Origin of the sequence: Luedemannella flava (assembly GCF_039528515.1) — a bacterium.
GTDB classification, from domain to species: domain Bacteria; phylum Actinomycetota; class Actinomycetes; order Mycobacteriales; family Micromonosporaceae; genus Luedemannella; species Luedemannella flava.
In genome coordinates this window covers 1-56,709 of record NZ_BAAALT010000078.1, presented here as the reverse complement: position 1 = coordinate 56,709, position 56,709 = coordinate 1, and the positions used below count along the sequence as shown (strand labels likewise).

The following is a 56,709-nucleotide window of genomic DNA, read 5'->3' as shown; positions in this document are numbered from 1 at the left end:
CGGCACGGCCACCCAGTCCGGCGCGCAGGTCAGCGTCGTCAACGCCGCCTGGAACGGCGGCCTCGCCACCGGCGCGCGCGTGTCCGTCGGCTTCAACGGGTCGTGGAACAACGCGTCCAACCCGCTGCCGACCGACTTCGCCCTCAACGGCGTGGTGTGCAACGGTCCGGTGACCACCACGGCCCCCGTCACGAGCCGCGCTGTCACGTCGGCGGCCCCGACGAGCCGCCCGCCGACCAGCGCGGTGGTCACCTCGCGGCCGCCGACGAGCGCCGTGGTCACCAGCGCCGGGCCGACCACCTCGACCACCGGCGTATTCAACCAGGTCAACACGCCCAGCCGCGTCCGCGCCGCCGGCGCCGCCGCGCAGTTCAACTGGCCGGGCGTCTACTTCGAGGGCCGCTTCCGGGGCACCGGGGTCGGGCTGATCCTCAACGACAGCAACAACGACTACGAGGTCCGGATCGACGGCGCGGTCGTCGCCACGATCGTCACCCCGGGCCAGTCCACGTACTGGGTCAACAACCTCAGCAACGCCGAGCACACCGTGCGGCTGGGCAAGCGCACCGAGAGCCCGTGGTCGGTCGGCGAGTTCGGCGGCCTCGTGCCCGCGGCCGGCGGCGCGATCCTCAGCACGCCGGCGGCCCGCACCCGGCAGATCGAGTTCATCGGCGACTCGTGGACGGCCGGCTACGGCAACATGTCCACCACCCGTGACTGCACCAGCAACGGCGGCCTGACCCGCAACTCCAACGCCAACCAGACGTTCGGCGCCATCACCGCGCGGGGCCTGAACGCGGACTACCAGATCCAGGCGTGGTCCGGCCTCGGCATGGTGCGCAACTACGGCGGCCAGAACACCGGCACCCAGTTCCGCGACTACTACGACAAGGACCTGATGGCGCTGTACAACAGCGCGGTCTGGCAGAACCCGGGCACCTGGAAGCCGCAGGTGGTCGTCGTCGGCCTGGGCATCAACGACTTCTCCACCTCGCTGACCGCCGGCGAGAAGTGGGCCACGATGGACGCGCTGGTCGCCGACTACAAGACGGCGTACCTCGCCTTCATCACCAAACTGCGCGCGCAGTACGGCGCGAACACGTACATCATCCTCACCTACCCCGACCTGTCGTACCAGACGACGGCGTTCGCCACGTCCATCCAGTCGATCGTGGCCACGCGCAACGCCGCCGGCGACAGCCGGGTGAAGGCGCTGTACTACGACAACAACGCGCTCGGCCTGGACCTCATGGGCTGCGACTGGCACCCGTCGCAGCACGACGAGCAGCTCCTCGCGAGCACGCTCACCAGCTTCATCGGCACCCTGCCGCTGAGCTGGTAGCACGCGACAGTGGCGGGTCCCGGGGCCGGGACCCGCCACTGTCTAGGCGCCGGAACGTGCGGCGGTAGGTCTCCGGCGGGACGCCGAGCTGCTGGGCGAAGTGCCGACGCAGCGTCGTCGAGGTACCCATGCCGACCCTCGAGTCGACCTGCTCGACGCTCAGTTCCGTCATTTCCAGCAGTTCCTGCGCGCGGCGCACCCGTTGGGTCAGCAGCCAGCGCAGCGGACTCGTCCCCGTGACCGCGCTGAAGTGGCGCGCGAGGTTGCGCTCGCTCATCCCGGCCTCGCGGGCGAGGTCGCGCACCGTCAGCGCGTGGTCCAGGCGCGCCATCGCCCAGCCGATGAGGTCCGCGAGCATGTGGTCCCGGCCGTACTCGACCGCCGCCGGGATGAACTGGGCCTGTCCGCCCGGGCGGTGCGGGGGCACGACCAGCCGGCGGGCCAGCGCGTTGGCGACGGCCGCGCCGTGGTCGGTCCGCACGACGTGCAGGCACAGGTCCAGCCCGGCGGCCTTGCCGGCCGAGGTGAGCACGTCGCCCTCGTCGACGTAGAGGACGTCCACGTCGACCTTCACGGCCGGGTACCGGCGCTGCAGCAGGTCCGCGTGCATCCAGTGGGGGTGGCGCGGCGGCCGTCGAGCAGCCCCGCCTCGGCCAGCACGAACGCGCCTGTGCAGAGGGCGACCATGCGGGCGCCGGCGCGGTGGGCGACGCGGACGGCGTCGATGAGCGCCGGCCGTGATGCGTCGAGGTCGGGCGGCGGCGGGATGATCACCGTGTCGGCCCCGGCCAACCTGTCCAGGCCGTGCGTGGTGCCGGCCCGGAGCCAGTCGCCCACCCGCGCGCCGGCCTCGCCGCAGACGCTGAAGTCGTACCAGCGGTCGTGCCGGACCGGCACCACGTCGGTCACCACCGTCGCCTCCCCGGAACTAGCCTTGCGTGATGTCCATCGAGATCGTGTACGAGACGCATTCGCTGACCGAGGACAACGAGCAGGGCGTCGCGACCGGGTGGCTGCCCGGCCGCCTCTCGGCCAAGGGTCGCGGCCTCGCCGCCCGGATGGGCGACCGGCGCCGCGACGACGGCATCGCCGCGGTGTTCACCTCCGACCTGCGCCGGGCGGTCGAGACCGCCGAGATCGCGTTCGGCGGCACCGGCATCCCGGTGCTGCACGACTGGCGGCTACGGGAGACCGACTTCGGCGACCGCAACGGCACCCCGGCCGCCGCCATCAAGCACGACCGCGAGGAGTACGTCGACCGGCCGTACCCCGGCGGCGAGAGCCACCGGCAGGCGGTGCGCCGCGCGGCCGGCCTGCTCGCCGACCTGCCCACGCGCTGGGCCGGCCGGCGGGTGATGATCATCGGGCATCTCGCCACCTACCGCGCGTTGGAGCACGTCATCCACGGCACCGCGGTCGAGGACCTGGTCGCGGCCACGTTCGAGTGGCGCGAGGACGGCTGGGAGTACATCCTCAACTGACGGCCTGGATCCGCGATCTCGCCTGCTCGATCTGCCCCACGACGGCATGGGCGCCGTGTGCCCGCGCGATGGCGTCCGCCTCGTCGAGGGTCGCCAGGGCGTCGACGGGTCGCCCCTGGGCGGCGGCGATGTAGGCCAGCCCGACCATGTTGGCGGCCACCCCCGGCAGGACGCCGACCTCCCGGCGCAGCTTTGACGACTCCTCCAGGCGCTCGCGCGCCTCGTCCAGGCGGCCCGTCAGGTGCGCCGCGATGCCCAGGTGCCGCAGCGCCCAGGACCGGGTCCGCTTGTCCCCGACCTGCGCCGCCAGCTCAGCCGACCGCTCCAGGAAGGGAAGTGCGGTCTCGTTGTCCTCCCGGATGAACTGATGGAGGCAGCCGATCCAGAACAGGGCCTCGGCTTCGCCGCGCACGTCACCCAGCGCCCGGTACAGCTCGGTCGCGCGGTCGAACAACCGCAGTTCGGCAGGGTCCTCGACGGGCGGCGGGCCGCCGGCGGCGCGCTCGTGCTGGAACCTCGCGTGCAGGATCCGCCCACGGGCCAACGCGAGATCCGCCTCCACCGCGTCCAGGTCCCGCTCGGACCCGGCCAGCACACTGACATCGCCGCTGAACACGGCCTGCTCGTAGAGCGCTCTGGCCCGACCGATCCGATCCTCGACGCTCATCGCCGCCCCCGCCCGTGCGTCTCAATACCGAGCGGAGCGTACCGGCTCCTTCCCGCCTCGACGGTGCACCCAACTGGCGCTGCACACGTGCGCGGCCCAGGCGGTTGCCGCTGACGCGTGGGACTCGGTACGTTTCAGGCATGCTGGCGTCCTTTGTGGTCCGGGCCGCCCATGCTTTCGATGGCGAGCGTTTCCTCTCCGGTGGGGCGCAGGTCCACGTGGAGGGCGACCGCATCATCGCGGTCCGACCGCGCGACGCGCCGCTCGCGGAAGGTCAGACGGTGGTGGACCATCCCGATGCCACCGTCCTGCCCGGACTGATCGACACCCACGTGCACCTCGTGGCCGGCGACGAGCCGGACGCGCTCTCGCTGGACGCCCGACGGCTTGCCGCCGAACGGGAACACGTGGTCCGTCGGTCCCTTCTGGCGCAGCGCCGTGCCGGTGTGACGACGGTACGGGACCTGGGGGACAACCGGTTCGCGGTCCTGGACCGGGCGGTTCGCGACGACGAGCCGTCCGTGGTCGGGTCCGGCCCGCCCATCACCTCGGTGGGCGGGCACTGCGCCGCGCTCGGCGGCGGGGTGGACGACAGCGACGGGCTGCGGGACGCCGTTGCCGAACGGCAGGACCACGGCGCCCAGGTCGTCAAGATCATCGTGAGTGGCGGTGCGATGACGGCGGGCTCGGACCTGCTGCGGCTGCAGTTCGACGTCGCCGAGGTCCGGCTCGTCGTCGACGAGGCACACCGCCGGGGCCTGCCGGTGACCGCGCACGCCCACCCGGTCTCGGCCGTCGAGGTGTGCCTGGCGGCCGGCGTCGACGCCATCGAGCACTGCACGTGCCTGACCGGGACAGGCATCGTGACACCGGACGCCGTGCTCCATGGCCTGGCCGAACGCCAGGTCACGGTCTGCCCCACGTTCGGCCGGCTGCCCACGCTGCCGCCGTCGCCGCAGGCGGTTGAGGTCATGCGCCGGACGGGAATGACCTTGGAGGCCCGCTTCGCTCAGGTCGGGCGCCTGCACGCCGCGGGGGTCCCGTTGCTGGCGGGCTCGGACGCAGGCATCCATCCGGCCAAGCCGCACGGCGTGCTGGCCTTCGCGGTGGCGGAGCTGGTCACGTCGGGTCTGCCGGTGGACGCCGCGATCCGGACCGCGACGGCCGGGGCCGCGCAGGCGTGTGGGCTGGCCGGCACTGTCGGACGGTTGCGCGCGGGCATGGTGGCCGACCTGCTCGTCGTCGACGGCGACGTGGCGCGCGATGTCCTGGCGCTCACCCGCGTTCGCGACGTTGTCCTGCGCGGACGGCGGCTCGTCACCGACGCCGGGCGACAATCACCGAGTTGACGACCTTGCCGTACGGGTGCAGGACGATCTCGGGCACCAGCCCGGCATCGTACACGTCGCGCAGGTCGACCGTCGGGTAGAGCAGGGACCGCAGACCCTCCGCACTGCGGATCACGACGTACGTCGTGGGACCGATGGACGCCCCGATCGCCCCCAACGCGGCCCGCTTCTGCGCGCGCGTCATGCCGACCAACGCGGCGACGACAACCACGTCGCAGCCGGCGGCCGCGTGCGTCATGTCCGAGGCGGATGCCGCGTCCGACCGGACGATCTCGATGCGCTCCGCTGGGCCGAGCCGGTCGACGAGCCGGCGGGACAGCGCGACGGCCTCAGCGTCGCGGTCCACGACCGTGACGCGGGCGGCGAGGGTACGGCACAGCAGCATGGCACTCAGCGGCAGCGGGCCGCCGCCGACAAAACACACTCCGCGCGTGGACTCCAGACGATGACCGGCCCCTGCCAACGCGTGCAGCTCGAGCCGCGTCAGCTGCTCGTAGTTGTCGACGTAGGGGAACGCGGCCGCCTCCGTCCGCGCGTCGGTGGCCGTCAGGACCCGTCTCGCCCAGGCGTTCTCCAGCAGGGATTCGCCCTCGGCGCACAACCCGACCAGATGCGACCGCACCGCGCTGATCCGCGGATCGGACAGGACAGCCGCGACGTCCACCTCGTCGGCGCGGACGCAGGTGCTGACCAGGTCGGCGAACAGCGCGTCGACCACGGGTGAGGGGGCGAGGCTGACCTGGGCGCGCAGCCGCTCGTACAGGCCGAGAATCCGAGAGGTGAGCGAATCGACGTTCCGGTCGGGCGCGGTGGCGACGTTCAGCATCCGGGCGCCCGGAGCAGCGCCTCGACGTCGACCTCGAAGTGCACCGTGTTGAACGGATCCGGACGGCAGTCGTGGACCTCGCGGGTCGGCAGCGAACGCCAGAAGTTCTCCGCGCCGGGGACACCGGCGTCGGTGTGCAGATACACGCGGCGGTATCCGCCGGGCCCGACGCTCCAGGCGACGGCCCGGCCGACAAGTGCACGGCCAACGCCGCCGCGACGCGCGCCAGCGGCAACCCAGACCCTCACAAGCTGACAGACATCCGGCCGGTTGTACTCCCGCGCGAGCCACTCCGGGTTCGGCGGGCTCGCCAACACGCACGGCCTGACGGCGGCCGTCCCGACCACGCCGGCCGCGTCACGGGCCACGAGCAGCACGCACCCCGGAGGACGCAGGTAGGCCGCTTCGAGGTCGTCGATGTCGCGGTGCCACTGCGGGCGATACCCCCCGAGGTCCGCGCGCAGCACGTCTCGCATGACCGTCTCGGCCTCGGCCAGATCCGCCGGCGCGGCAATGGTCACGGTGAGGCTGGACGGTCGGTCGGTGCCGACTTCATGTTGCCTTGACATCTTTTAACCCCTACGAAGAACAACGTTACGGCGCCTACCCAATTACTACCGTAACGGTAATAATAACCGTTTCCAATTACGTTGGTGACGGGCTCGCGCGCGGATCACCCATATGGCCACTCGGCCGCGCGGGGACGTCCGATCACCGCCGCACGGGTGAGCGTTGCCCGAACCAGGTGAAAACGATTATCAGAACCGCGACGCGCATGCCCGGCGACGCGCCGCGCCGAAACGGTCAGGAATGACCACGTAGTTCGCAGAGCATGGTCCAGCCCTCGACCGCCCGGTTCACCCACCGGTCCCGCCGGGCACCCATCCCGCGCTCAGCCCACAGCAACGCTTCAGCCTCATCCAGCGCGACGAAGTCCGGCGGTAGGTCGACAGCCGGATCCAGCTCCGGCACGTCGAGACGTCGGAGCATCCGCACGTCACCCACGAGGTCACCTTCGTGCGCCGACACCAGAATGCCGGACACGTCGGCGTCGGCCGGGTCGACGCGAACCCACCGGATCCGCCGCACGGCGCCGCGCCGAACCGACCCGACGCACTGCTCCAGCGCGGTCATCCACATCAGCGCCCGCTCCGGCGAGCCCGGCTCCAGGAACCTCACGGACCGACCGTGGGCAGGCGCCCCGAGCGGACCGGCTCGGTGACGTAACGCCCGACCCGGAAGACCGCCAACGGCGACTCGCCCGCTCCGAGCCCCAGCCGGGACCGCAGCGCCGCCGCCGTCGCCGCGCAGTCGATGAGCTGGCTCAGCGGATGAACGGCCAGGCCACGCGAGGCGAGCGACAGCCACACCCGCAGCAGCGCCCGCCCGTGCCCGACCAGGTCCGCCGGACCATCGACGGGGCCAACCAGGACAAGCACGCTCCCGTCATAGCGCAACAGACCCTTCGACGCCGCCGCCAGCAGCGCGGGCGCCCCGAGCCGCCGGGCCACCGGGTACACGGCCGGCGCCAGCACGGCGGCCAGCCCCACCGCCTCGGCCCGGGTCATCGCCATGGCCCGGTCGGTCAGCCCGTCGACGGCGTACCGCGGATGCCGGGGCGACAGCCGCAACCACCCACGCAGCTCGCGCACCACCGCCGGCGTCCCGAACATCCACCGGTCCGCGTCGACCAGCAGCCCCGCGAGCTCCCGGCACGGCACCGCCCGCAACTGTCCGCCGCACGCCGCCAGGTCCGCGTCCAGGGAAGCCTCTTCGAGTACGACCGGAGCAAGCTCCCCGGGTTGGTACTCCCCGCGCGCACACCGGCGCAGCTCCAGCGCCGCGGCCGGGAAACGGGTGTCATACACCGCGTCGGCGGACACGAGGCGCGCCACGCGGCGCTCCCCCGCGTCGACGTCGACCTCGACGGACACGGGCAGCCCCGCGTCGGCGGCCGTGATGAGGCACGCCTCGACGAACGCGCCGAGCGACAGGAACAGGTCCCGCCCCGTCGGATCCGAGTCGGGCAGCGCCCGGGCCGGATCCCAGTGCACCGCCACCTCGTCGGTGCCGTAGCGCACCACCCACGGCTGCGTGTTGTGGGCGCTCGGCGCCCGCCGGAACACAGCCTCCCGGCCACGCAACGCGGACACCCAGTCGCTCACGTCAGATCCTTCTCATAGAACGTGTAGCCGTGCAGCGGCCGCCCGCCGGCGCGCCGGTACTGCGCCGCGGACGCCGCGTTGTCGCGCTCCACGTACGTGCTGCGCAGGGCGCGGTAGCCGGCCGTACGCAGGTGGTGGTGCAGTTCGCGGGAGAGCAGGGTGAGGTAGCCGCGGCCCTGCGCCGCCGGCACGGTGCCCTTGATGATGAGGACGGCGTCGCGCCGGTAGCGGCCCCGGGTGGCGAGCAGGCGCAGCTGGTTGAGCACGCCGAGGTTGCCGCCGACCCGCATGAGGTACTCGGAGATGTCGGGCACCGCGACGATGAACGCCACCGGCTCGCCGGCCCGCTCGAGCCAGACGAGCAGCCCCTCGTCGACCAGGTACGCCAGCCCGTCGGTCTGCGCGGCCAGCTCGTCGGCGTCGATCTCGGTGTAGTAGCCGAGCTGGCCGAAGCTGGCGTTGAGCATGCCGCGCAGGATCGGCAGCTGCGAAGCGAACCCGCGCCGCGACGCGTGCCGGACAACGAGCCCTTCGGCCGCCAACCGCGCGTCGTCGAAGACGAACGGCTCACCGTCGAAGCCCTCGCAGATCCACGTGTCGGCCTCGAACCGGCGGACGAACCCGTGCCGCTCGTACGTATGCGGGTAGTAGGGCGGGTTCCAGGCGGAGTCGACGAACCCGCGCCCGTCGAAGCCCGACGTGATGACGCCGCCGGTCTGGTTGGGCAGCAGCCCGACCGGCCCGAACAGCGCCTGCGCGTCGCGGCCGCGATCAAGGATCAGGTCGAACAGCGTCCCGGCCACCGCGTCGTCGTCGACGAACTCGGTGAGACCGAACAGCTGGTGGGCGCGCCCCAGCTTGGCGTCGAACTTCGGGTTGCGGTGCAGACAGGTGCGACCGACGACCGCGCCCGCGTCATCGCGTACCACATAAAGATCCACCGGACCGTGACGCGCGTGCGGACCGCGCCCCCGCCACCAGTCGCGCACCACCGAACTGACCAGCGGTACGTAGCGGTCGCGCGGGTGCAGCCGCAGCGGCAGGTCGAGGAACTCGCGCAGCGCGGGCCGGCTGTCGACGCGCTCGATCCGCGTCACGACGGGTGGTGCACGGGCGGCCCGGCACTCTCGCGGGACAGCGGCGTGAAGGTCTCGATGTGCGCCATCGGGTCGCCCTCCGCGCGCCACACGCCGTTGGAGTAACCGTCGGCCTCGGCGGTGTACAACCGGATGTACCCGCCTGTCGCGTTGCGGGTGCCGTGGTCGGTGACCCAGCACATGAGCTGGCGGTGGTACCTGGTGCGGGCGAACTTCAGCAGCGCGTCGCGGTCGCGGAAGAACGCGATGGTGCCGAGCGTGAACGGGAACTCCCAGTACACCCGGTGCCAGCAGTAGCCCTCGAGGCGCTTCATCTGGCGCACCATCCTGAACCACGTCATCGTGAGCACGACGATGGAGCGCGGCCCGCGGTAGCGGGTGGCCCCGACGAACATGGCGGTCGCCTGCGCCACCGGCGGGGCCTGGGAGAAGTCGGAGGTTCTCATGCCGCTCCCCCGTCTATGAGGTACACATTCTTGACCTTCCCAGTGTGCCGGGCGAACGGGCCCGCCCCGTGGTCGTGCACGCGCACGCGGATGTCCGCCGCCGACGGGTCCTCGGCGACCGACTCGGCGAAGTCGCGGCTCACGCTCTTCAGATGCTCGAGTACGCCGCGGCGGCAGTGCTCGGCGAGCGCGGCGCGGCCGGCGTCGTCGAGGTCGGCGCCGTCGCGCAGCCGCAGGTGCACCACCGGCCGGCTCTCCAGCTCGGCCGACTCGTGCAGGGCCAGGCAGAAGCCCTCCAGCAGGTGCGCCATCGGATTGCCCTCGTACAGGCCGTACTCGACGTCCTGGGGGTAGATGTTGGCGCCCATGTAGGAGATCGTGGAGTCCTTGCGCCCGAACAGGAACAGCAGCGGCAGCCGCATCCGGTCGACCTCGAACGCCTTCTGCGCCTCCGCCCGCCCCTGCGGGTCATCGGCGAGGGCCGCCATGATCTGCGGGAACGAGACGAGGCGCCCCTCGTCGCCGACGTTGTAGCGGGCCTTCGGGGCGAGCACGGCGGTGCTGTTGATGGTGCACAGCACCTGGCTGTCGTCGGTCAGCTCCAGGTAGGTCTCCAGCGGGTTGTACTGGAACACCATCGGCAGGCGACCCTCGTCCGGCCCGAGCAGCGCGGCGCGCAGCCGCTCGTCGGTGCGCAGGCGGCGGCGCAGCCACACCGTCAGGTCCGTCTCGCCGGCCATGCCGATGGTCAGGTCGCTGGCGCCGTAGCCGGACCGTACCTTGTGGAAGCGCTCCTCCAGGTAGTCGCGCAGCGCCTCGGTCATGCCCTCGCCGCCGACGAGCCCGCTGATCCGGTACTGCGACCAGGGGAAGTCCTGCGCGTCCAGCAGGTCGCGCAGGTGCTTGAGGAACGGCGGGTACGCCGTGACGATGTAGTCGAAACCGGGACCGAAGTGACGGAGCGTGTCGACGATCTTCTCCAGGTCCGGGCCGGTGTTCTTCACCATCGCGATCCGCGACATGGCGATGCCGGTGTTCGTCCCGGTCGCCCACGCCCCCATGGAGTACGCGTTGATGACGAACCGGCGCCGCGACGGGAACACGGCGGTGGTGTAGCCGGCCAGGTTCTTGTGCACGGTGCGCAGCTCGCGGCGGCCGCGGATCCAGTTGAACGGCTGGCCGGACGAGCCCGACGACTCGTCGACGACGGTGCCCTCGACCTCGATGCGCCCGTGCCAGCAGCGCTGCTCCTCGGGGTACTTTTTGACGTAGGACTGCTTGTCGGTCGGCGGGTACGACGACAGGTCGAACCAGCGGAACCGCCAGTTGCTGGCCTGCAGGTGCGCGCGGTAGGCGGGCACGTCGAGCGCGGCGAACTGGCAGGTCATCCAGGCATGCAGGCGGGCGAACCAGGCCATCCACGGGCGGTAGTTGCGGGCCATCAGCCGCCACACGGCCGGATTGATCCGGTACGCCGCATACAGCCCCGTCAGGGCGAAACTGCAGATGCGCAGAAGCCACCGCCGTACGAACGACACGATTGACCGCTCCCCTCCCCCAACCACCGCCCAGAATTGTCGCCCCACTGTCAAACCCGCCGGCCCGGGCCGTACGGTGCACCGGTGCAGATCCTGCTGACCGAGGCGACCCTGTGGGCGGGCGTGGAGTGCGTGCCGCGCGCGGGCTGGCTGCTGCTCGACGGTGACCGGGTCGTCGCGGTCGGCGACGGGGACCCACCGCCGGCGGACTCCGTCATCGCGAAGCCCGGCGCCCACGTCCTGCCGGGCCTCATCGACTCGCACCTGCACCTGACCACGTCCGCCTGGCAGTCCCGGGGCGGCGACGGTCGCCTGTGGACGGACGTCCACGCCGCCGACGCGGCGGTGCGGGCCGCCGCGCACGCCGACCCCGACGCGCCTTGGCTGCTGTTCTGGAACGCCCGGCCGTTCGCCTGGCCCGAGCGGCGCCTGCCCACGGCGGCCGAGCTGGACGCCGCCGCGCCCGGCCGACGGGTGCTGATCAGCGGGCTCGACCTGCACCGCGGGGCCGCCTCGCCGGCGGCGCTCGCCGCGCTCGGCGCCCCGATGGTCTACCGCGAGGACGATCTGGTGCGCGACCGTCGCGGCCGGCCCACGGGCGAGCTGTGGGAGCGCGCCTTCGGCGCGGTGCTCGCGCACGCGCTCGAGGACACCGAGGCGTACGTCTCCGCGCACGCGGTCGAGGAGCTGATCCGCCAGGAGCTGCGCCGGTGCCTGGCGCTGGGCATCACGCACGCCCACGAGGCGTACGTGCCGCCGGGGCAGCACGCCCGGATGGCACGCCTGGCCGCGGCGGAGGCGCCCCGCCTGTCGTGGGCCATCGGCGCCGCGGAAGGGCTGCTCAGCCCGGTGCCCGGCCCCCGGTTCGCGCCCGGCGGCCCGTACGGCGCGTCCTCCCGGGAGGTCAAGCTGTTCCTCGACGGGGGCGACCGGTGCGCGCTCTGCGTGCCCGCCACCGCGTTCGGCCGGCTGGGCCTGCGCGCCGTCGGGCAGGCGGTCGCCGCGCGCCATCCCGGGCCGCTGCGCGACGCGATGTCCCGCCGCAGCCGGGTGCACAACGGGGAGCTGCACCTGAGCGACCTGCGCTACGACGACCGGACGTTGGCCGACACGCTCGCCGCCTACCTGGCGAAGGGCATCCGGCCGCGCCTGCACGCGCTCGGCAACCGCGCCGTCCGGCAGGCCACCACGGCGCTCGCGACCATCGGGGCGCCGCGCGGCGCAGCGGTGATCGACCACCTCACGCTGCTCGACCCGGCGACGACGGACCAGGTGGCCTCGTCCGGGGCCTGGGCGTCCTACCAGCCCGGGTTCCTGGCCAGCTTCGGCCTGCAGATCACGGCGAGCGGCACCGACCGCTACCTGTCCCTGCTCGCCGGCCGGCAGCTGCTCGACGCGGGCGCGCCGCTCGTGCTCTCCTCGGACCACCCGGCCGGCCCGCTCGACCCGCTGCCGAACCTACGCGCCGCGGTCGCGCGCACGCTGCCCGACGGCACCGTCGTCCAGGCCGAGCAGGCCCTGACCCCATCCCAGGCGGTCCGGGCCATGACCACGACGGCGGCCGCGTCGCTGGGGGCGCCCGGCGCCGGCGGGTTGGCCGCCGGCGAGGTCGCCGACCTGGCCATCTGCGACGGCGACCCGTTCGCGCCGGCCAGCCGCGTCGTGAGCACCTGGATCGGCGGCCGCGAGGTCTGGCGTTGCGAATGACACACCCGGCACCCAGAATGCTCGGATGCCCCACGCCGACCTGACCGCCGCCGACTGGTCCGACCGCACCGACGAGTCCGCGCGGCGGGTGGCGCGCGCCATCGCCGACGAACGCGACCTGCGGTTCGTCGGTGTCCACGACCACGAGTACGCGGGCCGGCGGCACCGGGTCGCTCTGTTCGACCGCGACGGCCTGGCGTTCGCGCTGGTCCCCGGCGACCGGGTGACCCTGGGCTACGACGGGACCCGGTTCACCCTCACGCCCGCCCAGGCGACCAGCTTCGACAAGAGCGCCGTCGAGTACGGGCTCCCGCCGCTACCCGAACTGGTCGACAACCTCACGTCACCGGAGCGGACCGTCGACCTGCCCGCGACGCTGGTCGCGGTCGCCGCGCTCGACCCGTGCCTCGAGCACCTGACCGCCGACGACCCCCGCGTGCGCACGGCCATGGCCAACGTCCGCCGCGGCAAGCCGGGCGGCATGAGGTATTTCTCCAGCGACGGCAACGTGAACCTCCGGTACGACGCGAAAGCCCGGGTCCTGAGCGCCCAACTGCAGCGCCAGGTGTCCTACGACGAGGGCATGCGGGCGCTCGCCGCGCGAGGGCTGCGCCCGTCGTCGCCCGACGAGTGGGAGTACGCCTGCGGGGCCGGCGCGACGACGCTGTTCCGCTGGGGCGACCACACCCCGGACGACGGCTACCCGTACGACCACGCCACCGGGCCGCACCGCGATACCAACCTGTGGGGCCTCGCGATCGGCCAGGACCCGTACGAGCACGAGTACACGTCCGACCGGCACGTCGTCTGCGGCGGCGACGGTGGCAGCGCCACGTGCGGTGGCAGCGGGTACTTCGTCGGCTGGCTGACCCTGGCCACCGCCTACCGGAACGCCGAGTTCGGCGCGTGGCTCGCCTCCGACGACGGCTACGAGGACAAGATCCGCACCCGCCCGGTCATCGACCTCACCTGACCCCGCCTGAGCCGTCGCAGCGGGGTTGGTAGTCCAGTGACGGCAGGTGGGCGGCCCACTCGTCGCGGCTGAGTCCGGCGCCCGCGTTCGCGCAGACGCGCCGGACGGCCTCGGCGGGGTCGAGTGACCAGCGCACGATCCGGCCGTCGTCCCCGCCCGAGATGAGTGTCCCGTCGGCCGCGAACGCCAGGCCCCGGATCCTTCCGGTGTGGCCGGAGAGGGTGAACCGGTGTGTCCGGCGCCTGACGTCCCAGATGGCGATCGTGTGGTCGTCGCCGGCGGAGGCGAGCAGGCGGCCGTCCGGGCTGAACGCGAGCACCTGGACCGCGGCGGTGTGCCCGTCGAGCAGCGCCAGCCGCTGGTGCGTGACCCGGTCCCACAGCGCGACCGTGCGGCTGTCGCCCGCGGTCGCGATGACCGACCCGTCCGGGCTGACCGCGATGTCCTGGAGCGCGCCCTGGCCGCTCGGGGTCTGGTTGGTCACCTCGCCGGTGCCCACGTCCCACGTTCTGATCATGCCGTCGGCGGCGCCGGCGACCAGCTGGCGCCCGTCCGGGGTGAACGCCAGCGACGTGGCGAACCCGTCCTTGAAGTGCTCGTTCAGGTCGACCGGCGACGCGGGGTCGCTGACGTCCCACACCCACAGCCCCAGGGTGGCCGTGGCCATCAGCCGACCGTCGGGGCTGTAGACGACGTCGGTGGTGGCGCCGTGGCCCGCCACGAACCGCGCGTCGGTCGCCGCCTTCCGCCGGGCCAGGTCCCACAGGGTCACCGAGATGTTGCGGGCGGCCGCGGCGAGGAGCCTGCCGTCCGGCCGGAAGGCGAGCGCCGCCACCTCGTCGGGGTGTCCATCCAGGCTGGGCAGCGGCCGGCCGTGGGGGTCCCACATGCGGACCGTACCGTCGCCGGCCGCCGCCGCGATGATGTCGCCGCCCGGACTGATCCGCAGGTCATTGATCTGCGCGGTGGACTCGGTGAAGTCGTCCTTGGTGAGGTCGCGGACCACCACGGTGCCGTTGAAGCCGGCCGAGACGAGCATCGTCCCGTCCTCGCTCAGCGTGATCGAGCGGGTCTCGGTGCGCCCACGGTCCTGGTAGACCTGCAGGGGTCGGCGCTTCTCCAGGTCCCACAGGGTCACCTTGCCGGCCTCGTCGCCGATCGCGATCCGTCCGTTCGTGGGGGCCGAGTTCGTCCACGCGTACTCGCCCGGAGCGGTCAGCCTCGGCAGGGTGACCGGCCGGCCGCTGGAGAAATCCCAGAGGTACAGGCCAGCGAAATCGGCGGTGGCCGCGAGCATGCTGCCCGTCCGACCGAACCGGACGGTCACCGCGTCCGGGCCCTTGAGCGTTGCCAGCACGCGACCGGTCGCGACCGTCCAGACCACGGGGTCCTCGGGCCGCGCCACTGACGCGAGGAGACTGCCGTCGGCGCTGAAGCTCAGCGACGACATCCACGTCCGGTGGTGCGCAAGGACCCGACGGTCGCCGGTGGCCACGTCGATGAGCACCACGTCGCCGTTCCACAGGCCGGCCGCGACCGTCTTGCCGTCGGGGCTCACGTCCACCGCGTAGGTCAGCCCCGGCAGGTCGAACTGGGCGATTTTGGCGTGGGTGACCGGGTCCCACACGATGATCGACCCGGTCTTCTTGCCGTCGGCGGTGTTGTTCTCGCCGGTGGTGACCAGCCGGCCGTCCCGGCCGAACAGCACCCGGTAGGTGGTGCTGTCGTAGGCGGTCAGGGTCGCGAGCTGGATCCCCCGGTCGGGGTCCCACAGGCCGATCTTCCCGCCCACGAAGGAGGTCGCGAGCAGCGTGTGGTCCGGGTTGAGCGCGACCCCACTGACGCCGGGACCGCCGACGTTGAGCTGCAGTCGGCGGGGCATGGCGGCGGCGCTGAGCAGCGCGCCCGTGGTCTCCTCGTTGGCGTTGAGCCCCTGCGCCTCGACCGCGAGCAGCTGCGCGAGCCGCGGGTCGTCGCCCGCCAGGGACCGGGCCTGGAGGGCGAGCTCGCCCGCGAGCGACAGCATCTGCTCGTGCCGGGCCGCGCCGCTCTGCCGCACCGCGACCACGCCGCCGATCACCGCCACGACCAGCAGGACGCCCATGCCCGCGAGGAGCCGCTTCAACAGGCTGGTCCGCTGCTTGGCGGCGGTCAGCTCCGCGTCGGCGAGCGCGCGGCTGGCCGCTAGGAACGAGGCCTCCTGCTCGTTGAGTTCGCCCTGGTGGTCCTCGGCCCAGGCCCGGGCCGCGGACAGCTGCGCGCCCCGGTAGAGCGCGCCCGGGTCGGCGCCGAGCGACGACCAGGTCTGCGCGGCCTCGGTGAGCCGCCGGTGGATGACCAGGTCCGCCCGGTCGTCGACGAGCCAGCGGTTGAGGCGCGGCCAGGCGCCGATGAGCGCCTCGTGCGCCACCTGCACCGTCCGGTCGTCGACCACGATCAGCCGCGCCGCGACCAGGCGGTCGAGCAGGTCGCTGATCTCCTGCTCGTCGGCGAGGCCGTCGAGCTCGACGCGGTCGATCGGACGGCGGGTGTCCTCGGTGCCGACGCCCAGGGCGGTGAGCCGCAGGAAGATGCGGCGGACCGTGTCCCGGTCGGCGGGCTCCAGCGCGCTGTAGAGCTGCTCGGCGGTCTGCGCGATGGCGCCGCGCACGCCGCCGCTGGCCTCGTAGTCGGCGAGGGTGAGGGTCGGCCCGCTGTGGTGGCGCCAGGTCTCGAGCATCGCGTGCGACACGAGCGGCAGTGCGCCCGGTTCGGCGGCGGCGTCCGCGAGCACCCTCGTCAGCAGCTCCGGTTCGACCGTGAGCCCGGCCCGCGCGGCCGGCCGGACAATGATGTCGCGCAGGTCGTCGGCCGACACGGGACCCACCACCTGGTACCCGTCGGGGCCGAGCGCGTCGGCCAGCCGCGGCAGCCGTACCAGCCAGGACAGGAAGTCGGCGCGCAGGCCGAGCACGACGGTGGTCCGCCGGTCGGGGCCGGTGACCGCGTCCACGAGCGCGGCGACGAACCGCTCCCGCTCCCCCGGGTCCGCGCAGAGGGTGAAGACCTCCTCGAACTGGTCGACCACGAGCAGGGCCCGGGTGTGCGCCGGCCCGGCGATGAGCGCGTTGCGGACGGTGAGATCGAGGGCGGTCGGGTCGGCGTCGAGCTCGGCCCGGACGCGGTCGACCTGGCCGCCGGACAACTTCGCCAGCTGGTCGGACAGGGCGTCGAGGGGGTGCTCGGTCGGCGTCATGACCAGCACCCGCCAGCGGGCGCGCAGCGCGGCGTCGGCGTCGACCGTGCCGAGCAGGCCCGCGCCCAGGATCGACGACTTGCCGCTGCCGGACGGCCCCACCAGCGCCGTCAGCGGCGAGCGGCCGAGCCGCTCCAGCAGCGTCTCGACCACCCGCGTCCGGCCGAAGAACCATTCGACGTGCTCGGACGTGAACGCGGTGAGGCCCTGGTAGGGGCAGCGCGCCTCGGCCCGGGGTTCGGCGGGGACCGCGTCGGACGCGGTGGCCTCCCACCGCGCCGCCCACTCCTCGGGGTCGCCCCCGCACGCCGCGACGAACGCGAGCGTCACCTCCAGTGACGGCAGCCGGTCGCCCTTGGCCGCGTCCGCGAGGGTGCTCGCCGAGTAGTGCGCGCGCTGGGCAAGTGTCCGGTAACCGGGGCTGCCGGCCTGCTCACGCAGCTGCCGCAGCTGCCACGCGAACCGGGCGACCGGGCCGTCGTCCGGGTTGACGGGCTTCTCGGGGCGACCCACGCCACCTCCGCCTAGGCAAAGCCGGTTGTCCGGCGTTGTTTGTCCGGTGCTCCGCCCCCTATCGGACACCGCTGGCATCGGTGAATCTACACAGGACGCCCTGCACCACGGGGGTGCAGGGCGTCGATCCGAAACAACCCCGGTGGTACGCGGTGCGAAGCCCGTACCACCAGGGTGGTACGCCGATCGGCAACCCCGGCATGACGATCCGTGACCGCGTCGGTACATACGCTGCGGCCAGTACCCACGCGAGGGAAGGAATCACCATGGACGTCGCTGCCAACGTCTACACCATGAGCGCCGGTCGGATCGTGGCCCTGATCGCCGGCGTCGTCGGAATCGTCGGCCTGGTGGTCAGCGTGCTGGCCCTGGTCCGTCCCGCCAGCCGTGTCGGCACCGGCACGGGCCGGCTCGGGGCCACCATCGCCCTGGTGGCGGGTCCGGTCGCGATGGCGCTCGGCGGGTTCGTCGTGGCCACCTCCGACGGCGGCATCGGCACCGGCAACGGACGCGGCGGGGGCTACGTCGCGCTGGCGGTGGGGTTCATCGCCGTCGTCCTCGGGGGACTGGCGCTGGCCCGCTCCCGCCGCGCGGCCTGACCGGCCGACCGTGGGTCCTGCCCCGGCGCGGGGCGGGGCTCAGGGTTGGGTGAACCAACCGGGGACGGCCAGCCCCGACTCGTACGCCAGGATCACCAGCTGGGCCCGGTCCCGGACCTGGGTCTTGGTCATGATCCGGCTCACGTGCGTCTTGGCCGTGGCCGGGCTCAGCACCAGCCGCGCCGCGATCTCGTCGTTGGACAGGCCGGCGGCCACGAGCGCCATCACCTCGCGCTCCCGGTCGGTGAGCCCGGCCAGCCGGGGCGCCGGGTCCGGCTGCGGGGTCCGGGCGGCGAACTCGGCGATGAGCCGGCGCGTGATGGCCGGCGCGATCAGCGCGTCCCCGCGCGCCACCACCCGTACCCCATGGATCAGTTCGACCGGCTCGGTGTCCTTGACCAGGAAGCCGCTCGCGCCCGCCCGCAGCGCGCCGTAGACGTAGTCGTCCAGGTCGAACGTCGTCAGGATGATGACGCGCACGTCCATGCTCGCGACGATCTCCCGGGTGGCGGCCAGGCCGTCCAGCCGGGGCATCCGGATGTCCATGAGTACGACGTCCGGCCGCAGCTGCCGGGCGAGGCTCACCGCGTCGACGCCGTCGGCGGCCTCGCCGACCACCTCGATGCCGTCCTCGCCGTCCAGGATGGACCGGAAGCCCGCGCGGACCAGGGTCTGGTCGTCGGCGAGCAGCACCCGGATCACGCCGCGCCGCCCAACGGGAGCCGGGCGCGCACCCGGAAGCCGCCGTCCGGGCCGGGGCCCGTGGTCAGCGACCCGCCGAGCGCCCGGGCCCGCTCGTTCATGCCGAGGATCCCGGTGCCGGGCGCGCCCGGCACGCCGGTGCCGTCGTCGTCCACCTCCACGAGCACGTCGTCACGGTCGGGCCGGACCCGGACCACCGCGCTCGTCGCGCCCGCGTGGCGGCGCACGTTGGTGAGCGCCTCCTGCACGATCCGGTACGCCGCCAGGTCGACCTCCGGCGGCAACGGCCGGGTCTCGGCAAGCTCCGTGCGGATGTCGACCCCGGCCTGCCCGGCGGCCGCGACCAGCTCGTCGAGGTGGGCCAGACCGGGCGCGGGGGCGGTCGGCGACTCGCCGTCCTGCCGCAGCGCGTCCAGCGCCGCGCGCAGCTCGCGCAGCGTCTCCCGGCTGGTCTGCTTGATCGCGGTGAGCGCCTGCTCCGACCGGTCCGGGTCGGGCCGGTGCAGCGCCGCGCTGGCCTGCACGTTGATGAGCGACAGGTGGTGGCCGAGCACGTCGTGCAGCTCGCGGGCGATGCGCAGCCGCTCGTCGGTGGCCCGGCGGCGCGCCTCCTCCTCCTTGTTCCGCTCGGCGGCGGCCACCCGGGCCCGCAGCTCGGCGAGGTAGGAGCGGCGGTTGCGGGTCACGCCGACGATGACCGCGACGAGCCAGCCGGCGTGCAGCAGCGTGGCGCCGTTGGCGTTCTCGGGCGTGCGGTGGTAGCTGTCCGCGACGGCGAACGCGACCACGGACGCGAGGCCGAGCCCGACGGCGATGGCGAGATGCCCCTCGTCGACGACCGTGTAGAGCGCCACGACGAACACCAGCATGATCGTCCCCGGCCGGTGCAGCAGCGCCCCGTACGCACTCACCGCGGCCAGTGCGACCGCGCCCACGACCACGGGATACCGGCGACGCCACAGCAGCGCGACCGCGGAGACCAGGACGACCGCGAGCGCGGCCCACTCCGCGGCGCTGTCGATGCCGCGCGCCTGCGTGACGAGTCCCCCGACGGCGACCAGCCCGACCACGGACACCGTGGCCGCGTTCGCCGCCCGTGGGCGCCATGGCCACCTCAGCATGCCTCGAAGCGTAGCCCGCCAGAGTCGCCGCGACGGGTCACTGAACGAATGCTGAGATCCCCGTCTCGGCAGGCCGAGAGGGCCGCGAACAGGTGCATCGGCAACCACACGTGGGACCACGACAACGTGAGCGACAAGGCCGCCGACTGCATCCGGTCCGAGATCGGCCGGGCCCGGGAGTCATCACGCAGGTCACCGGCACGGCGCCGATGCTGTTCCGCCCGCCGTACGGCTCGCCCAGCGCCACTCTCAAGGCGGTCGAGCAGGAGTACGGCCTGACCGAGGTCCTCCGGGACGTCGACACGCGCGACTGGAGCGGCGTCACCACCGACGCGATCGTGCAGACCGCCGCCACGGCGACGGCCGGCCAGGTCATCCTCATGCACGACGGGTACCAGACGACGATCAACGCGGTGCCCCAGATGGTGGCGGGCCTGACCAGCCGCGGCCTGTGCGCCGGCATGATCTCCCCGACGACCACCAGCGCCGTCGTGACGAGCCGCGCCCCCGTCACCTCCCGCGCCCGCGCGGCCGGCGCCCGACCGCCGGCGCGCGGGGCGTTCACCTCACTGCGCCGCCCGGGCGGGCCGGCGACCTCCCAGCAAGGGGGCCTACCCGCCCGGGCGGTGCCGTGAGTTGTCCACCGTACGGTGATGAGTTCCTCATCGGCTGATTCGTGACGACCGGCACTAGAGCGCCCGACCCCTCCAGGGCAACGATTGACATCAATCAACCGGGAGGGGCGCGGGGCGATGGACGACAGGTACGAGGCGTTCTGTCTGGCCAGTCCGGTCTTCTACGACGTGCTCCACTCGGACGAGGCGGCCCGGCCCACGTTCCCCACCGCGGACGAGCCGCTGCCGGCCGGCTGGCGCCGGCGCACTCAGGACGACTGGATCGTGTTCATCCCGCCCCGGCGCGACGGGCCGGCGCTTCCCGCCCAGGGCTGGAAGATCCACGTCTCGGCCACGTTGGACAACGCGGAGCGCGTGCTCACCGTCGTGCGCGGATACTGCATCGGGCGCGGGATCGAGTTCAAGTTCCTCCGGTCGCCGGCCGCGTTGCTCGCCCGGGTCAGCAAGTACGCGCCGCGCGGGTTCAGCGGCAAACTCGTGACCATCTACCCCGTCGACGACGGCGCGTGCGAGTCGATCCTGACGGAGCTGGGCGAACTGCTCGACGGGGAGCCCAACCCGTACATCCTCAGTGATCTTCGCTGGGGCGCCGGGCCGCTGTTCGTGCGGTACGGCGCTTTCGCCAGCCGCCACTGCGTGGGCCCGAACGGGCAGGTGGTGCCCGCGATCGCCGACGGCGACGGCGTCCTCGTGCCGGACCGGCGGGGGCCGACGTTCTACGTGCCGCCGTGGGTGTCGCTGCCGGACTTCCTCGCGCCCGCACTGGCCGCCCGCAACGCCGTGTCGGTCACCGGCATGCCGTACACCGTGGACCGGGTGCTGCACTTCTCCAACGGCGGCGGGATCTACGTCGGCACCGACACGCGCACCGGGGCGCGCGTGGTGCTCAAGGAGGGCCGCCCCCACGCCGGCATCGACGCCCGCGGCGACGACGCGGTCACCCGCGTCGAGCGGGAGTACGCGACGTTGCGCCACCTCGCCGGCATCCCCGGCATCCCCGCGGTCTACGACCTGTTCTGGCTCGGCGAGCATCGGTTCTTCGCGATGGAGCACGTCGACGGCCTGCCGCTGAGCCGCGCCCTCGCCGCCCGGTACCCGCTGACCGACCTGACCGCGACCCCGGACGCGTTCGCCGGGTACACCGACTGGGCACTTGGGGTGTACCGCCAGGTCGAGGCCGCGATCGAGGCGATGCACGGGCGCGGCGTCGTGTACGGCGACATGCACCTGTTCAACGTGATGGTCCGCGAGGACGGCACGGCCGCGCTGCTGGACTTCGAGGTGGCCGCGCCGGTTGGGCAGGCGACCCGCCCGGGCCTGGGCAACCAGGGCTTCAGCGCGCCGCGCGGCACCACCGGCTTCGACATCGACCGGTACGGGCTGGCCTGCCTGCGCCTGGCCCTGTTCCTGCCGATCACCAACGTGCTGTGGCTGCACCGCCCGAAGGCCCGCCACTACGCGGAGATCATCGCCGGGCACTTCCCCGTGCCGGCCGAGCACCTGACCCGGGCCGTCGAGGTCATCGCGCCGCGACCGGAGCCGAGCCCCACGATCGAACCCGACACCGAAGCCTGGCCGCAGCTGCGCGACAAGCTCGCGACGGCGATACTCGCCAGCGCCACCCCGGAGCGCGACGACCGCCTGTTCCCCGGCGACATCCAGCAGTTCGCCATCGGCGGGCTGGGCCTGACCTGCGGCGCCGCCGGCGTCCTGTACGCCCTCCACGCCACCGGCGCCGGCCGCCACGAGCGGCTCGAACAGTGGCTGCTCGACCGGGCCCGCCACCCCGCGCCGGGCACGCGCCCCGGCCTGTACGACGGCCTGCACGGCGTGGCGTACGTCCTGGACGAGCTGGGTCACCGCCAACTGGCGCTGGACACTGTGGACATCTGTCTGCGGGAGGACTGGACGTCGCTGGGCCCCGACCTGCACGGCGGCCTGGCCGGGATCGGCCTGAACCTGCTGCGCTTCGCCGACCACACGGGCGAGCCCTCCCTGCGGCTGGCCGCCCACCGGGCCGCCGAGCTGGTCGCCGAGCGGATCGGCCCGGACGAGGAGTCGGTGCCGCCGTTGTCCGGTCGGGACAACCCCTACGCGGGGCTCATGCGCGGATCGTCAGGTGCGGCGCTGCTGCTCATGCGCGCGTACGACGACACGGGCGACGCCGCGTACCTGGACCGGGCCGCCGTCGCGCTGGGGCAGGATCTGCGCCGCAGCGTGGTCCGGGGCAACGGCACGATGGAGGTCAACGAGGGCTGGCGCACCATGCCGTACCTGGAGGTCGGATCGGTCGGCGTGGGGCTGGCGCTGCACGAGTACCTCGCCCGCCGCGCCGACGACCGGTTCGCCGACGCGCTGCGCGCCATCGACCGCACGGCCCAGTCCCCCATGTACGCCCTGCCCGGCCTGTTCAGCGGCCGCGCCGGCATCCTGCTCTACCTGGCGGCGCGCGGCGCGGACACGCTGATGGCGAAGCAGATCCGGGGCCTCGCCTGGCACGCCGTCCCGTACGAGGGCGGTCTGGCGTTCCCCGGCACGGCGCTGCTGCGGCTGTCCATGGACCTCGGCACCGGCACGGCCGGCGTTCTCCTCGCGCTCGGCGCCGTGCTGCACGACGGGCCCGTGCACCTGCCGCTGCTCGCCTCCTCGACCGGCCGCCCTACGGCGGCCCCCCAGTCCCCCGCGCCCACCGGCGCGGGTCCCGCACCACTCGGCCAGTAGAAGGAGGTGAACCACCATGGCACTGCTCGACCTGCAGGGGATGGAGACGCCGGCCGTTGAGCTGTCGAACGGCTCCAGCAACAGCGGCCACAGCTGCACCGGTAGCGAGCTCAGCCTGCTGCTCTGCGGCGTGACCTCGGACCTGAGCGTCACGGCCTGCGGCCACTGACGCGGGCACGGAAGAGGCCGCGGTTCCGGACGAGTGTCGATCGTCCGGAACCGCGGCCCGTTACGTAAGGAGTCTAGGTGAGCGCGTTCGCCGCGACCGTCCGCCGAGGCGGCGGTTGGCTTCCGATGATCGGCCTATTGTCGGTCGTCGACGCGGCCGGTCAGCTCGCCCTGCCGGCCGCGCTGGGCCGCTGCGTCGACGCCGTGGTGGCCGGGCACGACCTGGGGCCGTGGGTCGCCGCCGTCGCCGGGCTCATCGTGGTCAGCGTCGTCGCGGACGTGCTGGACGCCTATGCGGGCGCGGCCTGCGTGAGCCGCACGACCGCCTGGCTTCGCGACACGCTCGTACGGCACACGCTGGCCGTTGGGCCGTCGGGTGCCAACCGGTTCGACACCGGCGACCTCGTCAGCCGGATCTGCGCGAACAGCGCCGACGCGGCCCAGGCCGGGCCCGCCGTCGTGGTCGTCGGCACCGCGCTGATCCCGCCCATCGGCAGCCTCGTCCTGCTCGCGCTCATCGACCCGTGGGTCGCCGCCGCGTTCCTGGCCGGCCTCGCGCTGGTCGCGGGCGTGCTGCGCGCCTTCACCCGGACCACGGCCCGCGTCACCGGCGCGTACCAGCAGGTCCAGGCGCGCATCGCGGCCCGGCTGGCCGAGTCGCTCGCGGGCGCGCGGACGATCGCCGGCGCCGGAACGCTCCTCGCCGAGCGGCGGCGCGTCCTCGGCCCGCTGGCGGAACTGCGCGCGCACGGCGACCGGACCTGGCACGCCCTGTCGCGGTCCAGCGCGCAGGCCGCCGTCGTGGGCCCGCTGGTGCTCGTCGCCGTTCTCGCCGCCGGCGGCCTCGGCGCGCTGACCGGCCGGATCACGCCCGGAGAGCTGTTCGCGGCCAGCCGCTACGCGGTCCTCGGCGCCGGACTCGGCGCGCTGACCGGCGCGCTCGGCCGGCTGGCCAGGGCCAGGGCGGGCGTGGCGCGCGCGGCGGAGGTGCTCGGGGTCGAGCCGCTGCGCTACGGTTCCCGTACGCTGCCCGACCGCTGCCCCGGCGGGCGGCTGGAGCTGCGCGACGTGACCGTGCGAGCCGGCGCGGCGCGGCTGCTCGACGGCGTCAACCTCACCGTCCCCGCCGGGGCGCTCGTCGCGGTGGTGGGCCGCTCCGGGTCCGGCAAGTCCACCCTCGCCGCCATCGCCACCCGGCTGCGCGACCCCGACGCCGGCGAGGTGCTCCTCGACGACGTGCCGATGGCCGACCTGAGCCACGACGCGCTGCGGGCCGCGGTGGGTTGCGCCTTCGAGAGACCCACGCTGGTCGGCCACACCGTGGCCGACGCGCTCGGCGACAACCTTCACCGGGTACGCGCGGCGGCGGGCGCCACGCACGCGCACGACTTCATCAGCCGCCTGCCCGACGGGTACGCCACGCCGCTCGCGCGGACCCCGCTGTCCGGCGGCGAGACGCAGCGTCTCGGGCTGGCCCGGGCGTGGCCGGCGCGGCGCCTGCTCGTGCTGGACGACGCGACGTCCAGTGTGGACATCGTGACCGGGATGCGCATCGCGTCGGCGCTGGCGAGCGGGCGTGGCGCGCGTACGACCGTGGTGGTCACCCACCGCCCGACCGCGGCCGCCGGCGCGGACCTGGTGGTATGGCTCGCCGCGGGGTCCGTTCGGGCGGTCGCGCCGCACGCGGACCTGTGGCCCGACCCTGACTACCGGGCGGTGTTCGCGTGAACCGGGCCCTGCGCTACGGGCTCGGCGCGCTGCGGCGGCGCCCGCTGTTGGCGCTGGTCGCCTGGTCGCTGCCCGAGGCGGCACCGTCGGCGGCGCTCGGCCTGGCCATGGCACGCGCCCTCGACGACGGCTTCCTCGCCGGCCGTCCCGTCGTCGGGCTGGCCTGGCTGGGCGCGGTGCTGGGCGCGTCGGTGGTCGGGGCGGCCGGCTCGCGGCAGGTGTACCGGCACCTCGGCGACCTGGTCGAACCGCTGCGGGACGACCTCGTGCGCCGGGTGGTCGACGGGGCGCTGCGCCGCGGCGTGGCCGGCCAACCCGACGACGGCGCGGTGGTCCGGCTGACCCGGCAGGTCGAGATCGTCCGCGACACGTTCGCGGGCCTGATCGTGGTCGTGCGCGCGTTCGCGGTGTCGGTGGTCGGCGTCGTGGTCGGCCTCCTTTCCCTGGCCCCGGTGCTCGCGCTGCTCATCCTGCCGCCGTTCGCGGTGGGCGTGGCCCTGTTCGTCGCCACCCTGGGCCTGGCCGCCGCCCGCCAGCGCGCGTCGGTGCTCGCCGACGAACGGCTGTCCACGGCGGCCGGCCGCGTGCTGACAGGGCTTCGCGACGTGACCGCCTCCGGCGCGGAGGAACACGCCGCCGGCCTGGTCGCGGGGCCGGTGGCGGAGCAGGCGGCAGCGGAGCGGGCGCTGGGCGGGGTGGCGGCGCTGCGCGGGGCGTGCTTCGCGGTGGGCGGGTGGCTACCGCTGGTCGTGGTGCTCGCGCTGGGGCGCTGGCTCGTCGACCATGGCGTGAGCGCCGGCGAACTGTTGGGCGCCCTGACGTACGTGCTGTTCGCGCTGCAGCCCGCGCTGAGCCGGCTCGTCTCCGGGCTGGGCGGCAGCGGGCTGCGGTTCGTGATCACGCTGGACCGCGTGCTGGACGCCACCGGGTTCACCCGCACGCCGCGGACGGACCATCCGGTCGCCGGGCACCGCCTGGAGGCACGCGGTGTCACCTTCGGGTACGGCCGGCACGCCGAACCGGTGCTGCGCGACCTCGATCTCGTCGTACCCGAGGGCGACCATCTGGCCGTCATCGGGGCCAGCGGCATCGGCAAGTCGACCCTGGCGGGTCTCCTGTGTGGACTCCTGCGGCCCTCCTCGGGCGCCGTTCTGATCGGCGGGGCGGTCGCCGGCGAGCTGCCCGCCGACCGGCTGGCGGGCCTGCGTGCACTCATCCCACAGGAGGCGTACGTGTTCACGGGGACGGTGCGGGAGAACCTCGCCTATCTCCGCCCGTGCGCGTCCGACGGTCAGGTCCTCGCCGCCGCCCGGGCGGTGGGCGCCGCGGCGCTGGTGGAGCGGCTCGGCGGGCTCGACGGCCCCGTCACGCCGGGCGCGTTGTCGGCGGGCGAGCGGCAACTGATCGCGCTCGTGCGGGCGTACCTGTCCGACGCGCCCGTCGCCGTGCTCGACGAGGCGACCTGCCACCTGGACCCCGCCGCCGAGCGGCGCGCCGAGGAGGCGTTCGCGGCCCGGGGCGGCACCCTCGTCGTGATCGCGCACCGGCTCAGCTCCGCCCTGCGCGCGCGCCGCGTACTCGCGCTGGATGGAGCGCGGGCCGAGCTGTACGACCAGTCCGCCGGCGACATCGCGCCGCCCGGTTCGCTCTACCGCGAGTTGCTCGACCGCTGGGGGTCAGATCCAGCCGGCGTCGCGCGCGATGCGGATCGCCTCGATCCGGGTCCGGCCGCCGGTCTTGGCCACGGCCCGCGAGAGGTAGTTGCGGACCGTGCCCGGGCTTAGGCTCAGCGCGGCGGCGATCTCATCGGCGGGCGTCCCGGCCACCGCCAGCCGCAGCACCTCACTCTCCCGCTCGGTCAGCGGGCTGCTCGCCGCCGCGAGGGCGGCGACCGCGAGCTGCGTGTCGAGCACCGGCTCGCCCCGGGCGACCAGGCGAAGCGCCGTGACCAGTTCCGCCGGTTCGACGTCGGTGGTGAGGAAGCCGACCTGTGGGGACAGTCGCGCGAGCGACCTCCCGACCGCGGCGTCGACCTGCCGGTCCAGCAGCACCAGAACGGCCGAACCGGACGGCGGGTCGCAGAGGGCCCTGCACAGCTCCTCCGCCGCGACGGGCCCGGCCATGCTGAGGTCGAGCAGCGTGACGTGGGGTCTGGCGCGCGACGCGGTCGCGAGCGCGTCCTCCGGACCGACGGTGCCGACGATCTCGATGTCGTCCTCCTGGGACAGGACCGTGGCCAGGGCGCACCGGAAGAGCGTGCCCTTGTGGCACAGCAGGACGCGAAGCACCACTCTCCCCGGGGACGGTCGGTAAGGGCGCGATCACACTGCGCGTCAGTGTATCGGCCTTCGCCCGGGCGATGTGCGACCAGTGAACCGGGGACAGTAAGAGGCGCGTCAGATCCAGCCGGACTCGCCCGCGATCCGCACCGCCTCCGGGCGGGTACGCGCGCCGGTCTTGGCGATCGCGCGCGACACTCCATTACGGACGGTTCCGCAGGACAGACCCAACTGCGCGGCGATCTCCCGGACCGTGCCGCCGTCGGCGGCCAGCTCCAGCAGTTCCGTCTCGCGGGTCGTGAGCGGGCTGCCGGCCGCCCGGGCCGCGGCCACGAGCCGCGGGTCGACGACCGTGCCACCCCGCGCCACCAGCCGCACCGCCTCGAGCAGCCCTTCCGGCTCGGCGTCGACCGCGAGGAAGCCAAGGCCGGGCGGCGGCCGCCGCATCGCCATCATGAGCCGGGCGCCGCAGCGCTCCTTCGCCAACACGAGGACGGCGCTGCCGGCGAGCCGGTGACTGAGCCTGCCCAGGCCACCGGCGCCGGAGGCGCACAGATCCACGTCGAGCACCGTCACGTCCGGGCGCGCCAGCAGGACAGCGGCCCGCACGTCGCCGGACCGGCCGACCCGGGCGATCACGTCGATGTCGCGTTCGGCACCGAGCAGGTGCGCGAGCGCGCCGCGGACAAGCGCGGCGCGGTGCGCGAGGACGGCACGGATCACATGATCTCCGTCGATGTCGGGGGTCCCGGATGAATGTCCCCACCGCACCGGGGACCGAAACCATCTCTCCGGTGGGCGCGGCGCGGTCGCGCCGCGCCCACCGGTGCTGTCACAGCCAGCCGGCGTCGCTCGCCGCCCGGGCCGCGGCAATCCGGTTCGGCGCGCCGATCTTGCGCATGGCTGCCGAGAGGTGGTTGCGGACGGTGCCCTCGGCGAGGAAGAGCCGCGACGCTATGTCGCGTACCGGCACGCCCTCGCCGGCGATCCGCAGCACCTCCCGTTCCCGGTCGGTGAGCGGGTTCTCGGCCGTTCTCAGGGCGGCGAGCACCGTCGCCGGGTCCACCGCCCACTCCCCGCGGGCGACCTTCCGGACGGCGTCGACCAGCACGGCGGCGGACGAGTCGATGTCGACCACTCCGCGTACCCGCAGGTCCAGTGCCTGCCGTACGACCACCGGCGTGGCCCTCCCGGTCAGGACGAGCACCCCGCAACGCGCCGGCGCGGCCCCCACCACAGCGACAAGGTCGGGCCCGTCCGGCCCGTCGATGTCGATGACGAGGACATCCGGCCGGTGCCGCGCGGCATCGCCGATTGTTGCCAGCGGGACGACGCGGAACTCCCGCACGCTCGCGAGCATCGTGTGCAGGGCGCCGCGCAGCAGGCCCTGCGGTTCAACAAGAACAACGCGGATCAAGGCTTCTCCCATCAGGCTGACGACCGGAAACCAGCTGATGCGAGACGCGCGCCACCCCCACGGGAGTACGCACGTCATCGCGCGGCCGCGACGGGCCGCGGGAGAGGTTCAGCCAGGCAGAAGCCGGGCACGGGGACGCCGCCCGACGAGCGGCGCGTCGCCGGCTGGCACGCTGATTCCGCCCCCGGGCGGCGGTGCCCACACCGGGTTGGCCGCGGCGTCCGGGCCGGCATGCCGGCCGCCCGCACCGCTGCCGCTGGAGGCAACCGAGCCGGCGTCGGGGCCGGTCGGCGCGGTCGGATCCCCAGGCCACGGACGCACGGGACCGCGCCCGCCGGCTGGCGAGCTGCCGAAGCGTGCGTTGCCGTGACGGGCCAAGCCGTCACGGACCAAGCCGTCACGGGCCAACGCCGCACCGGACTCGGTCGTGACCTGCGGCGCCGTCACCGCGAGCGGCGGGGACTCCGGTCGTGCGGCGGAAGGTGGCGCCGGCACACCCCCGGCTTCGGTCGCGGAAGTGATTCCGGACGCGGCGCCGCCGGCCGGGGATACCGTCACGGCCGTCACCCACGGCTCGACAAGGTTCGTCAGGCACGAGGCGAGGCAGGCCACGGTGTCACCGGCGTGGTCGACCACGACGGCCACCGGTGTCGCGACCGCGCCGGCCACCACCCGCGGCACGACAACGGCAGCCCCGGCCACCACCTCCGGCACCATGACGGCGGCCCCGGCCACGACCTGCGGTGCCGCCTTGCTCGCCGCGCGACCGGTGCGCGGAACGGACCGCACCACGTCTGCCACACCACGGGCCGCGTCCGCCCGCGAGCCCGAACGGGCGGCGCCCGCCGGCCGCGCGCCGCGCGCCGCAGTGTCGTTGACGCCCCGGTCCCGGACGGTTGTCGCTGCGGCATCCGGGACGCTGTCAAAGGGCACGTCGCGGTCGCCGCTCGCGTCGGTGTCGTCCACGGGGGCAGCCGTCTCCACGATGTCGGAGACTTTGCCGGCCGCCTCGGCGACGGGTGCCGTCACCTCCGAGACCACGTCGACGGCGCCGCCCAGCAGACCGTCGTCGGCATGCGCGGGACTGTCGCCGGAGGCGAGCGCGAGATACGCCACGACGAGGGCGCCGCCCACCACGAACAGGCGGACGACCCAGCGGACGTGTGCGGCGTGGCCCACGATTCCATCCATCGACAGACTTCACGGTCGCCCCCGACCGTACCCACCCGATGGTGGCGGGAAACCGCCCAACGGGACACTTTCCGAGGCTGAACGGGACGCCCGCGGGTTACCGACGTCGCCGGTCGCCCGGTCGGGCCGTGCTCCCCCGGGCGACCAGATAGGCGGTGTCGTGCTGGGCACTGTCCGCGTGCCCCTCGCTGATGAGCTTCGCGAGGGTACGGGCGGCCAGCGCCCCGTAGCCGGCGACGTCGCGGCGCAGCGCGGTCAGCGGCGGGTGGACGAGGTTGCACAGCGTCGAGTCGTCCCAGGCGATCATCGAGACGTCGTCGGGCACGGCGACGTCCATCTCCTTGGCCACGGCCATGCCGGCGACCGCCATGATGTCGTTGTCGTAGATGATCGCGGTCGGCGCGGGGTTCATGCTGAGCACCCGCCGGGTGGCGCGCCGGCCGTCCGGCGCCGTGTAGTCCGCGTTGACGGTGAGCGCCTCGACGTCGAGCCGCTCGCAGGCCGCGTGGAAGGCCTTCGTACGGATCTCGGTGTGCAGCAGGCCCGGCAGGCCGCCGATGCGGGCGATGCGGCGGTGGCCGAGCGCCGCGAGGTACTCCGCGGCCTCGGTGACCGAGGCCGCGTCGTCCGACCACACACTGGGCAGTCCGCCGAAGTCCCCCGGCCCGGCGTGCGCCACGGCCGGCAGCCCGAGCTGACGCACGGCGCCGAAGCGCCGGTCGTCGACGCGCACGTCGGCGATGAGCACCCCGTCGACGTGCCGGCCGCCCCACCACCGCCGGTAGATCTCGATCTCGGCTGCATGGTCGGCGACGACCTGCACGTTGAGGCTGACCGACCGGGCCGACAGCTCGCCGCTGATGCCGCTGATCAGCTCCATGAAGAACGGCTCGACGCCGAGGATCGTCGCCGGCCGGCAGATGACCAGGCCGATCGCGCCGACCTCCGCGTTGTTGAGGGCGCGGGCCGCCGAGTTGGGCGTGTACCCCATGGCCTCGGCGATCGCGAGCACCCGGGTGCGGGTGTCGTCGGAGACGCCGGGCTGGTTGTTCAGGGCGTAGGAGACGGCACCCTTGGACACGCCCGCCTTGCGGGCGATATCGGTCATCGTGGGGCGTCTGGCCATGGTCGTGCCTTTCTCTCTACGCGCTGACCAGCTGGTTCGCGGACCGCAGAATATGCGGCGCGACCAGCGCCCGCGGGTCGATCCCCGCGGCTGTGACCTGGAACGTAGCCGTCTCGCCGGGCAGGAGCGTGACGAGCATGTCGTCGACCACGGCGTCCGGGCGGACCTGGTCCGCGAGCAGCGTCAGGTCACGCAGCAGGGACAGCGCGGTGACGGTGACCGTCGCGCCGGCGGGCGTGGCCGTCGCGACCGCGTTGAGGTCGGGCGCGGGGAGGGCGCTGTCGCGGTCCTCGGCGAAGAACCACAGCCCGCGCCGGTCGCCCAGCCGCGCGGTGACCAGCTCGGCCGCCGCGTCGCCCGCGGTCGCGACCTCCGCCGGCAGGCTCACCGTCCGTGTGCCCCATGCCGGGCAGTCGGCGGCCAACGCGGCCGTGGCCAGGACCTTCCCGCCGTAGTCGACCCGCGCCGCGGTCAGCTCACCCTGCCACGGGGTCGCGGTCTCATTCACGAGTACGACCCGCAGGCCGTCCCCGTCCGGCTGAACGGTGATCAACCGCTCCGCGTGGGCGTGGCGCAGCGCGTAGAAGGCCGGCTTGCGCCGGCCGTCGCCGTCGACCGCGGCCCAGGAGACCACCGGCCAGCAGTCGTTGAGCTGCCAGACGACGCTGCCCGCGCACAGCGGCGACGTGGCCCGGAAGTGCTCGACGGCGGTCGCGACGGCCCGGGCCTGGTTGAGCGACATCGCCCAGTGCCAGTCCGCCATGGTCGCGGGCAGCCGGAAGTGCCGCACCAGTCCGGCGGTGAGCTTCACGTCCCCCTCGGCCGCCTTCTGGTGCACGAGCATGCCGGGCGACTCCGGCGTGAGCGGGTCGTCGGACAGCGCGCGGCGCAGGGTCGACCAGGTGGGCGGACCCTGCCAGCCGAACTCGGCGGCGAACCGCGGCCGGTGGCGGCGGTACTCGGTGTAGTCGAGCTGGTTCCACGCCTCCCAGTCGTGCATGCTGCCGTGCGCCGGGTCGTTGGGGTGCCGGTCGGGGTCCGGCGAGAACGGGCTGCCCGGCGTGTACGGCCGGCCCGGGTCCAGCTCGGCGACGATCCCCGGCAGGATGTCGTAGTAGTAGCCGCCGCCCCAGCTCCGCCCGTCCAACCGGAGCTGCCAGCCCCAGTCGGCGTACCCCCAGATGTTCTCGTTGTTGCCGTTCCACAGGACCAGGCTCGGATGGGTCATGATCCTCGCGACGTTGTCGCGGGCCTCGGCGACGACCTCGGCGCGCAGCGGGTCCTGTTCGCTGTAGGCCGCGCACGCGAACAGGAAGTCCTGCCAGGTCATGACGCCGCGCTCGTCGCAGGCGGCGTAGAAGTCGTCGGCCTCGTAGATGCCGCCGCCCCACACGCGCAGCAGGTTGACGCCGGCCTCGACCGCCTGGTCGATCCGGGCGGCGTAGCGGTCGCGGGTGACGCGGTGCGGGAACACGTCGTCGGGGATCCAGTTGGCGCCCTTGACGAAGACGGGGCGCCCGTTGACGACGAAGGTGAACCGGGCGCCGTGCTCGTCCGCGCCCGTGTCGAGGGTGACGGTGCGGAACCCGATGCGCGCGTGCCAACGGTCGTCGCCCAGGACGACGTCGAGGTCGTACAACGGCTGGTCGCCGTGCCCGCGCGGCCACCACAGCCGCACATCCTCGACGCCTAGCCGCAGCACGGCCCTCGTTTCCCCGGCGGCCACGGTGCCGGCGGCGACGACGCCCGCGACGGTCGCCGTCAGCGTCAGCTCGCCGCCGATGTCGTGCCGGGCGACGTCGACGTGCACGTCCACGACGCCGGTCGTCCCGTCGACGGTCACGACCGGGCGCACGGACGCGAGCCGGGCGGTGCTCCAGCCGTGCAGGCGCACCGGCCGCCAGATGCCGGCGGTGGCCAGGTCCGGGCCCCAGTCCCAGCCGAAGTTGCAGGCCATCTTGCGGATCGCGTTGTACGGGTGGTGGTTGACGTGCGGGCGCGCCCCGATGCGCAGGCTCTCCGCGTCGGCATGGCGCACGGGGGACGCGAACGTCACCGACAGCACGTTCGCGCCGGGCCACAGCGCGTCGGTCACGTCGACCCGGTACGTGCGGTGCTGGTTGGCGGTCTCGGCGACCACCAGGTCGTTGAGGCGCACCTGGGCGACGGTGTCGAGCCCGTCGAACACCAGCTCGGTGACGTCGTGCCCGTCGGGCACCCAGTCGAACGTCGTCTCGTAGCGCCAGTCGCACAGCCCGATCCACGCGAGCCGCCGCTCGTTGTCGTCCAGGTACGGGTCCGGGATGAGGCCGGCCGCGAGCAGGTCGGTGTGCACGGTCCCCGGGACGGTCGCGGGGATCGGGCCGGCTGCCTCGATCGCGTCGGGGACGGGACCGCCGATGGGCCGCAGGGTCCAACCGGTGTGCAGGCTGCGCATGAGTTCCTCTTCTCAGATGTTCGGGGCGAGGTCGGCGGCCAGGGCGAGCGCGCCGAGGACCCCGGAGCGGTCGGCGAGGTCGGGGGCGACCAGGTAGTGGTCGAGGTCGTCCGCGAACGCCGGCAGGGCCTTGCCGAGCCGGTTGACCGTCTCGGCGCGGACGGCGGCGAGCAGGCCCGGCAGGCCCAGGACGCCGCCGCCCAGCACGACCCGCTGCGGACTGAGCAGGTACGTGACGGCGGCGACGAGCTGGGCGAGGTAGAACGCCTGGCGCGCGACCAGCGCGGGCGCGTCCGGTCCCGCCCGCTCGGCCGGGCGACCGAGCCGGGCGGCCAGCGAGGGCCCCGACGCGAGGCCCTCGACGCAGTCGCCGTGGAACGGGCAGCCGCCCGCGTACGTGTCGTCGGGGTGGCGCCGGACGTGCAGGTGGCCCATCTCGGTGTGGACCAGCCCGCGCAACGGGCGGCCCGCCACGACCGCTCCCCCGCCGATGCCCGTGCCCACCGTCAGGTAGACGGCGTTGTGCAGGCCGCGGGCCGCGCCGAACAGCGCCTCGCCGTACGCGGCGGCGTTGACGTCGGTGTCGAGCGCGACCGGCACGCCGAGGCCGCGGCCCAGGATGCCGGCGACGTCGGTGCCGCCCCAGCCGCGCTTGGGCGTACTCGTGATGTGGCCGTAGGTCGGCGACGCGGGGTCGAGGTCCAGCGGCCCGAACGAGCCGATGCCGAGCGCGGCGACCGGGTGATCCGCGAAGAACTCGACGACGCCCGTCAGGGTGCTGGTCGGGTCGGCGGTGGGGATGACCCGGCGCGCGACGATGTCCCCCGCGCCGGAGCCGACGGCGCAGACGACCTTCGTGCCGCCGGCCTCAACGCCGCCGTACAACGTCACTTGACCGCTCCGGCGGTGAAGCCGTTGTAGATGAACCGCTGCAGCAGCAGGAACACGATCAAAGTCGGGACGATCACCAGGATCACGCCCGCGGAAATGATCTCCCACTGCGTACCGAAGGGGCCTTTGAACCTGAACAGCGCGGTGGAGATGACGCCGAGGTCGCGGTCGGGCATGTAGAGAAAGGGAATGTAGTACTCGTTGTAGACCGCAATACCCTTGATGATCACAACGGTCGCGATGGCCGGCTTCATCAGCGGCAGGATGACCCGCCCGTAGATCCGCAACGGGCCGGCGCCCTCGAGCGCCGCCGCCTCGTCCAGCTCCCGCGGGATCCCGCGCAGGAACTGCAGGAAGATGTAGATCGACACGATGTCGGTGCCCAGGAACAGCAGGATCGCCGACAGCCGGGTGTTGAACAGGCCCAGGTCGTTGACGACCTGGAACGTGGCCACCTGGGTGGTGACCCCGGGCACGAGCGTGGCCAGCAGGAACGCCCCGATGATGGTCTTCCGGAACCGGAACTCGAAGCGGTCCAGGGCGTAGGCGGCCATCGACCCGATGAGCACCGTCCCGGTGATCGACACGGTCAGGATGATGAACGTGTTGACGAACGCCCGCGCCATCTTGCCGTCGGTGAACGCGGTGGCGTAGTTGGCGAAGTTGAGCCAGTCGCCGGGCGGGTCGAACGGCCGCGTGGTGGCCAGTTCGTCGGCGGTCTTGAACGACGTCATGACAATGACGATCAACGGCAGGAGTACGACCACGCTCGCCCCGACCAGCGACAGGTACTTGAGCGTGGTGGCCAGCAGCGCCGCGGGGTGGCGACGGTGGCGCATGGCGGCCGCGCCAACGATGCTGCCCTCGCTTCGCTCGGTCATGACTTCACCACTTTCTCGTCGGGCAGGACCCGGCGCTGCACGTACGTGACCAGCAGGACGATGGCGAGGAGCACCACGGCCATCGCGGAGGCGAGGCCGACCTTGTAGAACTTGAACGCCAGCGACACCGTCTGGATCACGAACGTCTCGCTGCCGTTCGCGCCGCCGGTCATGATGTAGGGGATCTCGAACACCGACAGCGACCCGGAGAGCGCGAGGATCGCCGACAGGCCGACGATCGGCCGGATGCTCGGCAGGATCAGGTGCGTGAACTGGTGCCAGCGGTTCGCGCCGTCGATCTCGGCGGCCTCGTAGAGCTGGCCGGGGATCGACTGGATCGCGCCGAGGAACAGCACGAAGTTCAGCCCGAGGTAGCGCCACACCGACGTGCCCGACAGCGAGTAGTTGATGATGTCGGGGTCGCCGAGCCACTGCTGCGTCAGACTCTCCAGGCCCAGCGTGGACAGGGCCGCGTCGAGGGTGCCGCCGGGCTGGAAGAAGTACAGGAAGATCATGCCGATGGCGACGCCGTTGATCAGGTACGGGAAGAACAGGATCCCCTTGAACAGGTTGCGGAACCTGACGTTGAAGCTGAGCACCGTCGCGAAGTAGAGCGCGAGGACGATCTGCACGACGGACGCGCCGACGTAGTACAGGCTGACCTTGAGCACCTCGAACAGCTCGGGCCGGGTGAAGATCTCGACGTAGTTGTCGACGCCCACGAACGTCTTGGTCGGGTCCAGGCCGTCCCACGACGTCAGGCTGAACCAGAACATCTGCACCACGGGCACGTACGTGAACGTGACCAGCAGCGCCAGCGGCGCGAGCAGGAACAGGTACGGGGTAACGGTCCGGCGCCAGTCCCTACGGCGGCGCGGCGGCGTGGCGGCACTAGCAGTACTCATCGGAGCCAACCTCTGGTGAACGGGCCCGGGTGGTGGTGCGGACGGCGCCCCCGGCGCCGCCCGCACCCCACGCACCGCGGCAGGATCAGCTGGCCTTGGCCTGGGCGTCGGCCCAGCGCTTGTTCAGGTCGTCGAAGATCTGCTGCAGGGTCTCCTTCTTGGCCCCGCGGGCGGCGTCGACGATGCGCTGGCGGTACTTCGGGTCCCACAGGCCGATCTCGGCCGCCTTGTCGATGTTGCCGACGAGGGCCTCCTTGCCGGCCGGCGCGGGGGCGAGCTCGACGAGCTCCACGCCGGCGGTCTTGAAGTCGGCCAGGGTCGCCGGGAACTCGGCGCTCTTCACCGGGGCGATGCCGCCCTGGTCCGTGGCGTAGTTGGACTCGTTGGCGAACCAGTCGATCCACGCCCGGGCCGTGGCCTTGTTCTTGGAGTGGATGTTGATGGCGTTCTTGTAGTCGCCGCCGATCGCGGAGTGGAACTTGCCGCCCGCCTGGTTCGGGAACGGCAGGTAGCCGATGTCGGCCTTGTCGGTGGCGGCGGCCTGCATCTGCACGATCGACCAGGAGCCCAGCATCATCGTGGCGACCTTGCCGGTGCCGATGAGCTTCTTCGAGTTCTCCCAGTTCGTCGTCGTGGGGTCGTCCTCGGTCAGCTTCTGGTTCACCGCGTTGTAGAGCAGGGAGTCGATGAGGTTGTGCTCCTTGCCCTCGGCCCAGGGCGCGGTGTCCGCGCCGAGCTTGTTGACCGCCTCCGCGTCGCCGCTGACACCGCCGCGCACGCCCTCCCACTGGGTGAGCGGCCAGCCGTCCTTGTAGTTCGTGTACAGCGGGATGGCGTCGGTCCTGTCCTTGATCGCGGTGAGCGCGGTCAGGAACTCCTGCGGCGTCTTCGGCGGCGTGGTGACGCCGGCGGCGGCCCAGACCTTCTTGTTGTAGACGAAGCCCTGCGCGTTGCCGGTGATGGCCAGGCCGTAGACCTTGCCCTGGTACGCCTGCTCGTTCACGAACCGGTACTTCGCGCCGAGCTCGTCGACGGTGCCCAGCGGCTCGAAGAACGTCGGCAGCTGGTTGGCGGTCACCGAGTTCGGGATGAGCAGCACGTCACCGTAGTCGTCGGTGTTCATGCGGATGCGGACCTCACCCTCGTAGTCCGTGATCGCCTCGAACTTGACGCTGGTGCCGGGGTACTTGGCCTCGAACTTCTTCTTGTACTCGACGAAGACGTTGTCGACGAGGTCGGTGCGCTGGGTCAGCACGGTGATCTCGCCGGTGATGGCGTTGCCGTTGGGCTGCTCAGCCGCGTCGTCGCCGCAGGCGGCGGTCGCCGCGACGGCCAGCGCGAGCAGGCCGACGCCCAGTGTCCTTCGCTTCATGGGTGGTTCCACCTTCCGGTGATGTGTCCGGTTGCGCTTGTCGGTTGGTTCAGCCGGGTGCGGGGTGGCCCGTGGCCCGGCTCGGCCTGCGCACCACCGGAGTGCGGCCGGGGGCGAGACGTCAGGGATGAGGAGCCCTTGGCGCCCGTCCCGGACGCGGGCTGCGCTCGCGCCACGCCCGGGAGGGCCTCCACTTGACCCGGGTCCGACGCCGTTACGCCGATGCCGCATCACCGGCGTCGACCGGCTTCTTAACCGGGTAAGTTGCAGTCACGGTAGGAGCCGATGTCAACGATGTCAATAGTGTGTTAACCGGTTAGGCGTTAAAGGCCGCGCTGGCACCCGCTGTGGACGCCACGAACGCGCGGCCGGCGCCGCCGAGCGTCAGCGCGCCCGCGCCGGCCCGGCCGACCGCCGCTTGCCCGGGTTCCAGGTCGATCCGGCCGTCGTCGTCGCCGACCCAGATGTGCCCGATCGCCACGACCACCTTCGGGCCGGGCAACGACAGGGTGACGGACGGCCCGCCGGCGGCGACATCGACCGCCCGCAGCGCGAAGTCGTCCACGGGCACATCCCAGGCCAGTACGCCGTCGCCGGCCGGCTCGGCGCGCAGCACGGGTTCGGCGAGCACCTCGTAGCGCAGCACCCGCAGCACCTCCTGCACGTCGACCGGCTTGGCGGTCAGGCCCGCGCGCAGCACGTTGTCGCTGGCGGCCATGACCTCCACACCGGTCCCGCGCAGGTACGCGTGCGGGTTGCCGGCGGGCATCCAGACCGCCTCGCCCGGCGCCAGCAGCCGCCGGTTCAGCAGCAGGCTGACCAGCACGGCCGGGTCCGCCGGGTAGCGGTCGGCCAGCAGCCGCAGCAGCTCCAGGTCCCCGGCGAACTCGTCGGGTGGCCGCGCCGTCGCGGCCGTGGCGATCAGCCGCCGGGCGTCCTCGCCGCGGACGCGCATCAACAACCCGACGGCCGCCTCGAGCTCGCCGCCGGCCAGCAGCGCCGCGGCCCCACCCTCGACCGCGAGGGCGCGCAGCGCCGCGGCGGACCGCGCCGGGTCGCGGAACCCACACAGCACGTCGAACGGCTCGAGCGCCACCAGCAGCTCGGGCTTGTGCTGGGCGTCGGTGTAGCCCGGATAGCCGGTTGACCAGCGGGCCGCCGCGTGTGCCGGCTCGGGGTGGACCTGCAGCGACAGCGGCTGCTCCGCCGCCAGGATCTTGACCAGGAACGGCAGTCGCGGCCCGAACCTGGCCAGCGCGTCGCGGCCCAGCCAGTGTTCGGGTCGTTGCGCGATCAGGTCGTCGAGGGCGGCCGGTCGACCCGACCGCAGCACCGTGCCCGGCAGGTCAGGGTGGGCACCCAGCCACAGTTCGGCCTCCGGCTCGTCTCCACCGTCACGGCCCCGCAACGCCGCGATCGCACGACGCGACCCCCACGCGTAGTGCCGCAGCCCGCCCGACAGTGCCTCCACGTCCGCCCGCCTCCCCACCCCGACGCGAGCCCACATCACAGCACTGAACCGGTTCAGTGTCAACGTGGCACGGCGTGGACCGGCCGGGGCGTACGGGGACCGCCGCGCACCAGCTGACCTGGTCGGCGCGCCGGCATTTCTCGTCTCGCCGCCGGCCGACCACGTGGACAGCGGGTGGCTCGCACAGTGATGGCTAAACTTGGCCGGTGGCAACCGGAATGACCAGCGGCTCCATCGACAAGGCCCTGTCCGTGCTGGAGGCTGTCGCCCAGCACAGCCGCGTCACCGACATCGCCGTCGACACCGGCCTGCCCAAGTCGACCGTCCACCGGATCCTGCAGTCGCTGGTCGGCTGGGGCTTCGCCCGCACCGACGGCAACGGCGGCTACCTGCCCGGCCCCCGCATCCTCACGTTGGCCGGCCGGGTCATGAACCGCTTCGACCCGGCCCGCCACGCCGGCGCCGCGCTGCGCGAGATGCGCGACAGCACCGGGCTCACCGTCCACTTCGCCATCCGCAACGGCGACGAGGCGGTGTACGTGGAGAAGCTCGAGGGCCGCCGGCCGTACCAGATGCGCCCGCGCATCGGCATGAGCGTGCCGCTGCACACCACCGCGATCGGCAAGGCGATCCTGGCCCACCTGACCGGGGCCGAGGTCGCCGAGATCGTCGGCCGGTCCGGGATGAAGCCCATGACCGAGAGGTCGCTGACCACCCCGGCGGCCCTGCAGGAGCAGCTCGCCGAGTCCCGCCTGCGGGGCTACTCGATCGACGACGGCGAGAACGACCCCGACATCAACTGCATCGGGGCCGCCGTGTTCGACCACACCGGCACGGTCATGGGCGGCGTGTCCATCTCCGCGCTCGAGTTCGACCTCGACCTGCGCGACGAGGCCCTCGCCGCCGCCGTCATCTCCGGCGCCCGGCAGGCGTCCCTGGCGCTCGGCGCGCCACCCGAGCTGGTCGAGACCGGGCTGCTGCCAGGCGCCCCCGCCGCCTGACGGGGCCGGTCAGATCCGCAGGGCTCCCGGCGTGCTTCCCTCGGCGAGCCCGCAGGCGGTCAACGCGATCACCCCGCGACCCTCGACGATGGTGTGCGGACCGAGCCCCGACGGGTCGACGGACAGTCGCCCCGCCACGGTCGTGGCGTGCGCCTCGTCGGGAATGTTGAGCTCGCGCTTGACCTGCAGATACCGCTCCGTGAAGGCGTCCCCGCCGAGCGGCACGCCGTCGAAGGCGTCGTCGGGGAACGCGTCCACGTGCGGCAGGAGGTAGCCCTCCTCGCCTGGGTGCCCGTCGCCGATCTGCCCGTCGGGATCGAAGACGTCGTAGAAGCGGACGACCTCGCCGGCCTTGGCGATGCACCACGCGGTCCATCCGTCGCCGCAACTGGCGCCGTACAGGTGCGCCTCGCCGAAGACGCCGCTGAGCGCGGCGGAGCGGCTCATGGCGTCCGCGCGCCAGACCTCCTCGCTATCCTCGTCGGTGGCGTGCGCGACCGCCGGCAGGATCCCGAACACCAGCGTCCACCCGTCCAGGGCCGGCGACACGTACATGCGGCGGCAGTCGAGGTGGGCGACGGACGACCAGTTGTGCAGGTCGTTGTTCCAGGCCGACCCGCCCAGCCGCATCGTCACCGGGGTAGGCCTGGTCAGCTCGAACGCGTCGAGTACGGCGGCCTGGTCGGTGGTCGGCAGGGCGTACCAGGTCCCGCACAGGTGCATCGGCTCGGGCACCTCGTGCGCCGCCTTGACCTCGATGAGCCGGGTCACCGCCCGCTGGTCCGCCTCCTCCAGCGCGTCCCACCCACCGATGTCGGCGAGCGTGGTCAGCGCCGCGCGCCGCTTCCGCGCGCCGCCGCGGCGGATCTGCCGCAGCAGCGGCACCGCGGCCCAACCCACCTCGCCGATCGCCCAGATCGCGCGCCGACGCACGTCGTCGTCCGGGTCGTCGAGGAGGCCGGCGAGCGCGGGCAGGTAGGGTTCGCCCGCACCTTTCGGCAGTTGCAGGGCGGAGGCGGCAGCCTCCCTCACCCTCGCGACCGGATGGGGCATGGCAGACGCGTAGACCGCCTTGTCGGCGACGTCCAGGCCGCTGAAGGCCCAGCTGCACCGGCGGGCCACCTCGCAGGTCGGCGCGGCAGCTATCGCGTCGACGAGCGGACCGAACGCGGGTTCACCGATGCGCCGCAGCACGGCACCGGATACATGCCACTCGACGGGCGCGGACTCGTCACAGAGGACCCGCAGCACGGGACCGATGGCGGCCTCACCAACGGCGACAAGTTGCTCCTCGGCGGCCTTCCGCTCGCCCGCCACCTTGCTGGCGAGCTGCCCTACCAGCGCGTCGATGTCCACGTGTACCCCGTTTCGTGCCGCACCAGCATCAGCGCTCCCCGACGACATCGGCGCGGACGCCGACGGCGAAGATCCTAGTCATGACTGAGACCCCACCCGCCCTCGCCGAACTCCGGACCGCGATCGACGAACTGGACGGCGAGATCGTCCGGCTGCTGGCCTCGAGGGAGGCCCTGGTCCGCCGGGCCGCCCCGCTCAAGCGCGACGCCGACGCGGTCCGCGCGCCCGACCGGGTGGCCCAGGTGATCGCCCGCGTCCGCGACCTGGCCACGGAGGTGGGCGCCGACCCGACAACGGTCGAACGGATCTACCGCGCCATGATCCAGGCCTACATAGACCTGGAGTCGACCGAACACCACCGCCTCACCTCCGCCTAGCGCTACTGCACCAGCGCGGTCAGTCGTCGATGGCGAGGCGGCGGAGGTTGCGGGGAATCGGCAGCGAGACCGTGTGCGGCGAGGTCCAGTCATGCCCGTCGACGGCGCCCGTCACGGTCACGGCGACGTCGCCGAACTTCGGGTTCCACTGTCGGAACCCGGCCTTCGGGACGCTGCTCAACGGCAGGTCGGTCGACCCGTTCGGGCCGATGGTGCAGCCGACCACGTCCGCGCCGGACTCGCTGAACCGCCAGCCGAACGTGGGCTCGTGCAGGGCGACCTTGACCTCGAGCGGGTGAGCGTTGCCACTGCGGGTGACGCGCAGCCGCAGCTTCGGGCGCGGCCCGTACGGGTCGCCCTTCACGCTGATCTTCAGCGGTGGGGTGACCTCGCGCGCCCGACGCTGCGACTCGATGGTCGTGAGCCTGACGGCCGCGACCGCCTGTTCCTTCGTCGACCGCGCCTGCGACCGGGCGTAGATCAACGCCGCCGTCGAGATGAGCAACGCGGTTGCGGACATCAGCTCGGACGCGTTCACGTCCCACACCATGCCAGCGCGGGTCCCCGCCGATCGCCCTCCGGACGGGCGGGTCCGTGCGGCGTCCGCACGTCCGGAGGCGACGACCGTCGGACCATCCCGTCCGGGCGTGCAGCGCGTCAGCGACGCTCGCGGCGCCGGAGGGTCCGGTCGTAGTCCTGGAAGCGGGCCTTGGCGATGGTGGCGCGGTCCACCGTGCGCAGGACGATGCCCTCGGGCTGCCCCAGGCCGCCGTCGTCGAGGGCGCTGAACGTGCGTGGCAGGTGCTCCGCCAGGAACTGCCGGGTCTTGTCGAGGTCCGTGGGCAGCTCGCCGGCGTCCACCGTGAACAGCCGGGGCGTCAGCACCAGCCCGTCCCGGTCGGCCGTCGCAGCCAAGGCATCCTCGCAGAGGAACGTCTGGCCGCCCGACTCCCGCCACGCCGACAGTTCGGCGGGCTGGCGCCCCAGGAGGGCCTCGTAGTCGGCGAGCATGACCACGTCGAACAGCCGGTGCCCCACCTGCTTGTCCCCGGTGTAGTGCTTGCTCGCGGCGGTGACCTTTCCGCCGTACACCTCGAGGTAGTGGACGCGGATCGCGTCGGAGTCGACGGGGGCGAGGCGCTCGGCCACCGCCCGCAGCTCGGCGACGATGCCCAGCGCCGGGTTGCCGATCAGGTCGCCCTTCGCGTAGAGCAGCTCCTCGCGGCTACCGAGCAGGTACATACCGCCAGGAAGGCTGATGATCCTCGCATTTGTCCCGTCGACTTTCTCGGTCCCGATGACCTGCCCGGAGAAGGCGATCGCCTCGTCACGCAGGCTCCCGGTGGCCGGGTCCAGCGAGTGGTAGGTCGGGATCGACGGGTACTTCGTCAGGGAGTTGAGCACGCCGAGGTCCAGCGCGCGGACATCAAGAGCCATGGGCCGGAACGGTACGCACCACGCGACCGGGTCACAACGGCTTTGTCGCGTCGCCCCGGGGCCAGGCCGGGGCGACGTTGTCCTCGGTGGTGATGACGCCGCTGGACGAGCCGTTGACGTTGATCCGCAGGTTGACCGGTGTGTAGCTCGACTGCCGGCAGATGGTCAGGCTCAGCAGGTACTGCGTGTTGTTGGTGTCCAACTGGACCGTCCGACCGCGCCGGCGCCGTCAGCAGCAGTGCGGCGACGGAGGCGGCGGGCACGCTGAGCGCGCGGCCGGTACGGGCAAGGATCTTCACAGGCTCCTCCTTACGGGAGTCGAGGTGGAGATCAGCCTCGCGAGCCGTACCGGTTTCCGCCTGGACCGTGGCTGGACAGGGCCTCACGTACACGCGAGCAGCCGGAACAGCCGCGCGGGCAGCTCGGCGAGCGCCCGGTAGGACCAGGTGAACACCTCGCGCACGTCGGAGCCCGGGTCGCCCACGGACAACGCGTCCAGCCGCCACGTGCGGAACACAGCTCATCGGCGTACGCCCGCAGCGGGTGGGCGCCGCCGATGACCGCGCGGGCGGCCGCGACCACGACGGTGGCGGCCGCCCGTGCCACACGCCCGCGACCAGCTCGTCACGGGCGAGCGACTGCCCGCCGGCGAGCGCGAGCAGGCCGAGCACGGCCCGCCGCGCCGCCGGCCCGAGGGCGACCGGGTGCCCGTCGCGCCACGCGCAGACCTCCCCGAGCACCTGCACGCGCAACGACGTCGTCACATGTCAATGAGTCGATGATGATCGGTCGGCGCGTCGGCCGTACCGGGCGACGACCTGCGGGCCGATCTGCCCGAGGACGAGGTTCGGCAGGTCGAACCGGTCGCACCGGGCGAACTCGTTGCACCGGTACCCGCTGCGGTAGTCGCCCGTGAAGATGGCCGTGCGGTCGGTGTCCCAGTACTCCAGCCGGGCCGCGGCCCCCTCGGGCAGGGTGGCGTACCGCCACCGGCCGCGCAGCACGTCCGCGGTGCGCACCATCCCCCACTGGTACTCGAACTCGGTGACGTTGAACATCAGGTGAGCCACGCTGCCGTCGGGCGAGATGTAGCCGTCGATGACGCTACGGGGCACCCCGGCGCAGTACCGCGGGCGCCGGAAGGAGCCGGTAACGGGCGCGAGGCTGATGCAGGACCGGCGGGACCGCCAGGAGCCGAGGCTCCAGCGCGCGAGCAGCCGCCCGTCCGCGGTGGTGCCCAGCGCCCACAGACGCTCCCTCGCCCACCGCACGTCGCCGGTGCGCGGGTCCCAGATCGCCGCCCCCGTCGGGGTGTTCTCGAGCCAGGACTCCCGCAGCACCACGCCGTCGGGCGTGATGCCCACGGCGTTGAGCCCGTTGCTGTCGGTGTTCACCTCCGTACGGGCGACCACGCGCAGCGAGGGCAGGTCCACCAGCAGCACCGTCCGCAGCTCGGCCGGGCTGTCGCCCACGCCCGCGATGACCAGCCGCGTGCCGTCGTGCGACAGCTTCCAGTTGCCGCTGACCGGGGAGATCCGTTGCCCGGCACCGCCGGCGAGCGGGACGAACCACAGCGCGGCCCGGGCGCTCTCCGGCTCTTTCATGTAGAGCACCCAGCCGGACGGGACGCCGGCGGCCATCGTGGCGACCTGCCCCGCCGGCGGGCGCAGCGGCACCTGCGACCCGTCCGCTCTGAGGATCAGGTTGGTGCCGAGTATGTCGACGCCGTACCAGCCGGCGGTCGGCCTCGCGGGCGCGGCCGCGTGAGCCGCGGCGGCCGGGACGGACAGGACGACGAGAAACAGAACAACAAGAGCACGGAGCCCGACCATGGCACCCCTCCAGGCCGATCGACCATGGGGTGGCAGGCCAACTGTACGGCCTGGCAGGGGCGCCGCACCGGCAATTCACCGAAACTCTCATGAGTTTAGATCTATGAATCAGCACGTGCCCGCAGTCGATGGTTTTCGGAAGGCAAAACGTCTGACGACATCGTCGTCGCGGACGTTTAGTGACAATCATCAAACCCTCCAACGCATGCATCCTTTTCCATGCCCTGTCGCGTCTTTACGAATGAGCGTCGGCACGGGGCCGCGCCGAACGGGGAGGGAGCGCGGATGACCGCGTCCTTGATCGAAAGCAGAGTGGCACCAGGACGGCGGGCGGCAGAACCGGGAGCTGGAGACCGACCCGCGGCCGCGGGTGTCGGTGAAGCTGGCGTTCTGGCTGTCGGACGTGTCCGCGCCCGGCCGCGGCAACTTCAAGGTGGTGCCGGGCAGCCATCGGACCAACTGGATCGACGGGCCGCCCCGCCGCAACATGGAGTGGCCCGACCCGGCGGGCGCGATCGAGGTCTGCGCCGACCCCGGCGACGTCGTCATGTTCGACCGGCGGCTGTGGCACGCCCGCTCCCTCAACCGCTCGGCGATCACCCGCAAGGCGGTCTTCTTCGGCTACACCTACCGCTGGGTGGCGATGCGGGACGCGCCGCCGGCCGGCCTGACCGGGCTCACCGACGTGCAGCGCCAGCTGCTCGGCCTGCTCGACGGGCGCGCGGTCGAGCCGGCGGACGCCGGCGACCACGCGTGGGGCCACTACCCGGAGGACGTTCCGCTGTACGGGTGGCTGCGCGACAACGGGCACCTGGACCCCGCGTACCCACCGCTGCGTCCGTAGCCGGATCCGCGACCGGTCGGGGCGTGCCTGCTGCGCGCCCCGGCCGGTCCTACGATCGGACGGTGACCCCGGACGACACCGACCGGTTCGAGGCCTCGCGGCCGCGGCTGGCAGCCATCGCCTACCGCCTTCTCGGCACCGCCGCGGAGGCCGAGGACGCCGTGCAGGAGACGTTCCTGCGGTGGCACGCCGCCGACGTCGACCGGATCGAGGTGCCGGAGGCCTGGCTGACCAGGGTGCTCACCAACCTGTGCCTCAACCAGCTCGCCTCCGCGCGGGCGCGCCGCGAGGTGTACGTGGGTCAGTGGCTGCCCGAGCCGCTGCTCGGCGGGGACCCGATGCTCGGCCCGGCCGACACCGCCGAGCAGCGCGAGTCGGTCTCGTACGCGGTCCTCGCGCTCCTGGAGCGCCTGCCGCCCACCGAGCGGGCCGTGTACGTGCTGCGGGAGGCCTTCGACTACCCGCACCGGGAGATCGCCGGGATTCTGGACATCACGGAGGCGGCCAGCCAGCAGCACTTCCACCGCGCCAAGCAGCACGTCGCCGAGGGCCGGCCGCGCGTCGAGATCGACGAGGCCGCCGCCCGGCGGATCGTCGAGGAGTTCCTGGCGGCGGCCCGCACCGGGCGGACCGAGCCGCTCGTGCGCCTGCTCACCGCCGATGCGGTCTCGATCGGTGACGGCGGCGGCAAGGTCCCGGCGTACGCCAAGGTGTTCGAGGGCGCCGACGCGGTCGCGAGGCTCCTGCGCGGGTTGTTCACCCCCGGCGAGGCGAAGCGCGTCGTCATCGGCGGCTCCCCCGGAATCTACGTCTGGTCGGCGAACGGCGCCCCCGCCGTGGTGGCGGTGTTGCAGGGCCGCGTCGTCGGCGTCATGTGCCTGGAGGTCACCGCCGAGGGCATCGTGGCGATCCGCAACCAGGTCAACCCCGACAAGCTCGTCCGCGCGACCGCCGTGTGGGCGGCCGCCGACCACGGTGAGCCGCTGTTCCACGCGTTCTGAGGCCGCTATGACCTGCTTCACACCGCGAACCTGTCAGTAATCGCGGGGCCGCCCGGTTCAAGGGGGGAACCCAGCGAGACGGGAGCACGCCATGAAGCACCGCATCATCGTCCTCGGGGCCGGGTACGCCGGGGCCTTCGCCGCCGGCCGCCTCGCCCGACGGCTGCGCCGCGAGGACGTCACGATCACCCTCGTCAACGCCGAACCCGACTTCGTCGAGCGCGTCCGCCTGCACCAGCTCGCGGCCGGCCAGACCCTCACGCCGCGGCCCCTGGCCGACATGTTCGCCGGCACGGGCGTCGACGTGCGGGTCGCGAAGGTCACCGCCGTCGACGTCGACCGCCGCACCGTGACCGTCAACGGGTCCGAGGAGCTCGCGTACGACACGCTCGTCTACGCCCTCGGCAGCGGCTGGCACTCCCACGGCGTCCCCGGCGCGACCGAACACGCCCAGGAGATCGCCAGCCGTCCGGGCGCGCTGCGGCTGCGCGAGCGCCTGGCCGGCCTCGGCGCCGGGCAGCGTGTGCTCATCGTCGGCGGCGGCCTGACCGGGCTGGAGGCCGCGACCGAGATCGCCGAGGCCCGCCCGGACCTCGACGTCGCCCTCGCCGCCTCCGGCGGCCTCGGCGACTGGCTCTCCCCCAGGGGCCGCCGGCACCTGCGCCGGGTCCTCACCAACCTCAACATCGGAGTGTACGAGCACAGCGCGGTCACCGGAGTCGACGCCGACCGGGTCACCACCGCCGACGGCACGGTGATCCCGGCCGCGGTCACCGTCTGGACCACTGGCTTCGCGGTCAACCCGCTCGTCGAGGCGACCACACTGCGGGTGGCCGACGACGGCCGGATCATGGTCGACCCGACCATGCGCTCGCTCTCGCACCCGGACGTGTACGCCGTCGGCGACGCCGGCTCCGCGGCGGGCCGCGGCGACACGCCGCTGCGGATGTCCTGCGCGTCGGGCACCCCCATGGCGTGGCAGGCCGCCGACGCGATCGCGGCGCGCCTGACGGGCGGGAACCTGCCGAACGTCCCGCTGCGGTACTTCAACCAGTGCGTTTCGCTCGGCCGCCGGCAAGGGCTGATCCAGTACGTCACCGCCGACGACCGGGCCGTCCGGGCGGCCCTGACCGGCCGGCTCGCCGCCGTCTACAAGGAACTGATCTGCAAGGGCGCCGCCTGGGGCGTGGCCAACCCGACGTTCGGCCTGCCGACCCGGCGCCGCCGCGTCACGGCCGAGCGGCCCGCACCCGCCCCGGCGACCGCGTAGCGGGAGTCACGACGCGGTGCGGCGGCGCAGTGCGACAGGGCCGTCGCCCGTGAAGCCGAGCCGGCGGTACAGCGGCGCGGCGGCCACGCTCGCGTGCACGTCGATGACCGCGGCACCCTCGTCGACCAGCCAGTCCACGAGGGCCGCGGTCACCGACAGCGCGTGACCCCGACGGCGCCACGCCGGGTCGGTGACGACCCACTCGACGTACCCGGTGGTCTCGGTGCGCCGCCGTGGGCTGGGCAGGCCGTGGTGGAGCGCGCCGACGGCGCAGGCCGCGAGGCCGGTCGTCGGCGCGTCGACCACGAGGACGCCGACGTCGACCCAGAGGCGTCCCGCCAGGACCCGCCCGGTCCGCGCCGCCCACGACGCGTCGGTCGCGGTGCCGAGGTCCGCGAACATGACCGAGACGAGGCGCACCACCTCCGGCAGGTCGGCAACCGTGGCCCGCCGCGCCCGGGCCTGACTCTCCATACCGCTGCCCTCCGCCTCCTCGGTCACCGTCGGCCGGTACAGCATCACCGTGCCGCCGTCTCCCGGCGGCGGCGGGACGGTCGCGACCGTGTGCCTGGACCCGGTCAGGTCAGAAGGTCGCCGCCGGCGGCGGCACGGCCAGCTTCGGATTCCAGTGCGCCCACGCGGGCCGGCACCCGGCCCCGACCGTCTTCTTCATCAACGGCCAGCCCTGCTCGATCGTCTGACGCCGGGACCTGCGCGGCGTCCGGATCCCGGGCGCCGCGCGGCGTCAGCGCCGCGGCGGCTTCCGTCACCAGCGGCAGCAGCCGGTCGACGTCCGCCTCGTCGTAGTCGGCGTGGCGGCGCTTGCGCACCCCGTACTGGCTGAGCTCCACGTGCCCGTCGGCGGTCAGCCCGTGCCGGCGCAGCGTGGCGGCGACGCAGACGAGTACGCAGCCGTCCAGCGCCAGGATCGGCCGCCCGGAGTGGGCCAGTCGCACCAACGACGGCACGTCGCCGCCCAGCCCCGCTATGCAGGACATCTCGGCCACGCCCTGCCGGTCGAGCCGGATGGCGAGGGCGTTGGCGAGCTGGGCGGCGCTGGAGCACCCGGAGCACGAGTACACCAGCGGCTGATCTTTCGCCCGCCGACGGCCGGGCCCGGCGGTCTCGTCGGTCATGCGTGCCTCCTGCGGGATCGGTGACGGACGTCTCCCGGACCCTGACACGGGTCCGCAGCGTCCGCTTAGGGACTTTTGGCCTTTTCCACACGGGACCCGGGCCTCTCGACCGGCGGCTTCCGATCATGGATGGTGGACTCGACGACTCATGCAGGGAGGGACTGTGCCGCTTTCCGTCGAGAACGGCTGGCTGCGGAAGATCGCGGACGACCCGCGCCACTCGCAGTGGTACGTCCAGCGGTTCCGGGAGATGGCCGCCCGGGGCGCCGACCTCGCCGGCGAGGCACGCCTGATCGACGCGATGGTGCCGCGCGGCGCCCGGATCCTCGACGCCGGCTGCGGCACCGGCCGCGTGGGCGCCCACCTCGCCGCGGCCGGTCACGACGTCGTCGGTGTCGACCTTGATCGCGAGCTGATCGCCGCCGCCGAGCAGGACCACCCCGGGCCGCGCTGGCTGGTCGGCGACCTCGCCGAACTGGACCTGCCGAGCCTCGGCACCCCGGCCGACTTCGACGCGATCGTCTGCGCCGGCAACGTCATGGCCTTCCTCGCGCCGGCCACCCGGGTGGAGGTCCTGCGCCGCTTCGGGGTGCACGCGCGCGCCGGCGGCCGGATCGTGATCGGCTTCGGCGCGGGCCGCGGCTACGAGTTCGACGCGTTCCTCACCGACGTGGCGGACGCCGGGCTGCGCACCGACCTGCTCCTGAGCACCTGGGACCTGCGCCCCTTCACCCCCACCTCCGACTTCCTGGTAGCGGTCCTCACCACCAGGCCCTAGCCGCGGCGAGACGGACCCGCCGAATCGGCATATCAGTCCAGGTGGCCGCCATTAGGTAGCTCGCGATCGGGCGTGCTCGATCGACAGGGCGGCTGTGGGTCGCGCCCGCGTGGCGGCGGCGCGCCCTGCTCGGCAGGCGGCTGGTGTGGTGCACCGCGGGCCTGGCCGGGATCGTCGCCGACGGCCGCGGCCTGCACCGCGACCTGTAGCGGTGCCCGGGTCATCGCGCCTGGAAGCGGCCCGTGCGCTGGAAGGCGGCGTACATGTCGAGGACGGCGGCGGTCTGTGGCTGCAGCGGACCGGGCGGAGCGGCCGCGTCGGCGAAGGCGACCTCGAGGACCTCCTCATCGTCCACCGCGAGGTCGCCGGACCATCGCCGCGCAGCGAAGCACATGGCGAAGCAGTGCGTCCGGTCGCCGTTGGGATAGGTGACGAGGTGGACGCCGGGGTCGGACAGGCAACCGAACGGAACCAGGTCCTCCTCGGCCACCACCAGACCCGTCTCCTCGCGGATCTCCGCGACGGCGGTCCCGGCGAAGGTGACTCCCGGTTCCGCCGAGCCCGCCGGCACCGCCCACAGGCCCGTGTCGGTCCGCCGTTGGAAGAGGACCCGCTCCTGGTCGTCGACCAGCAGCACCTGCGCTCCCGGCATGACCAGCAGGCGTGAGCCCACGAGCTGTCGAAGCTGCCAGGTGTGCGAGCCGACGTATCCCATCAGGCCATCGAACCAGGCGGCCAGCGGCCGGTCACAGGTAGGCGTCCAGCGCGGCGGCGCCGGTGAGCATGGCGCGTATTCGTCAGAACGGCAGGGAACGGCCGGCTGGCCTGGACGTCACCAGATCATCGCTGGTGCCGCCGGCCCGGGCGGTCACCCGGGCCGGCGGTACGGTCACTGCAGGGACGCGTCGTCGAGGTAGAGGCTGTCCGTGCCGGACGCCGTCTCGACGTAGAACGTGGCGCTGGACAGGGTGCCGGTCCACGACACCGTGGCCGTGCCGGTCAGCAGCGTCCACCCGGAGGAGTTCACCGCCGTGGCCGGCGTCAACGACACGTAACTGGTGGTGCCGTTGGCCGTCAGCGCCAGGGTGGCCTTCGCGCTCGGCGTGCCGGACTGCGCACGCACCCACACGTTGGTCAGGTAGCTCTTCCCGTTGGTCAGCTTCGAGGTGACATTCTGGCTGGGGCCGTTCCACGAGGCGGTCCGACCGGTGATGGCCAGCGACCGCGAGCCGCCGCGCACCACGCTGGTGTCGGAGGCCAGCGTGCCGGCGCCGAACACGCCCCAACCGGTAGTGCCCGACTCCATGTCGCCGTTGGTGAGAACGCTGGCGCTGGCGAGCGGCGTGAACTGCCAGTAGTTCAGGTTGAACAGGTTGCCGCTGCCCCCGGTGAACCGCAGGTACAGGTCGTGGGTGCCGGTCGCGCCGCTCACCGAGCAGCCCGCGTTCGTCCAGGTCTGCCAGCCGCCGGTGCCCGGCACGGTGCAGGTGCCCACGACCGTTCCGCTGGTGCTGTCCAGCCGCAGCTCGATGCGTCCACCGCTGGCGGCGGAAGCGACCCGGGCGTTGAAATACGTGGCGCCCGAGCCGAAGTTGACGCCCTTGACCTTGATGTAGTCGCCGTTGGCGATGTATCCGACGTTCATGCCGCCCTCACTCGAGGGCTCCGTCTCGACGCCGACGGACCAGGCGATCGTCTCCGCCTCCTGGCGCACGTACGGGTTCAGCGTGCCGATCTGCGGCGCGCCGGTCGTGGTCATGTTGATCGTCGGGATGGTGCCGTTGGAGTTGTACGTGAACTTCTCCACGGCCACGGACCGGGTGAAGCCACCACCGCCCGGCAGGGCGCCGTTGTGGTAGAAGAAGTACGACCCGCCGTTGAAGTCGATGACGCCGGCGTGGTTGGTGAAGCTGCTGCCCTGCCGGGGCATCACCGTCCCCCGGTACGTCCACGGGCCGGTGGGACCGGGCGCCGTCGAGTAGCCGATGAACTCCGAGCAGCACTCGGCCGCGAACACGTTGTAGTAGAGGCCGTTGCGCTTGTACACCCACGGCCCTTCCTCGTACAGCGTGGGCCGGCTGGTGTTGCCGGTCCGGGTGCCGAAGCCCGCCGTGGTGAGCGGGATCTGGGTCAGCCCGCCCGAGTACGAGATCATGTCCGCGTTCAGGCGCACGTACCAGAGGTTGGGGTTGCCCCAGTAGAGGTACGCCTGGCCGTCGTCGTCGATGAGGACGTTCGGGTCGATCTCGCCGTTCTCCAGCAGCGGCCGGCCGAGGGCGTCCGTGAACGGCCCGGTCGGGCTGGTGGAGACGGCGACGCCGATGGCCTTGCGGCCGGTGGCCCGGTTGTTGACCGGCACGTACCAGTAGAACTTGCCGTTGCGGTACGCGACGTGGCCGGCCCACGCGTCACTGCTGGCCCAACTGAACGTCGCCAGGCTCATCGGGGAGCCGTGGTCGGTCCAGTTCACCATGTCCGCCGACGAGTACACCCGCCAGTCGCGCATGGTGAAGTACGTCGAGCCGTCCTCGTCGTGTCCGGTGTAGAGGTAGACGCGGCCGTTGTGCACCAGCGGCGCCGGGTCGGCGGTGTAGATCGTCTGCACGATGGGGTTGTCGGCCTTGGCCACCCCCTGCACGACGGCGACCATGCCGGCCACGGACACCGCGCTCAGCAGAAGAGCGATCTTCCTTCGCATGCTCACTCTTCTGGTCATGCCCGCGCCCAGCGCTGGTTGGCTGCGCCGTGGCACGTCCACACGATGACGGCGGTGCCGTTGGCGGTCGCCGCGTTGTTCACGTCGAGGCACAGATTGGGGAAGCGCACGCTACTGATCGACCCGTTGCTGTTGAGGGTCCAGTGCTGGTTCGTGCCGCCGTTGCAGTCCCAGATCTGCACCCGCGTGCCCGCCGCGGCCGAGGTGGGAATGTCGAGGCACTTGCCGAGGACGCGCAACTCGGCGCCGTTCTGGCTGAACTGCTGGTTGGCGTTGGTGTGGCAGTCCCAGATGAGCGCCTGCGTACCGTTGGCGGTCCCGCCGTTGTTCACGTCCAGACACCGGCCGGACGCCTCGCCGCGCAGCCGGAACGTGCTGGGCGCGGACGTGGTGGGCGGCGTGATCGTTCCGCCGCCGCTGACCCGGTAGACGGCCGTGCCGTGCGCCGGGACGCTCGCGCTGATCGCGCCGCTGGTCGTCGTGGTCGCGTTGGTCCACGCGTCGCGCAGCGTGAACGAGCTGCCGCTCTTGCCGATCGCGGCCGCCGTGGTCGAGATCGTCGTCGTGGAGCTGCCCTGGTTGAACAGCGCGACCGCGACGTCGCCGTTGGCCAGCCGCTTGGCCAGCACGCGACGCGTACCGTCGAACGAGACCTGCGTGGCCTGCAGCCCCAGCGTGTCCTGGTTGATCGCGATCAGGTTCGCGTTCTTCAGGATGGTCTGCGTGGCCGACGACATGTTGCGCAGGTCGTTGCCCGCGATCAGCGGCGCGGCCATGATCGACCACAGCGCGAAGTGGCTGCGCTGTTCAGCGTCGGTCAGGGTGCCGCGGCCGACCTCCATCATGTCCGGGTCGTTGAACGCGCCGGGACGGGCGTAGTGGGCCAGCGGCACGTTGACGTTGACGATGTTCTGGATACCCATCGGGTACCCGTTGGTCTGGTTGGTCACCCAGTTGAGGGTGATGTCCTCGGTGGTGCGCCAGATGTTGGCCACGTCGCCCCAGTTGCGCATCGGGCCGGTCTTCTCGTGGATGCTGTTGGGGTTGATGCTGTACAGGATCGGCCGGCCGGTCGCGGCAAGCGCGTCGCGCATCCGGGAGAAGATCTGTACCTGGTAGTCGATGGAGCCGGTGGGCGAGCACCAGTCGTGCTTGAGGTAGTCCACGCCCCACGCGGCGAACTGCCGGGCGTCCTGCGCCTCGCGGTTCAGGCTGCCGGTGGCGCCCGCGTAGCTGCCGAAGTACTGCGCGCAGGTCTTGTCCAGCGGCGCCTGGTAGATGCCGAACTTCAGCCCCTTGCTGTGGATGTAGTCGCCGAGCGCCTTCATGCCGCTCGGGAACCGGCTCGGGTCGCCCTGCAGGTTGCCGGACGAGTCGCGGTTCGGGTTCATCCAGCAGTCGTCCACGACGACGTACTGGTAGCCGGCGTCGCGCATGCCGCTGTTGACCATGGCGTCGGCCATGCCACGGATGAGGGACTCGTTGATGTTGCAGCCGAACGTGTTCCAGCTGTTCCAACCCATCGGCGGCGTGCGACCCACGCCGTTGTCCAGCGCCTGAGCCGAGGGCAGGTTCAGGGCGACAGCGCCGCCGGCCGCCAGCACCGCCACGGCGGCCCACGTGGCGAACTTGGTAATGCGTTTCACTTTCGCTCCCTACGGTCACGATGGTCCGGGGTCGGGGCGGCGGTCGACGCCCCGACCCCGGTCGGGAATTACGGTGTGGTCATGGTGAAACGGGGCACGGTGACGGAGCCGCCGAGCGACGCGGTGGCGTAGTTGAAGATCCCGTACCGGTATCCCATGAAGAACTGCCAGGCGTTGTTGAGCGTGAACGCCGGACCGAAACTGGTGAAGTTGGTGCCGTCGGTGCTGTAGGAGAACCGTGCCTGCCGGCCGCTGCCCGGCCGGATGTCGGCGTTGACGCGCAGCCAGATCCGCCCGCCGGAGATATTCGCCGAGGCGGCCTCGGACCCGGTGTTGGTGGTCGCCCAGCTGCTGTTCATCGCCAGGCCGTTCTGCATCACAACCCGGGTGGCACCGTTGTCCTTCTTCACTCCGATCCACGCCGAGGAGTCGCGCAGCATGGCCAACCCCGCCCGGTCGCCGTTGGCCATCGAACCGTAGTTGAGCTCGATCGTGGCCGTCGACGTCGGCCCGAGGATCCGGTGGGTCAACGTGTTGCGGGCGGCGTAGAGGTCGGTCGTCACCGTCGCGGTGGACAACCGCAACCCGCTACCCACGCTGAACTTGCTGGTGTCGGGGTTGTGGTTCCACTCCCATTCCGGACCCAACGTGGTGAACGTGTCGGTGCCCGTGGGGGGCTTCACCGTCCGCGGCGGTTGGGGGACATTCGGGTACGGGTACGAAGCGCCCCACGCCCCGTTGACCGTCTGCAGGACGGGCCACCCGTCCGACGACCAGTTGACCGGCGCGAGGGCGGGCACGCGTCCGCCCGGGTAGGCGTCCACGAACGCCAGGTAGTACCACTGGCCGGCGGCCGTCTGCACCAGGCCACCCTGGTGCGGCACCCCGCCGCCCGAGATCGGACCGGGCAGGTTCAACAGCACCTGCCGCATCTCGTACGGACCCCAAGGGCTGGTCGACCGGAGCACGTACTGCCCGTTCGCGGGGCGGGTGAGCCAGATGTAGTAGTAGCCGTTGCGCTTGTAGAACCGCGCGCCCTCCAACGTGCCCACCGACGACGGGGTCGTGAAGACCTGCTGGGAGCGCACCTGCGAGGTCCCGTCGGACGACAACTGGGCAACGCTGATCGTCGAGTTGCCGTACGCGACGTACATGGTGTCGTTGTCGTCGATGAGCAGGCCGGCGTCGTAGTAGCAGTTGTTGATCCGCGCCTTCTTCGTCCACGCCCCGTCGGGCGAGGTGGCGGTGTAGACGTAGGTGCGGTTGAACTCGACGCACCCGAGCCAGTAGTAGGTGGAGTTCGACCGGCGGTAGTTGAACGCCGACGCCCAGATGCCCTTCACGTACGCCCGCGACCCCGACATGTCGTAGGCGCTGGAGTCGAAGTCCAGGTTCGGCACCGAGTGCCCCGCGACCTCCCAGTTCACCAGGTCGTACGAGCGCAGGACGGGCGCGCCCGGCGAGTAGTGCATCGTCGACGCGGAGGCGTAGTACACGTCGCCGACCCGGATGATGTCCAGGTCCGCGAAGTCCTCCCACAGCACCGGGTTCGCGAACGTCGACGACGGCGGCCACGAGCCCGAGCCGGTCGTGGGCGGCGCCGAGGTGGGCGTGCCGGAGACGGTGCCAACGGCGACGAGCTGCCACTGCTGGTTGTTGCCGCCCCAGTCGTCGTACTGGACGACGTTGGCCCCGTCGGCGGTCGAGGCACCCTGGATCTCCAGGGCCTTGTTGCTGTTGCGGTTGAGGAACCGGACGTAGCCGCCGGACGAGTCCGCCAGGCGCCACTGCTGGTTGGTGCCGTTGCCGTCCGTCCACTGCACGATCGAGCCGCCGTTGGCGGTCGAGAAGTTGTAGACGTCCAGGACCTTGCCGGAGTGGCGGGACAGGATCCGGTAGTAGCCGCCGCCGGAGTCCACGAAGCGCCACTGCTGGTTGTTGCCGTCGTTGCGCGACCACTGCGTGATCCGCGCGCCGTCGTTCGTGGCGAGGTTGTAGACGTCCAGGGCCTTGCCGCTGTTCCGGTTCACCAGGACGTACCAGGTGTTGGTGTCAACGGTGGCCGCCGACGCCGGCAGCGCGGTCGCCACGGCCCCGACGGCCGCGGCCACCACCAGCGCGGCTGCCGGCACGAACTTCCAGCGCCACCCGCGCCGTCGCGGCGTAGCCGCTGGGGAAAAGCTTGACACTGCGTCCTCCTGAGGGGAGACAAAGTGTTAACGTTCACATACATACAGGTCATGCTGGGTACCCGGCGGGCCCGGCCGTGGCCGGACCCGCCGGGTCACTCACTAGCGCTGCAGGGTCAGCACGCCCGGCCGGTAGGGCAGCA

52 protein-coding genes and 2 pseudogenes (1 of these 54 only partly in view) are annotated in these 56,709 nt (G+C 72.6%); 19 read left to right on the top strand and 35 right to left on the bottom strand.

Annotated features, from left to right (window positions below; all coding sequences use genetic code 11):
* On the top strand, positions 1–1,342 hold the 3' portion of the coding sequence (locus tag ABD211_RS15035; RefSeq protein ID WP_344131150.1) for a cellulose binding domain-containing protein. Its footprint begins 248 nt before the window's first position; only the last 1,342 of its 1,590 coding nucleotides appear in the window; the start codon falls outside the window, past its left edge; it ends in the stop codon at positions 1,340–1,342.
* Here the strand turns inward: ABD211_RS15035 and ABD211_RS15030 are convergent.
* A pseudogene (locus ABD211_RS15030) lies at positions 1,314–2,254 on the bottom strand (helix-turn-helix domain-containing protein). The gene ABD211_RS15035 and the pseudogene ABD211_RS15030 overlap by 29 nt on opposite strands.
* A 29-nt stretch (positions 2,255–2,283) precedes the next feature.
* Between ABD211_RS15030 and ABD211_RS15020 the strand changes: the two are divergent.
* Positions 2,284–2,823, top strand: coding sequence for a histidine phosphatase family protein (locus ABD211_RS15020; protein ID WP_344131141.1), 540 nt, complete (start codon positions 2,284–2,286; stop codon positions 2,821–2,823).
* Here the strand turns inward: ABD211_RS15020 and ABD211_RS15015 are convergent.
* Entirely contained in the window at positions 2,816–3,490 is a 675-nt protein-coding gene (locus ABD211_RS15015) for a tetratricopeptide repeat protein (RefSeq protein ID WP_344131138.1), read from the bottom strand. The genes ABD211_RS15020 and ABD211_RS15015 overlap by 8 nt on opposite strands.
* A 140-nt stretch (positions 3,491–3,630) precedes the next feature.
* On the opposite strand from ABD211_RS15015, the gene ABD211_RS15010 reads away from it, so the two are divergent.
* Complete coding sequence (locus tag ABD211_RS15010) at positions 3,631–4,839, top strand: amidohydrolase family protein (RefSeq protein WP_344131135.1); 1,209 nt, start codon at positions 3,631–3,633, stop codon at positions 4,837–4,839.
* Here the strand turns inward: ABD211_RS15010 and ABD211_RS15005 are convergent.
* From ABD211_RS15005 to ABD211_RS14975, 7 genes are all read right to left on the bottom strand, one after another.
* Positions 4,808–5,665: a nicotianamine synthase family protein gene (locus ABD211_RS15005; protein ID WP_344131132.1), complete on the bottom strand. Its 858-nt coding sequence runs from the start codon at positions 5,663–5,665 to the stop codon at positions 4,808–4,810. The genes ABD211_RS15010 and ABD211_RS15005 overlap by 32 nt on opposite strands.
* Positions 5,659–6,234 carry a GNAT family N-acetyltransferase gene (locus ABD211_RS15000; RefSeq protein WP_344131129.1) on the bottom strand — a complete coding sequence of 192 codons (576 nt, stop codon included), beginning with the start codon at positions 6,232–6,234 and terminating at the stop codon, positions 5,659–5,661. The genes ABD211_RS15005 and ABD211_RS15000 overlap by 7 nt, the downstream gene beginning before the upstream one ends.
* 235 nt (positions 6,235–6,469) lie before the next feature.
* Positions 6,470–6,844, bottom strand: coding sequence for a hypothetical protein (locus ABD211_RS14995; RefSeq protein WP_344131126.1), 375 nt, complete (start codon positions 6,842–6,844; stop codon positions 6,470–6,472).
* Positions 6,841–7,830, bottom strand: a complete 990-nt coding sequence (locus tag ABD211_RS14990) for a nitroreductase family protein (protein WP_344131123.1) — start codon at positions 7,828–7,830, stop codon at positions 6,841–6,843. Before ABD211_RS14990 ends, ABD211_RS14995 begins: the two co-directional genes overlap by 4 nt.
* Complete coding sequence (locus tag ABD211_RS14985; protein ID WP_344131120.1) at positions 7,827–8,927, bottom strand: GNAT family N-acetyltransferase; 1,101 nt, start codon at positions 8,925–8,927, stop codon at positions 7,827–7,829. The genes ABD211_RS14990 and ABD211_RS14985 overlap by 4 nt, the downstream gene beginning before the upstream one ends.
* The gene (locus tag ABD211_RS14980) at positions 8,924–9,373 is read right to left on the bottom strand and encodes a DUF4188 domain-containing protein (protein ID WP_344131118.1); all 450 of its coding nucleotides are present in this window, start codon (positions 9,371–9,373) and stop codon (positions 8,924–8,926) included. Before ABD211_RS14980 ends, ABD211_RS14985 begins: the two co-directional genes overlap by 4 nt.
* Positions 9,370–10,911, bottom strand: coding sequence for a phenylacetate--CoA ligase family protein (locus tag ABD211_RS14975; protein ID WP_344131116.1), 1,542 nt, complete (start codon positions 10,909–10,911; stop codon positions 9,370–9,372). The genes ABD211_RS14980 and ABD211_RS14975 overlap by 4 nt, the downstream gene beginning before the upstream one ends.
* 84 nt (positions 10,912–10,995) lie before the next feature.
* Here ABD211_RS14975 and ABD211_RS14970 point away from each other — a divergent pair, with 84 nt between their 5' ends.
* Both ABD211_RS14970 and ABD211_RS14965 read left to right on the top strand, forming a co-directional pair.
* Entirely contained in the window at positions 10,996–12,618 is a 1,623-nt protein-coding gene (locus ABD211_RS14970) for an amidohydrolase family protein (RefSeq protein WP_344131113.1), read from the top strand.
* A 25-nt stretch (positions 12,619–12,643) separates the two neighbouring features.
* The gene (locus tag ABD211_RS14965; RefSeq protein ID WP_344131110.1) at positions 12,644–13,591 is read left to right on the top strand and encodes a hypothetical protein; all 948 of its coding nucleotides are present in this window, start codon (positions 12,644–12,646) and stop codon (positions 13,589–13,591) included.
* Here ABD211_RS14965 and ABD211_RS14960 read toward each other — a convergent pair.
* Positions 13,584–17,339, bottom strand: a complete 3,756-nt coding sequence (locus tag ABD211_RS14960) for an nSTAND1 domain-containing NTPase (protein WP_344131107.1) — start codon at positions 17,337–17,339, stop codon at positions 13,584–13,586. The two genes, ABD211_RS14965 and ABD211_RS14960, sit on opposite strands and share 8 nt — an antisense overlap.
* Positions 17,340–17,605: 266 nt before the next feature.
* Here ABD211_RS14960 and ABD211_RS14955 point away from each other — a divergent pair, with 266 nt between their 5' ends.
* A complete protein-coding gene (locus ABD211_RS14955) occupies positions 17,606–17,938 on the top strand; it encodes a DUF6223 family protein (protein WP_344131105.1) in 333 nt (110 codons plus the stop codon).
* 39 nt (positions 17,939–17,977) lie between these two features.
* Here the strand turns inward: ABD211_RS14955 and ABD211_RS14950 are convergent, their stop codons facing one another.
* The gene (locus ABD211_RS14950; protein ID WP_344131102.1) at positions 17,978–18,640 is read right to left on the bottom strand and encodes a response regulator; all 663 of its coding nucleotides are present in this window, start codon (positions 18,638–18,640) and stop codon (positions 17,978–17,980) included.
* The gene (locus ABD211_RS14945) at positions 18,637–19,761 is read right to left on the bottom strand and encodes a sensor histidine kinase (RefSeq protein ID WP_344131099.1); all 1,125 of its coding nucleotides are present in this window, start codon (positions 19,759–19,761) and stop codon (positions 18,637–18,639) included. Before ABD211_RS14945 ends, ABD211_RS14950 begins: the two co-directional genes overlap by 4 nt.
* A 209-nt stretch (positions 19,762–19,970) precedes the next feature.
* Between ABD211_RS14945 and ABD211_RS14940 the strand changes: the two genes are divergently transcribed.
* The 5 genes from ABD211_RS14940 (at position 19,971) to ABD211_RS14920 (ending at position 26,797) form a co-directional block, all read left to right on the top strand.
* On the top strand, positions 19,971–20,396 hold the full coding sequence (locus tag ABD211_RS14940) for a polysaccharide deacetylase family protein (protein ID WP_344131096.1): 426 nt from the start codon (positions 19,971–19,973) through the stop codon (positions 20,394–20,396).
* A 117-nt stretch (positions 20,397–20,513) separates the two neighbouring features.
* Positions 20,514–23,117, top strand: a complete 2,604-nt coding sequence (lanKC, locus tag ABD211_RS14935; protein ID WP_344131093.1) for a class III lanthionine synthetase LanKC — start codon at positions 20,514–20,516, stop codon at positions 23,115–23,117.
* A 16-nt stretch (positions 23,118–23,133) separates the two neighbouring features.
* Positions 23,134–23,286, top strand: coding sequence for a SapB/AmfS family lanthipeptide (locus ABD211_RS14930; protein ID WP_344131090.1), 153 nt, complete (start codon positions 23,134–23,136; stop codon positions 23,284–23,286).
* Positions 23,287–23,363: 77 nt separating this feature from the next.
* A complete protein-coding gene (locus ABD211_RS14925) occupies positions 23,364–25,013 on the top strand; it encodes an ABC transporter ATP-binding protein (protein WP_344131088.1) in 1,650 nt (549 codons plus the stop codon).
* On the top strand, positions 25,010–26,797 hold the full coding sequence (locus ABD211_RS14920) for an ATP-binding cassette domain-containing protein (RefSeq protein WP_344131086.1): 1,788 nt from the start codon (positions 25,010–25,012) through the stop codon (positions 26,795–26,797). Before ABD211_RS14925 ends, ABD211_RS14920 begins: the two co-directional genes overlap by 4 nt.
* Here ABD211_RS14920 and ABD211_RS14915 read toward each other — a convergent pair.
* The 11 genes from ABD211_RS14915 to manA all read right to left on the bottom strand — a co-directional run bounded on the left by ABD211_RS14915 (position 26,690) and on the right by manA (position 38,983).
* On the bottom strand, positions 26,690–27,301 hold the full coding sequence (locus ABD211_RS14915; protein ID WP_344131083.1) for a response regulator transcription factor: 612 nt from the start codon (positions 27,299–27,301) through the stop codon (positions 26,690–26,692). The genes ABD211_RS14920 and ABD211_RS14915 overlap by 108 nt on opposite strands.
* Positions 27,302–27,409: 108 nt before the next feature.
* Entirely contained in the window at positions 27,410–28,015 is a 606-nt protein-coding gene (locus tag ABD211_RS14910; protein ID WP_344131081.1) for a response regulator transcription factor, read from the bottom strand.
* Positions 28,016–28,124: 109 nt separating this feature from the next.
* Entirely contained in the window at positions 28,125–28,709 is a 585-nt protein-coding gene (locus ABD211_RS14905; RefSeq protein WP_344131079.1) for a LuxR C-terminal-related transcriptional regulator, read from the bottom strand.
* 108 nt (positions 28,710–28,817) lie between these two features.
* Positions 28,818–29,888: a hypothetical protein gene (locus tag ABD211_RS14900; RefSeq protein ID WP_344131076.1), complete on the bottom strand. Its 1,071-nt coding sequence runs from the start codon at positions 29,886–29,888 to the stop codon at positions 28,818–28,820.
* Between the two features lie 109 nt (positions 29,889–29,997).
* The gene (locus ABD211_RS14895; protein ID WP_344131073.1) at positions 29,998–31,026 is read right to left on the bottom strand and encodes a LacI family DNA-binding transcriptional regulator; all 1,029 of its coding nucleotides are present in this window, start codon (positions 31,024–31,026) and stop codon (positions 29,998–30,000) included.
* A gap of 16 nt (positions 31,027–31,042) precedes the next feature.
* On the bottom strand, positions 31,043–33,463 hold the full coding sequence (locus ABD211_RS14890; protein WP_344131070.1) for a glycoside hydrolase family 2 protein: 2,421 nt from the start codon (positions 33,461–33,463) through the stop codon (positions 31,043–31,045).
* 12 nt (positions 33,464–33,475) lie between these two features.
* Positions 33,476–34,354 carry an ROK family protein gene (locus ABD211_RS14885; protein ID WP_344131067.1) on the bottom strand — a complete coding sequence of 293 codons (879 nt, stop codon included), beginning with the start codon at positions 34,352–34,354 and terminating at the stop codon, positions 33,476–33,478.
* Positions 34,351–35,235 (bottom strand): carbohydrate ABC transporter permease, encoded by an 885-nt coding sequence (locus ABD211_RS14880; RefSeq protein WP_344131064.1) that lies wholly within the window; start codon positions 35,233–35,235, stop codon positions 34,351–34,353. The genes ABD211_RS14885 and ABD211_RS14880 overlap by 4 nt, the downstream gene beginning before the upstream one ends.
* The gene (locus ABD211_RS14875) at positions 35,232–36,140 is read right to left on the bottom strand and encodes a carbohydrate ABC transporter permease (protein WP_344131062.1); all 909 of its coding nucleotides are present in this window, start codon (positions 36,138–36,140) and stop codon (positions 35,232–35,234) included. The genes ABD211_RS14880 and ABD211_RS14875 overlap by 4 nt, the downstream gene beginning before the upstream one ends.
* An 85-nt stretch (positions 36,141–36,225) precedes the next feature.
* A complete protein-coding gene (locus tag ABD211_RS14870) occupies positions 36,226–37,512 on the bottom strand; it encodes an ABC transporter substrate-binding protein (protein ID WP_344131059.1) in 1,287 nt (428 codons plus the stop codon).
* A 316-nt stretch (positions 37,513–37,828) separates the two neighbouring features.
* The gene (gene manA / locus ABD211_RS14865; RefSeq protein WP_344131056.1) at positions 37,829–38,983 is read right to left on the bottom strand and encodes a mannose-6-phosphate isomerase, class I; all 1,155 of its coding nucleotides are present in this window, start codon (positions 38,981–38,983) and stop codon (positions 37,829–37,831) included.
* Positions 38,984–39,047: 64 nt separating this feature from the next.
* Between manA and ABD211_RS14860 the strand changes: the two genes are divergently transcribed.
* Both ABD211_RS14860 and ABD211_RS14855 read left to right on the top strand, forming a co-directional pair.
* Positions 39,048–39,173, top strand: a complete 126-nt coding sequence (locus tag ABD211_RS14860; protein WP_344131053.1) for a hypothetical protein — start codon at positions 39,048–39,050, stop codon at positions 39,171–39,173.
* A 16-nt stretch (positions 39,174–39,189) separates the two neighbouring features.
* On the top strand, positions 39,190–39,984 hold the full coding sequence (locus ABD211_RS14855; RefSeq protein ID WP_344131050.1) for an IclR family transcriptional regulator: 795 nt from the start codon (positions 39,190–39,192) through the stop codon (positions 39,982–39,984).
* Positions 39,985–39,993: 9 nt separating this feature from the next.
* Here ABD211_RS14855 and ABD211_RS14850 read toward each other — a convergent pair whose 3' ends face one another.
* Positions 39,994–41,340 carry a HEAT repeat domain-containing protein gene (locus ABD211_RS14850; protein ID WP_344131047.1) on the bottom strand — a complete coding sequence of 449 codons (1,347 nt, stop codon included), beginning with the start codon at positions 41,338–41,340 and terminating at the stop codon, positions 39,994–39,996.
* 80 nt (positions 41,341–41,420) lie between these two features.
* Here ABD211_RS14850 and ABD211_RS14845 point away from each other — a divergent pair, with 80 nt between their 5' ends.
* A complete protein-coding gene (locus ABD211_RS14845) occupies positions 41,421–41,717 on the top strand; it encodes a chorismate mutase (RefSeq protein ID WP_344131044.1) in 297 nt (98 codons plus the stop codon).
* Positions 41,718–41,736: 19 nt separating this feature from the next.
* Here ABD211_RS14845 and ABD211_RS14840 read toward each other — a convergent pair whose 3' ends face one another.
* The 4 genes from ABD211_RS14840 to ABD211_RS14825 all read right to left on the bottom strand — a co-directional run bounded on the left by ABD211_RS14840 (position 41,737) and on the right by ABD211_RS14825 (position 43,671).
* Positions 41,737–42,255, bottom strand: a complete 519-nt coding sequence (locus ABD211_RS14840) for a hypothetical protein (RefSeq protein ID WP_344131041.1) — start codon at positions 42,253–42,255, stop codon at positions 41,737–41,739.
* A 119-nt stretch (positions 42,256–42,374) separates the two neighbouring features.
* Positions 42,375–43,154, bottom strand: a complete 780-nt coding sequence (locus ABD211_RS14835) for an RNA ligase family protein (RefSeq protein WP_344131038.1) — start codon at positions 43,152–43,154, stop codon at positions 42,375–42,377.
* A gap of 31 nt (positions 43,155–43,185) precedes the next feature.
* Complete coding sequence (locus tag ABD211_RS14830) at positions 43,186–43,356, bottom strand: hypothetical protein (RefSeq protein WP_344131036.1); 171 nt, start codon at positions 43,354–43,356, stop codon at positions 43,186–43,188.
* A gap of 180 nt (positions 43,357–43,536) precedes the next feature.
* Positions 43,537–43,671 (bottom strand): hypothetical protein, encoded by a 135-nt coding sequence (locus tag ABD211_RS14825; protein ID WP_344131033.1) that lies wholly within the window; start codon positions 43,669–43,671, stop codon positions 43,537–43,539.
* 82 nt (positions 43,672–43,753) lie between these two features.
* Between ABD211_RS14825 and ABD211_RS14820 the strand changes: the two genes are divergently transcribed.
* A complete protein-coding gene (locus tag ABD211_RS14820) occupies positions 43,754–43,936 on the top strand; it encodes a hypothetical protein (RefSeq protein WP_344131030.1) in 183 nt (60 codons plus the stop codon).
* Here ABD211_RS14820 and ABD211_RS14815 read toward each other — a convergent pair.
* Complete coding sequence (locus ABD211_RS14815) at positions 43,922–44,986, bottom strand: hypothetical protein (RefSeq protein ID WP_344131027.1); 1,065 nt, start codon at positions 44,984–44,986, stop codon at positions 43,922–43,924. The two genes, ABD211_RS14820 and ABD211_RS14815, sit on opposite strands and share 15 nt — an antisense overlap.
* Positions 44,987–45,308: 322 nt before the next feature.
* Here ABD211_RS14815 and ABD211_RS14810 point away from each other — a divergent pair.
* The 3 genes and pseudogenes from ABD211_RS14810 to ABD211_RS14800 form a co-directional block, all read left to right on the top strand.
* Positions 45,309–45,830 (top strand): annotated as a pseudogene (locus tag ABD211_RS14810) (phytanoyl-CoA dioxygenase family protein); the annotation flags it as partial.
* Between the two features lie 23 nt (positions 45,831–45,853).
* Complete coding sequence (gene sigJ, locus ABD211_RS14805) at positions 45,854–46,831, top strand: RNA polymerase sigma factor SigJ (protein WP_425560412.1); 978 nt, start codon at positions 45,854–45,856, stop codon at positions 46,829–46,831.
* A 91-nt stretch (positions 46,832–46,922) separates the two neighbouring features.
* Positions 46,923–48,101, top strand: coding sequence for an NAD(P)/FAD-dependent oxidoreductase (locus ABD211_RS14800; RefSeq protein ID WP_344131021.1), 1,179 nt, complete (start codon positions 46,923–46,925; stop codon positions 48,099–48,101).
* Positions 48,102–48,107: 6 nt separating this feature from the next.
* On the opposite strand, the gene ABD211_RS14795 is transcribed toward ABD211_RS14800, so the two are convergent.
* Together ABD211_RS14795 and ABD211_RS14790 are read right to left on the bottom strand one after the other, a co-directional pair.
* Positions 48,108–48,620 carry a GNAT family N-acetyltransferase gene (locus tag ABD211_RS14795; protein ID WP_344131161.1) on the bottom strand — a complete coding sequence of 171 codons (513 nt, stop codon included), beginning with the start codon at positions 48,618–48,620 and terminating at the stop codon, positions 48,108–48,110.
* Between the two features lie 59 nt (positions 48,621–48,679).
* Positions 48,680–49,237: a putative zinc-binding protein gene (locus ABD211_RS14790; protein ID WP_344131018.1), complete on the bottom strand. Its 558-nt coding sequence runs from the start codon at positions 49,235–49,237 to the stop codon at positions 48,680–48,682.
* A gap of 250 nt (positions 49,238–49,487) precedes the next feature.
* On the opposite strand from ABD211_RS14790, the gene ABD211_RS14785 reads away from it, so the two are divergent.
* Positions 49,488–50,015 (top strand): class I SAM-dependent methyltransferase, encoded by a 528-nt coding sequence (locus ABD211_RS14785; RefSeq protein ID WP_344131158.1) that lies wholly within the window; start codon positions 49,488–49,490, stop codon positions 50,013–50,015.
* Positions 50,016–50,235: 220 nt separating this feature from the next.
* Here ABD211_RS14785 and ABD211_RS14780 read toward each other — a convergent pair whose 3' ends face one another.
* The 4 genes from ABD211_RS14780 to ABD211_RS14765 form a co-directional block, all read right to left on the bottom strand.
* Complete coding sequence (locus ABD211_RS14780; protein WP_344131015.1) at positions 50,236–50,730, bottom strand: NUDIX domain-containing protein; 495 nt, start codon at positions 50,728–50,730, stop codon at positions 50,236–50,238.
* A gap of 174 nt (positions 50,731–50,904) precedes the next feature.
* Positions 50,905–52,665, bottom strand: a complete 1,761-nt coding sequence (locus ABD211_RS14775) for a family 43 glycosylhydrolase (RefSeq protein WP_425560413.1) — start codon at positions 52,663–52,665, stop codon at positions 50,905–50,907.
* A gap of 62 nt (positions 52,666–52,727) precedes the next feature.
* Positions 52,728–54,254: a glycoside hydrolase family 27 protein gene (locus ABD211_RS14770; RefSeq protein ID WP_344131155.1), complete on the bottom strand. Its 1,527-nt coding sequence runs from the start codon at positions 54,252–54,254 to the stop codon at positions 52,728–52,730.
* Between the two features lie 191 nt (positions 54,255–54,445).
* Positions 54,446–56,566, bottom strand: coding sequence for a family 43 glycosylhydrolase (locus ABD211_RS14765; RefSeq protein ID WP_425560411.1), 2,121 nt, complete (start codon positions 56,564–56,566; stop codon positions 54,446–54,448).
* Positions 56,567–56,709: the final 143 nt, after the last annotated feature.

Excerpts from the sequence above, each read along its gene's own strand:
- ABD211_RS14890 (WP_344131070.1), bottom strand. The coding sequence starts at position 33,463 with ATGCGCAGCCTGCACACCGGTTGGACCCTGCGGCCCATCGGCGGTCCC.
- ABD211_RS15020 (WP_344131141.1), top strand. The coding sequence starts at position 2,284 with ATGTCCATCGAGATCGTGTACGAGACGCATTCGCTGACCGAGGACAAC.
- ABD211_RS15005 (WP_344131132.1), bottom strand. The coding sequence starts at position 5,665 with ATGCTGAACGTCGCCACCGCGCCCGACCGGAACGTCGATTCGCTCACC.
- ABD211_RS14835 (WP_344131038.1), bottom strand. The coding sequence starts at position 43,154 with ATGGCTCTTGATGTCCGCGCGCTGGACCTCGGCGTGCTCAACTCCCTG.
- ABD211_RS14880 (WP_344131064.1), bottom strand. The coding sequence starts at position 35,235 with ATGACCGAGCGAAGCGAGGGCAGCATCGTTGGCGCGGCCGCCATGCGC.
- ABD211_RS14780 (WP_344131015.1), bottom strand. The coding sequence starts at position 50,730 with ATGGGATACGTCGGCTCGCACACCTGGCAGCTTCGACAGCTCGTGGGC.
- ABD211_RS14775 (WP_425560413.1), bottom strand. The coding sequence starts at position 52,665 with ATGGTCGCCGTCGTGCAGGGGGTGGCCAAGGCCGACAACCCCATCGTG.
- ABD211_RS15010 (WP_344131135.1), top strand. The coding sequence starts at position 3,631 with ATGCTGGCGTCCTTTGTGGTCCGGGCCGCCCATGCTTTCGATGGCGAG.
- ABD211_RS14875 (WP_344131062.1), bottom strand. The coding sequence starts at position 36,140 with ATGAGTACTGCTAGTGCCGCCACGCCGCCGCGCCGCCGTAGGGACTGG.
- ABD211_RS14955 (WP_344131105.1), top strand. The coding sequence starts at position 17,606 with ATGGACGTCGCTGCCAACGTCTACACCATGAGCGCCGGTCGGATCGTG.
- ABD211_RS14790 (WP_344131018.1), bottom strand. The coding sequence starts at position 49,237 with ATGACCGACGAGACCGCCGGGCCCGGCCGTCGGCGGGCGAAAGATCAG.
- ABD211_RS15015 (WP_344131138.1), bottom strand. The coding sequence starts at position 3,490 with ATGAGCGTCGAGGATCGGATCGGTCGGGCCAGAGCGCTCTACGAGCAG.
- lanKC (WP_344131093.1), top strand. The coding sequence starts at position 20,514 with ATGGACGACAGGTACGAGGCGTTCTGTCTGGCCAGTCCGGTCTTCTAC.
- ABD211_RS14930 (WP_344131090.1), top strand. The coding sequence starts at position 23,134 with ATGGCACTGCTCGACCTGCAGGGGATGGAGACGCCGGCCGTTGAGCTG.
- ABD211_RS14785 (WP_344131158.1), top strand. The coding sequence starts at position 49,488 with ATGGCCGCCCGGGGCGCCGACCTCGCCGGCGAGGCACGCCTGATCGAC.
- ABD211_RS14815 (WP_344131027.1), bottom strand. The coding sequence starts at position 44,986 with ATGGTCGGGCTCCGTGCTCTTGTTGTTCTGTTTCTCGTCGTCCTGTCC.
- ABD211_RS14800 (WP_344131021.1), top strand. The coding sequence starts at position 46,923 with ATGAAGCACCGCATCATCGTCCTCGGGGCCGGGTACGCCGGGGCCTTC.
- ABD211_RS14965 (WP_344131110.1), top strand. The coding sequence starts at position 12,644 with ATGCCCCACGCCGACCTGACCGCCGCCGACTGGTCCGACCGCACCGAC.
- ABD211_RS15000 (WP_344131129.1), bottom strand. The coding sequence starts at position 6,234 with ATGTCAAGGCAACATGAAGTCGGCACCGACCGACCGTCCAGCCTCACC.
- ABD211_RS14895 (WP_344131073.1), bottom strand. The coding sequence starts at position 31,026 with ATGGCCAGACGCCCCACGATGACCGATATCGCCCGCAAGGCGGGCGTG.
- ABD211_RS14870 (WP_344131059.1), bottom strand. The coding sequence starts at position 37,512 with ATGAAGCGAAGGACACTGGGCGTCGGCCTGCTCGCGCTGGCCGTCGCG.
- ABD211_RS14770 (WP_344131155.1), bottom strand. The coding sequence starts at position 54,254 with ATGGGTTGGAACAGCTGGAACACGTTCGGCTGCAACATCAACGAGTCC.
- ABD211_RS14945 (WP_344131099.1), bottom strand. The coding sequence starts at position 19,761 with ATGCTGAGGTGGCCATGGCGCCCACGGGCGGCGAACGCGGCCACGGTG.
- ABD211_RS14980 (WP_344131118.1), bottom strand. The coding sequence starts at position 9,373 with ATGAGAACCTCCGACTTCTCCCAGGCCCCGCCGGTGGCGCAGGCGACC.
- ABD211_RS14795 (WP_344131161.1), bottom strand. The coding sequence starts at position 48,620 with ATGCTGTACCGGCCGACGGTGACCGAGGAGGCGGAGGGCAGCGGTATG.
- ABD211_RS14845 (WP_344131044.1), top strand. The coding sequence starts at position 41,421 with ATGACTGAGACCCCACCCGCCCTCGCCGAACTCCGGACCGCGATCGAC.
- ABD211_RS14940 (WP_344131096.1), top strand. The coding sequence starts at position 19,971 with ATGCTGTTCCGCCCGCCGTACGGCTCGCCCAGCGCCACTCTCAAGGCG.